The sequence below is a fragment of the Palleronia salina genome, from assembly GCF_900141995.1.
Classification (GTDB): Bacteria; Pseudomonadota; Alphaproteobacteria; order Rhodobacterales; family Rhodobacteraceae; genus Palleronia; species Palleronia salina.
This window is the reverse complement of record NZ_FQZA01000004.1, coordinates 222,658-276,827: the sequence shown is the minus strand read 5'-3', so window position 1 is coordinate 276,827 and position 54,170 is coordinate 222,658. Positions and strand designations below refer to the sequence as shown.

Sequence of the window (54,170 nt, the reverse complement as noted above, 5' to 3'; positions counted from 1 at the left end):
GCGAGATCTGCGACGCGGCCGAGGCGGCCTGGAGGGCGGGCGACGCGCCCCTGAACGCCGTCGAGGGCTTCATCCGGCAGATCATCGGCTGGCGCGAATACATGCGCGGCATCTACTTCCGCGAGGGGCCGGATTACACGTCGCGCAACGAACTGGGCCATGGCCGGTCCCTGCCCGGCTTCTACTGGGGCGACGCCACCAACATGCGCTGCGTGTCGAAGGCCGTGGAGCAGACGCAGGCCGAGGCCTATGCCCACCACATCCAGCGGCTGATGGTGACCGGCAATTTCGCCCTGCTCGCGGGCATCGACCCGCACGAGGTGCACGAGTGGTACCTGAGCGTCTACGCCGACGCCTACGAATGGGTGGAGGCGCCCAACGTCATCGGGATGAGCCAGTTCGCCGATGGCGGTATCGTCGGGTCGAAGCCCTATGTCTCGTCCGGCAATTACATCGCCAAGATGTCGGACTACTGCGACGGGTGCCATTACAACGTGAAGACCAAGCTGGGCGAGGGGGCCTGCCCCTTCAACCTGCTCTACTGGGCCTTCATGGACCGTCACCGCGAGCGGTTCGCGTCGAACCCGCGCATGGCGCAGATGTACGCCACGTGGGACCGGATGAAGCCCGAGCGGCGCGAACAGATCCTGTCCGAGGCCGAGACGTTCCTGAACCGCATGGCGCAGGGCGCGCTGGTCTGACAGGTCGGAGGGGCTCTGCCCCGCCGCTGGCGCGGCCCCCGGAGTATTTCCGGACCAGTGATGGAGGAGGCGCGGCGCTCAGGCGGCCAGCGTCGCGTCCCTGTTGCCCAGGATGTCGGCCGCGATCTCGAAGGATCGAAGCCGGGCGGCGTGATCGTGGATCTGGCCGGTCAGGATCAGTTCGTCCGGGCGGTGTTCGCGGATGAGCGCGTCGAGCTGCCCGGCCACGTCGTCGGGGGCGCCGGTGGCGCTGATGCGCAGGGCCTGGTCCACCGCCCGGCGCGTGGCCGCGCCGATCTCGGCATCGATATCGTCCACGGGGCGCGGCAGCCTGCCGGGCGTGCCCTGCCGCAGCCGGGCGAAGGCCTGCTGCATCGACGTGCGCAGGCGCCGGGCCTCGCCGGCGTCATCGGCGGCGAAGACGTTCACCGCCAGCATGAAGTGGGGCCGGTCGAGCTGCGCTGAGGGGCGGAAGCGCGCGCGGTAGATGTCGCGCGCCTGGTCCAGCGCTTCGGGCGCGAAATGCGAGGCGAAGGCGTAGGGCAGGCCCAGATGCGCCGCCAGTTGCGCGCCGAACAGCGAGGAGCCGAGGATCCAGAGCGGCACGTGGGTGCCCTCGCCCGGGTGGGCGCGGACCGCGGCCCCGGGGTCGGGGTCGGGCTCGCCCAGAAGGCGCTGCAGCTCGACCACGTCGGCGGGGAAGTCGTCGCTGCCCGGGCGCCGCAGCGCGCGCATCACCGCCATGTCGCCGCCGGGCGCGCGCCCGAGGCCGAGGTCGATCCGGCCCGGATGCATGGTGGCGAGCGTGCCGAACTGCTCGGCCACCGTCAGCGGGGCGTGGTTGGGCAGCATGATGCCGCCCGCACCCACGCGGATGGTCGACGTGGCGTCGGCCACGTGCCCGATCAGGACGGCGGTCGCGGCGCTGGCGATGCCGGGCATGTTGTGATGCTCGGCCATCCAGAAGCGGTGATAGCCCCAGGACTCGGCCTTCTGCGCCAGCTCCACGCTGTTGGCGATGGCCGCGGAGGCGGTGCTGCCCTCGGGGACGGGCGACAGGTCGAGAACGGAATACTTCATGACATCGGCTCCTTGGTCACCCTTGCAGGTGGGCACGCGGGGCCGCCCTGAAAAGGGGTCACTCGGCCGCCGCGCCGTCCTCCGAGGCCGGGACGGTCAGGGCGCCGTTCAGCCATTCGCCGCTGGCCTCGTCCCCGCTGGCATAGGTGATCGTGCCCTGGCCCTGCCGCTCGCCGTCCTCGAAGCTGCCGGTATAGACATCGCCGTTGGGGTAGGTCGCCGTGCCTTGCCCGTCGATCCGCCCGGCGACCCAGTCGCCTTCGTAGGTTGCGCCATCGGGATAGGTGATCCTGCCTTCGCCCTCGCGCAGGCCGTCGACGAAGCCGCCCACGTAGACCGTGCCGTCGGGATAGGTGGCGGTGCCCTGGCCCTGCCGCTGGCCGTCGACCCATTGCCCTTCGTAGACATAGCCATCGGGGAAGGTCATCGTGCCCTGCCCGTGGTTGCGGGCATCGCGGAACTCGCCCTCGTAGACCGAGCCGTTCACATAGGTGGCCACGCCTTCACCCTCGATCACGCCGTTCGCCCACTGGCCTTCGTAGGTGTTGCCGTCGGGATAGGTGATCTTGCCGGTGCCGTCGGGCAGGTCGTCGCGGAATTGCCCCTCGTAGACCGCGCCGTCGGGATAGACGACGCTGCCCTGTCCCTCGATCCGGCCGGCGACCCATTCGCCGGTGTAGCTGTAGCCGTCGGGGCGGGTGAAGGTGCCCGTGCCCTCGCGCCGGTCGGCGACGAAATCGCCTTCGTAGGTGTCGCCGTTGGCGTATTCCACGCGGCCCTCGCCCTGGCGCTCGCCGTTCACCAGCTCGCCCGTGTAGACGTCGCCGTTGGGCTGGGTCAGGGTGCCGGTGCCGGTGATCTGGCCTTCCTGCCAGTCGCCCTCGTAGGTCAGGCCCGAGGGCATGGTCAGGCTGCCGGTGCCGTGGCGCTGGTCGGCCTCCATCTGCCCGGCATAGACCGCGCCGTCGGCATAGGTGATGGTGCCATCGCCCGATTTCTCGCCGTCGACCCAGTCGCCCTCGTAGACATAGCCCGAGGGGCTTTCCATGCGGCCGATGCCGTGGTGGCGGGCGTTGCGGAACCCGCCCTCGTAGCGCACGCCGTTGGCGTAGACGGCGACGCCCTGGCCGTTGATGGTGCCGTCCTGCCACTCGCCCTCGTAGGTGCCGCCATCGGCGAAGAAGATCTTGCCCTGTCCCTCGGGCTTGCCGGCGGCGAACTCGCCCTCGTAGACGCTGCCGTTGGGGAAACGCGCGATGCCCTGGCCGCGGATCTCGCCGTCGACCCAGTCGCCGCTGTATTCATAGCCGTTGGGCAGGCGATAGGTCCCCGTGCCGTCCTGGCGGCCGCCCGAGAACGTGCCCTCGTAGACGCCGCCATCCTCGTACTGCTTGGTCATCACCGTGCCGTCGTCGGACTGCGCGAGCGCGGGACCCGCGGCCAGAATCGCGGCAAGGCTGGTCAGGATCAGCGGTCTGGTGGGCATCGACGGTTTCCCCCTTGGTCGCGCGGCGGGCCGGATCGGTCCGCGGCCTGCGCCGGCCGGTCTGCGGGGCGGTTTGCCGCGTCGGCGGCCCAGCCCCTTGGATTTGTGCCGAAACTATCGACAGGCCCTTGCTGCCGCAACGCTTTTCGCCCCCGGGCCGCTTCCCATTCGGCGGCGTTCTGCTAGATGGGCGGTCGGAGGTGACGACCCATGGCCGACAGATTTCGCCTGACGCTGGCGCAGTTGAACCCCACCGTGGGGGATTTGTCGGGCAACGCCGCCCTCGCGCGCGACGTGTGGGAGCAGGGCCGCGCGGCGGGCGCGCAGATGGTCGCGCTGCCCGAGATGTTCATCACCGGCTACCAGGTGCAGGACCTGGTACTGAAGCCCGCTTTCGTGAACCACGCCACGGACCTGATCGAGGCCCTGGCGCGGGACTGCGCCGACGGCCCGGCTTTGGGCATCGGCGGGCCCTACGCTTATGGCGACCGGCTCTACAACGCCTACTGGGTGCTCGAAGGCGGCGCGGTGAAGGCGCGCATCCTCAAGCACAAGCTGCCGAACGAGACGGTATTCGACGAAAAGCGGCTGTACGACGAAGGCCCGATCTCGGGACCTTACACCGTGGGACCGCTGCGGGTGGGCACGCCGATCTGCGAGGACGCGTGGCATCCCGACGTGGCCGAGGCCTTGCAGGAGTCGGGCGCCGAGATCCTGCTGGTCCCCAACGGCTCGCCCTATTACCGCGGCAAGTTCGACCGTCGGGTGGCGCACATGGTGGCGCGCACCGTCGAGACGGGCCTGCCGCTGGTCTACCTGAACATGGTGGGCGCGCAGGACGACCAGACCTTCGACGGCGCCAGCTTCGTGCTGAACCCGCACGGCACGCTCGCCGCGTCGCTGCCCGCCTTCGACGAGGTCATCCATCACCAGGATTTCGAGCGGGGCGAAGACGGCTGGCATGCGGTCGAGGGCCCGCGCGCCGTGCATCCCGATGAATGGGAGCAGGACTACCGCGTCATGGTCACGGCGCTGCGCGACTATTGCCGCAAGACCGGGTTCGGCCAGGTGCTGCTGGGCCTGTCCGGCGGTATCGACAGCGCCGTCGTCGCCGCCATCGCCGTCGATGCGCTGGGTCCCGCGAACGTGCGCTGCGTCATGCTGCCGTCGGAATACACCAGCCAGGCCTCGCTGGACGACGCGACCGAGGTGGCGCGGTTGCTGGGCGTCAAGCTGGACCGGATCGATATCGAGGGACCGCGCGCTGCGGTGACCGAGGCGCTGGCGCATCTGTTCGAGGGGCGCGACCCGGACCTGACCGAGGAGAACATCCAGTCACGCCTGCGGGGTCTGTCGCTCATGGCGCTGTCGAACAAGTTCGGCGAGATGCTTCTGACCACCGGCAACAAGTCAGAGGTCGCGGTGGGATACGCCACGATCTACGGCGACATGTCGGGCGGCTACAACCCGATCAAGGACATGTACAAGACGCGGGTGTTCCAGACCTGCCGCTGGCGCAACGACAACCACCGCGACTGGATGATGGGGCCGAAGGGCACGGTGATCCCGCCGCGGGTGATCGACAAGCCCCCCACGGCCGAGCTGCGCGCCGACCAGAAGGACGAGGATTCGCTCCCGCCCTACGAGGTGCTGGACGACATCCTCGAGCAACTCATCGATTTCGAGGCCAGCGTACCTGAGGTGGTGGGGCGGGGCCACGACCCCGAGATGGTGAAGAAGGTCGAGCACCTGATCTATATCAGCGAATACAAGCGCTTCCAGTCCGCGCCGGGCGCGCGCCTGACGCCGCGGGCCTTCTGGCTGGACCGCCGCTATCCCATCGTGAACCGTTGGCGCGACCCGGGCTGATCCGCCGCGCCCATCGACATCAGGCAAAAGAAAACCGCCCGGCCATCTGGCCGGGCGGTTGCGTTTCAGCGGTCCCGAAGCGTGAGCTGGGCGAGCGTGTTACTCGCGGTTGCCCATTAGGCTCAGCAGGAACATGAACATGTTGATGAAGTCGAGATACAAGTTCAGCGCGCCCATGATGGCGGACTTCTGAAGCCATTCCCGATCCATCGCCTGCGCGTGCTGGATGTAGTCGGTCTTGATCTTCTGCGTGTCATACGCGGTCAGGCCCGCAAAAATCAGCACGCCAAGGATCGAGATCGCGAACATGATCGCGGGCGAGCCCAGGAAGATGTTGACGATCGACGCCACGATCAGGCCGATCACGCCCATGATCAGGAAGCTGCCCCAGCCGGAAATGTCCTTCTTTGTGGTGTAGCCCCAAAGCGACAGGCCCGCGAAGGCCACGGCGGTGACCAAGAAGGTCTGGACGATCGAGAAGCCAGTGAAGACCAGGAAGATCGAGCTGATCGACAGACCCATCAGCGCGGCGAAGGTATAGAAGAACACCTGCGCGCCGGCGGCCGAGATGCGGTTGATCAGCGCGCCGAAGGCGAAGACCATGATGAGAGGTGCGAACATGATCAGCCATTTCAGCGGCGACGCGTAGATCGCGGTGCCGAGCTGCGTCAGCTGACCCTGGTCGTTGACCGCCAGGCCCGAGATGGCCCAGGCGGCGGCGCCGGTGATCACCATGCCCACGGACATGATGCCGTAGACGCTGTTCATGTGGGCGCGAAGTCCCTGATCGATTTCGGCTGACCGAACGCCGGCGCCGGAACGGATCGTCTGCTGTTGAGCCATTTATTGCCTCCAAACGTGAATATCGAGACCGCTCGCGCGGATCGCTGTTGATATATTTGCAGACTATGGCACGTTTTCAAGACAGGGGCATGCGACATTCGGCACGACCCACGACAGCGTTATCACTCCGCCTGCCGTGGGTCGTGACCTGTCAGCCGCGCCAATGGCTCGGCGCATCCCACGAGGGGCGGGACAACTCGTCGGCCACGTCCTGGCGGGTGAGGCCGAGATCGTCGCGCAGGTGCTCGTCGAGCTGCGCGAGGTCGGTGCGCTGCCGCATCAGCGCGGCCCAGGCCACGAGACGCGAGAGTGGGCCGGTCGCCCGGTGGCGGGCTTGATGCGGGGCCCGGTGGCCCAGGCCCGAGGCGAGATGGGAAAGACTGGACATCTGAACTTCCTTTCGTGATGATTTGGGGGATTTCCATCAACGTGCTTGATCATATGGACCCGCACGGCGCATAATGGAAACGAATGATTTTGACGGCCTCCATCAAGGATGATGATATGCCCCGGAACCTGGACCTGACCGCCCTACGCTCTTTCGTGACCGTGGCCGAAGTGGGCGGCGTGACCCGCGCTGCGGGTCACCTGCACCTGACCCAGTCCGCCGTGTCCATGCAGCTGAAAAGGCTGGAAGATTCGCTCGGCCTGTCGCTGATCGACAGGTCCGCGCGCACCGTTACGCTGACGCCCACGGGCGAACAGTTGCTGTCCTACGCAAGGCGCATGCTGACCCTGAATGACGAGGCGATCGCGCGGATGACCGATGACGGGTTCGAGGGCGAAATCGTGCTGGGCGTGCCCCACGACATCCTTTACCCGGCGATCCCCACCTTCCTGGCGGCCTTCGCGCACACCTATCCACGGCTGAAGGTCCGGTTGCTGTCGCTGCCGACCCGGACCCTGAAGGACATGTATGCGCGCGGCGAATGCGACGCGATCCTGACCACCGAGGAGACGACGGGCGAGGGGGGCGAGACGCTGCTGTCGCTGCCGCTGGTCTGGGCGGGCGCCACGGGGGGCACGGCCCATCGCGACCGGCCGCTGAACTTCGCCTTCTGCCGCAACTGCATCTTCAGCCCCTTGGCCCGCGCCGCGCTGGACCGGGCGGGGATCGAGTGGCATTCGGTCGTGGATTCGCCGTCGGACCGCGCGGCCGAAGTCGCCGTCATGGCCGACCTCGCGGTCTACGTGATCCTGGACCAGACCCTGCCGGCGGGCGTGTCCAAGCTGCCCGCCAATGCCGGGCTGCCGGACCTGCCGATGCAGAATATCAACCTCTATCGCTCGAACACGCTGCCCGCCTCGGTATCCGAGGACCTGGCGCGCCTGCTGCGCGACAACTACGCGCGCCTGGGCAACACCGTGCGGCTGGCGGCCGAGTAGATCAGAGGCGGCGGCCCCAGCGCCGGGCGATTTCGGCGATATGCGCGGGCGAGATCTCGCAACATCCGCCGATCAGCGTGGCTCCCATCTCGCGCCACCGGTCGGTGTGGTCGGCATAGGCTTCGGGGCCCAGGTCCTGCCGTGCCTTCAGAAGATCAGTTGTGGCGCCGATCTTGTTGAAATCCTGTGAAATTTCGGTGAATCCGTTGGCGTAGGCCCCGAAGGGCAGCCCCATCTCGCGCAGCACCGCCAGGCCCTGCTCGATCGCCTCGGGGACCGAGCAGTTCAGCACCAGCCGGTCGATGCGATGGGCCCCCAGAAGGGCCCTGATGTCGGCCAGCGGTTCGCCCGAGCGCAGCATCGTGCCATCATCGTCGTCGACGGACAGCGCCAGCCAGATCGGCTTGCCGGTCAGCTCGGCCGCCATGACCGCGCCGCGCGCCTGGTCGACCGAGGACATGGTTTCCAGCAGGTGCAGATCCACGATTTCGGCGTGCTGGCGCACGATCGGGGCATAGATCTCGGCCGCCACGTCCGACGGCGGCGCGTTGCGCGGCTGGTACGAGAACCCGATGGGCCCCAGCGCGCCGGCGACGCGACCGCTGCCCCATGCGTCGCGCGCATTGGCGGCGATGCTGAGGGCCGAGGCTGTCAGCGCGCCCAGCTGATCCTCCATCCCGTGCGCCTCGAGCCGGTCGGGCAGGATCGAATAGGTGTTGGTGGTGGCCACGTCGGCACCCGCGGCGAAGAAATCGTCGTGCACCGCGCGCACCAGCCCGGGGTCGTCCAGCAGCGCCTGCACCGCCCAAAGCGACGTGGCGCGCCCGGCCCGGGCCACCAGTTCCTGGCCCATGCCGCCATCCAGCAAGATCGTATCCATCACTCAATCCATCGTTACGACGACCTTGCCGGTCGACTTGCGGTCCCTGAGCAGGGCGAGCCCCTCGGTGGCACGCTCCAGCGGCAGGTGGTGGCTGATATGGGGCTTGATCCGTCCCTCGCCATACCAGCCCAGCAGGGTTTCCAGCGATCCGGTCAGAAGGTCGGGCCGGAACGCCATGTAGCCGCCCCAATAATATCCCAACACGCTGACATTCTTGACCAAAAGATGGTTGGCCTTGAACTGCGGCACCTCGCCGCTGGCGAACCCGATGACCAGCACGCGCGCCTCGGGGTTCACCGCGCGCATGGCGTCCTGCAGCAGTTGTCCCCCCACCGGGTCGTAGATCACGTCGGCGCCGCCCAGATCCTTCAGCGCGCCGCGCAGGTCGCCCGCGTCGCTGTCGATCAGGTGATGCCCGCCCGCCCGCCGGGCGACCTCCAGCTTGTCGGCCCCGCGCGCGACGGCGACCACCTCGGCCCCCATGAGCCGCCCGAGCTCGACCGCCGTCAGCCCCACGCCGCCCGAGGCACCGAGAACGACCAGCCGTTCGCCCTTTTGCAGCCTCGCGCGATGCTCCAGCGCGAGATGCGACGTGCCGTAAGCCACCATGAAGGCCGCGGCATGGTCGAAGGGCATGGCGTCCGGCAGCCGCTTGGCACGGCCGGCATCGAACACGCCGTATTCGGCGAGGCCCCCGTGACCGGCGAAAACCGCCACGCGGTCCCCGGCCGAGAATGATTCGCAACCGGGCCCCACGGCGTCCACCACGCCCGCGATTTCCATGCCCAGTGTGGCCGGCAGGGGCGGCAGATCCTGGTAGGTTCCGTTGGCGATCAGCAGGTCCGCGAAGTTCAGGCCGCAGGCATGAATTCTCACTCTGATCTGATTTTCGCCCGGGTCCGGACGTGGCACATCAACCACTTTCGGTTGATCGGCATGGTCTGTGATTTGAAGCGCACGCATCGGGCGATCCTTTCCTGTCATGGCGCAACCGCGTATTCAAGTCGCTGATTGATATGGGAAAAATACCCTTTCGGTGTGACCCTGACTATAAAGACAGGTTGTCGGATCGGCTGTTTGTCGCGCATTGCATTCAACCAGAGTGTGAAGGAAGGGTAGACATGAAGCATCCAGTTGACGTGCATGTCGGCAAGCGTGTCCGGCATCGCCGATGGACCTTGGGCATGACGCAGCAGCAGCTGGCCGAGAAGGTCGGTATCAAGTTTCAGCAGATTCAGAAATACGAAACCGGCATGAACCGGGTCAGCGCGTCCCGGCTTTGGGATATCGCCGAGGCGCTGGATGTCTCGGTGGGTTTCTTCTTCGAGGGAATGGAAGAAGAGGCGGCCGATCGCCCCGCCGACCCTACCTCGCCCATGGTCGACCTGCTTTCGGACAAGGAAGCGTTGGAGCTGGTTCGCTCGTACTACGCGATCCCCGAGAACCAGCGCCGCCGCCTGTTCGAACTGGCGCGCGTGCTCAGCGAAGCTGCCTGAAAGCCTACGGCCCGCGCCGAGGACACTGGCGCGCCGGCCGAGGATGGGTCAGAATGACCCACCATGCCATCTCTCTCCCCCGATCTTGTGACAGACTTGCAGGCCGTGGCCCATGCCCTGGCAGATGCCGCGCGCCCCGAGACCCTGCGCCATTTTCGCAGCGCGGGGCTTGGCGCGACCAACAAGGACGCCACCGGGTTCGACCCCGTGACAGAAGGCGACCGCGCTGCCGAGCGTGCCATGCGCGACGTGCTGGCCCGGCTGCGGCCCGATGACGGGATCCTGGGCGAGGAATTCGGCCAGAGCCACGGCACCACCGGGCTGACCTGGGTGCTGGACCCAATCGACGGGACGCGCGCCTACCTGTCGGGAACGCCCAGCTGGGGGGTCCTGGTGGCCGTCTCCGATGCCGATGGTCCGATCCTGGGGCTGATCGACCAGCCGTTCACGGGCGAGCGTTTCCTGGGCGGTCCGGATGGCGCGACGTTGAGCGATCGTTCGGGCGACAGGCCCTTGCGGGCGAGCGGCCGCACTGACCTTTCGGACGCCATCCTGTTCACCACTTTCCCCGAAATCGGCACCGCGTCCGAGCGTTCGGCCTTCGAGCGGGTGCGCGACCGCGTTCGGCTCACGCGCTACGGGCTCGACTGTTACGCCTACGCGCTGCTGGCCATGGGCCAGATCGACTTGGTGATCGAGGCCGGGTTGCAGTCCTACGACATCCAGGGACCGCTGGCCGTGGTGCGCGGGGCAGGGGGCATCGTCACCGACTGGCGCGGCGGCCCGGCCCATGAAGGCGGGCAGGTCATCGCCGCCGCCACGCCGGAACTGCACGCCGCCGCGCTGGAGCTGCTCGGGGACGGCGCGTGAGCCACCACCTGCTGCGCGGCGCCCGGCGGGTCCTGTCCATGGACGACGCCGATACCGAGTGGTCCGACACCGACATCCGCCTGCGGGACGGGGTCATCACCGAGATCGGGCCGGGCCTGGCGCCCGAGGGGGCCGAGATCCACGACCTGTCCGGCTGCCTGGTGACGCCTGGACTCATCAACACGCATCACCACCTTTACCAATCCATGACCCGCGCCGTGCCCGGCGCGCAGGACGCCCCGCTGTTCGGGTGGTTGACGACGCTCTACCCGATCTGGGCGCGGATGGGGCCCGACCACATGCGCGTGGCCGCCATGACGGGGCTGGCCGAGCTGGCGCTCTCGGGCTGCACCATGACCTCGGATCACCAGTACCTGTTTCCGAACGGCGCGCGGCTGGACGACACCATTGACGCCGCCCGCGACGTGGGGCTGCGGTTTCATCCCACGCGCGGCGCCATGTCCATCGGGCGCAGCGCGGGCGGCCTGCCGCCCGACAGCCTGGTCGAGGATCCCGACGCCATCCTGAACGACACGATCCGGGTTATCGACGCGTTCCACGACCCCGCACCGGGCGCGATGCTGCGGATCGGCGTGGCGCCCTGTTCGCCCTTCTCGGTCAGCCGCGACCTGATGCGCGATGCGGCGGACCTGGCCCGCGACAAGGGCGTGCGCCTGCACACCCACCTGGCCGAGAACGACGAGGACGTGCGCTATTCGCTGGACCGCTTCGGCTGCCGCCCCGCCCAATATGCCGAGGATTTGGGCTGGACCGGCCCCGACGTCTGGCACGCCCACTGCGTGAAGCTCGAGCCGCGGGATCTGCCGCTGTTCGCGGCCAGCGGGACGGGGGTGGCGCATTGCCCCTGCTCGAACTGCCGCCTGGGCTCGGGCATCGCGCCGGTGGCGGCGATGCTGGCGGCGGGCGTGCCGGTGGGCCTGGGCGTCGACGGCTCGGCCAGCAACGACAGCGGCAACCTGGTGGCCGAGGCGCGGCAGGCGATGCTGCTGCAACGGGTCGCGCAGGGCGGCGACGCCATGTCGGCCCGCGCGGCCCTTCGGATCGCGACACGCGGCGGCGCAAGGGTCCTGGGGCGCGATGATTGCGGCGCGATCGCGATCGGGATGCGGGCCGATATCGCGGTGTGGGACCTGCGCGGTGCCGCCTCGGCCGGCAGCTGGGACGACGCCGCGCTTTTGCTGGCGGGCCCCAGCCAGGTGCGCCACCTGTTCGTCGAAGGCCGGCAAGTCGTGCGTGACGGCCAGCTGATCACCATCGACCTGCCGCGCGTGCTGGAGGATCAGCGCCGCCTTGCCATCGGGCTGGCCGAAGACGCCTAGCTGCCCGTCACCCGGTCGCCAGCCACCCAGACGCCGGCGACGGCCCGTTCATCGCCCATCATGATCGTGGGGAACAGCGCCTCCCATATATCGTCCGCGCGCTCCGACCGCTGCGCGATGGCGGTGGTCGAGGCCGGGTCCAGCGCCACCAGGTCCGCGACCGACCCCACGGCCAGCGTGCCGATCTCGTCCGCCATCCGCAGCGACCGCGCCGAGCCGGTCGTGGCCAGCCACAGCAGTTGCGCGGGATGCAGCGGCGTGCCGGTCAGCTGCCCGATCTCGTAGGTCGCGGCCATCACCCGCAGCATGGAAAAGGACGACCCCCCGCCGGTATCGGTGGCGAGGCCCACCAACTGTCCCTCGGCCACTCGCGCGCCCATGTCGAACAGGCCCGACCCTATGAAGGTGTTCGAGGTCGGGCAGTGGATCAACGCGCCGCCGACCTCGCGCAGGCGGTCCCGCTCGCGCGCGGTCAGGTGGATGGCGTGCCCGTAGAGCCCGCCCGCGCCAAGCAGGCCGTGGGTTTCGTAGGTGTCCAGGTAATCGCGCGCGTCTGGGAAAAGCTCGGCCACCCAGGCCACCTCGTCCCGCTGCTCGCTCAGGTGGGTCTGCATGGGGCAGTCGGGATGCGCGGCCCAGAGCGCCCCCAGCGCCTCCAGCTGCTCGGGCGTCGAGGTGGGCGAGAATCGCGGCGTGATCGCATAGCGTGCGCGGCCTCGGCCGTGCCACGCCTCCAGCAGGCGCTTGCTGTCGTCATGGGCGGATTGCGCCGTGTCGCGCAGGCCCTCGGGCGCGTTGCGGTCCATGCAGGTCTTGCCCGCGACCATGGCCATGCCCCGCGACGCGGCCGCCGCGAAGACCGCATCGACACTTTCGGGATGGATGGTGCAGAAAGATGCCAGCGTCGTCGTGCCGTTGGCCAGCGCCAGGTCCAGCGTCAGGTCGGCCTGCGCACAGGCATAGGCCGGATCGCCGAATTTCATCTCCTCGGGGAAGGTATAGGTGTTCAGCCAGTCGATCAGCCGCTTGCCCCAGCTGGCGATCATGCCGGTCTGCGGATAGTGCATGTGCGCATCGACGAAGCCCGGCAGGATCACCGCGCGCCCCAGGTCGGTGACGCGCGCCTGCGGGTGCGCCGCGCGCAGGTCCGCCGCGGTGCCCAGCGCCGCGATGCGGCCGTCCTCGATCAGGATTGCACCGTGCACCGTCGCGGCCTCCTCGGGCGGGCCTGTGAACGGGTCGCCCGCGATGTCCAGCACCTGTCCGCAAATCAGCTCTGCCATGCGCGCTCTCCTTTGTTCGTGCCGCCTTCTAACCACATCCGGGCGCCCACTGGCAGGCCCCACGGAATTGACCTAGGTTCCGCGCGACCGATCGACCCACAAGCGCGAGGGAGACCCCATGGCCGAGCCTGACCAGACGCCCGTCCTGCCCGAGCGCGACGACGAGGATGACGCCTACGCCCTGCGCGACGACGTGATCCGCACCATCCGCGACGCGGTCGAGTCCGAGGATCGCGAGGCGCTGGTCGCGGCGCTTGAGCCGCTCCACCCCGCCGACATCGCCGACCTTCTGGAACAGATGGAGCCGGGGCCGCGCCAGCGGCTGATCGCGCTCTACGGGACCGAGTTCGACGGCGAGATCCTGTCGGAACTGGACGAGTCCATCCGCGAGGACGTGATCGCCTCGCTGCCGCCCGAGGTCCTGTCCGAAGCGGTCCGGATGCTTGAATCGGACGACGTGGTCGACCTTCTGGAAGACCTCGAACCCGAGCAGCAGGACGCCATCCTCGAGGCGCTGGACCGGCCCGAACGGGTGGCGGTGCAGCGCGCCCTGAGCTTCCCCGAGGGATCGGCCGGGCGTCTCATGCAGCGCGAGGTCGTGACCGCGCCGCAGCACTGGACGGTGGGCGACGCCATCGACTTCATGCGCGCGCGGCTGGACCTGCCCGAGCAGTTCTACCACATCGTGCTGGTCGATCCGCGTCACCGCCCCGTGGGCCACGTGACCCTGGGCAAGGTGATGTCGTCGGACCGGGTGACGCCGCTGATCGACCTGCAAGAGCCCAGCTTCCGCACCATCCCCGCCGAGCAGGACGAGGAAGACGTCGCCTACGCCTTCAACCAGTACCACCTGATCTCGGCCCCGGTGGTTGACGAGGACGGGCGACTGGTGGGCGTCATCACCATCGACGACGCCATGATCGTGCTGTCCGACGAGAACGAGGAAGACCTTCTGCTTCTGGCCGGCGTGGGCGACGAATCCATCGCCGACCGCACGCTGCAGATCGTGCGGCAGCGGTTCCCGTGGCTGCTGGCCAACCTCGCCACCGCGATCCTGGCCTCGCTGGTCATCGCCCAGTTCGAATCGACGCTGCAGGCCATCGTGGCCTTGGCCGTGCTCATGCCCATCGTGGCGTCCATGGGCGGCAATGCCGGCACCCAGTCGATGACCGTGGCCGTGCGCGCGCTGGCCACGCGCGACCTGACCGGGTCGAACGCCTTTCGCGTCATCCGGCGCGAGGTCGGGGCGGGCCTGCTGAACGGGCTTCTCTTCGCCGTCATCATGGGCGTCATCGGCTGGGTCTGGTTCGGCACGCTGATGCTGGGCGTGGTGCTGGGCCTCGCCATGGTCATCAACCTCGTCGTCGCCGGGCTGGCCGGTGTATTGGTGCCGCTGGTGCTGGAAAAGATCGGCGTGGACCCGGCGCTGGCCTCGGGCACATTCGTCACCACCGTCACGGACGTGGTGGGCTTTTTCGCGTTCCTGGGCCTGGCCGGAATCCTTCTGCTGTGAGCCTGGCCGACACCAAGCAGACGGCGCGTCGTGCCGCGATGGACCGGCGCAAGGCGGCCTTCGCGGCGGCCTCGGGCGACCAGACCGGTCCCCTTCGCACTGTCCTGCGGGCCTATGCCGGGCGCACGCTGTCGGGCTACGCCCCCATCCGGACCGAGATCGACCCGACCCCCGCCATGGCCGCCCACCAGGGCCCCGTGGCGCTGCCGGTGGTCATGGGCGAGGGGCAGCCCCTGCGCTTCCGCGCCTGGCATCCCGGCTGCACGATGGTCACCGGTCCCTTCGGCGCGGCGGTGCCCGCCGATGGAGAGTGGTTGGTGCCCGAGGTCCTGATCGTGCCGCTGCTCGCCTTCGACCGGCAGGGGGGGCGGCTGGGCTACGGCGGCGGGTTCTACGACCGGACGCTGGCGCAGTTGCGCCAAGGCGGCGAAGCCGTCGCCATCGGCTTCGCCTTCGGCGCGCAGGAGGCGGACGACCTGCCGCTCGAGCCCACCGACGCGCCGCTCGACCTGGTCGTGACCGAACGGCGCGTTCTTTACGATTCCCGATAATCAGGGGGCCATCTGGCGCCTCGAAGCGGGCTAGAATATCACTTATCCGACATTCCGTGGTCGCCGTGGGCGTCGCCGCCCATGCTGCCGTGATCCGTGGTTCCGCCCATGCCGGACGGAGTCGACACCTCGAAGGTGACGGGAACCTCGCCGGCCGTCTCGAAGACCAGCGTCACGTCGACCGCGTCCCCGGGGCGGAACGGCGCGTCGAGATCCACGAACATGATGTGCTTGCCGCCGCGCGCCAGGCGCAAGGTCTCGCCCGGGGCGATGGGGAAGCCGTCGGGTCGGGGCTCCATCCGTGCGACGCCATCTGCGTCCTGCAGGCTCTCGTGCAGTTCGACGGTCGCCCCGTCGCGCGCGACAGCGACCAGGCGGTCGGGCGTTTCGCCGGTGTTGGTGATCTCGATGAAGCCGCCCGCGGTGCCTGACATGGGCGAGGCCTGGATGATGAACGGGGTGTCGAAGCTCAGATCCTGGGCCTGCGCCCAAGCGGGCAGGCAAAAAAGCGCGCCGATAAGGGCCGCGCTAGGCATGAATTTGAACATGGGTATGTCGTCCGGCTGGTCAGGAAAAAGGTCACGTGCGGGTCTGCGCCGAACGGTTTGGCGGCGCGCGGACGTGGTGATCTCGCCGCGCCGGCGCCATCACGAACAGGCGCGACGGCACATCCTGCTGCGTCGTGAACCCGACGTTCCGCACACGGATCGGCCCGGCAGGTGGCGCGGGCAGCGCGACGCCGACCAGCGGGCAGTCCGGCTGGGCGCCATCGACCGGCCGCGGCGTGCCGCTGGCGTCGATCCTGACGGTCGTCAGCTTGCCCGCCAGGCACAGCGTGACCGTCTCGGCCCCGAACATCCGCGCGACGCCGCCGCCCGCGAGGGGCAGCGCCAGAAGCAGGGCCAGCAAAAGCGCGGCGAGGGGGCGATCGGGGATCATCCCCCGGCAATACAGTCCCGACCGCACCGCGCCAAGTCGCCCCGCTTTGGCCTTTCGCCGCGGCGCGCGGCGCAGTAAGTCAGTCGCCATGAGACTTCTGTTCCTTGGCGACGTCATGGGCCGCGCGGGCCGCAGTGCCATTTCCGAGCGCCTGCCGCGCCTGCGCAGCGAGTGGCGCGTGGATTTCGCTGTGGTCAACGGCGAGAACGCGACCAACGGCGCGGGGCTCAGCGCGGCGCACGCCCAGCTCATCCTCGACGCCGGGGCCGACGCCATCACGCTGGGCGATCACGCCTTCGACCAGCGCGACATGATGCAGTTCTGCGAGACCGAGCCGCGGATCGTGCGGCCTCTGAACTACTCCAAGGCCGCACCGGGCAAGGGCGCGCGGGTGTTCGAGGCGCCGGGCGGCCACCGGGTTCTGGTGGCGCAGGTGCTGGGCCAGGTCTTCATGAAGCGCCCCTTCGACGACCCGTTCTCGGCGATCGAGCCGGTGCTGAAGAACGCGCGGCTCGGCGGCGCGGTGCAGGCCGCGCTGGTCGACATGCATTGCGAGGCGACGTCCGAGAAGATGGCCATGGGCCATTTCTGCGACGGCCGCGCCAGCCTCGTCGTGGGCACCCACACCCACGTGCCCACCGCCGATGCACAGATCCTGAACCGCGGCACGGCCTACCTGACCGACGCGGGCATGTGCGGCGATTACGATAGCGTCATCGGCATGGAGAAGTCCGAGCCGCTCAACCGTTTCATCACCGGGATGCCCAAGGGCCGGTTCGAGCCCGCCAAGGGCGACGCGACCCTGTCGGGCGTGCTCGTGGAAACCGACGACAAGACCGGCCTCGCCATCCGGGTGGCCATGATCCGCGACGGCGGCCGACTGCAGGCATCGACCCCCTGAACCCTGCGCTCATTGCGCGGTCGGCCGGGCTGGAACGGCCCGCGCGAACGTGCTTCATCTTTCTCGAAATACCTCGGGGGGCGTGGGGGGCTGGCCCCCCATTGCTGCGCGCTCAGCCCGCGTCGCCCAGCCGGATCTGCGCCTTGATCGCCCGGCTGCGGTCGCCCGCGGTCTCGAAGGCCGCGACCGCGTCGTCCAGCGCGAAGCTTTGCGTGATGAAGGGCTCCACGTCGATCAGGCCCTTCTGCATCAGGCTGACGCCGGTGAAGAACTCTTCGTGAAAGCGGAACGAGCCCGCCCAGCGCAGTTCCTTCGCGGTCATGGCCTGGAGCGGCAGCGTCATGTCGCCGCCAAGGCCCAGCTGCACGATGGTCGCGCCGGGGCGCAGCGACGGCACGGCGGCGGACAGGGCCACGGCGACGCCGGAGCATTCGTAAAGCGCATCGAACATCCCCTTCTCGCCGCGGTAGGGCCTGAGCCCGTCGGGGTCGGCCGCCATGTCCAGCGTCACGTCCGCGCCCGCGCGCCGCGCCATGTCCAGCGGGAAGGGCCCGAGGTCCGTGGCGACCACCAGGTCGGCCCCCGCGCGCCGGGCGGCGAGGATCGACAGGATGCCGATGGGCCCGCAGCCCGTCACCAGGACCGACTTACCCAGCAGCGGGCCCAGGCGGTTCGTCGCGTGCAGCGCCACGGCCAGGGGCTCGGCCATGGCGGCGGCGCCGGGGCTCAGCCCGTCGGCGGGTGCGCATTGCGCCGCGAGGGCGACCAGTTGCTGGCGGAAGGCGCCCTGGATGTGGGGGAACGGCATGGCCGAGCCGTAGAACCGCATGTTCAGGCACTGGTTGAACATGGCCTCGTTGCAGAACCGGCAATCGCCGCACGGGCGCGACGGCGACACGGCCACCATCTGCCCCACCGCGAGGCCCGTCACCCCGGGACCCAGCGCGGCGATATGCCCCGACACCTCGTGGCCCAGCACCATGGGTTCGCGCAGGCGCACGTCGCCGAAGCCGCCGTGGTTGAAATAATGCAGGTCCGAGCCGCAGATGCCGCCCACCGCCATGTCGACCAGCACCTCGCCGGGGCCGGGCGCGGGCACCGGCTGATCCTCGATCCTCAGGTCCCGGGCGGCGTGGATGACGATGCTTTTCATGGGAACCTCGGCGCGGGACGGTGGCAATGACTGCCCTTTGGTATACCATTGCGCGGAACCGCCAAAAGAAAAAGCAGACCGCTTGAAGGGAGGGCACGGATGAGCCTGTCACTGTTCGATCTGACGGGGAAACGCGCGCTGATCACCGGGTCGAGCCAGGGGATCGGGCATGCGCTGGCACGGGGGCTGGCCGATGCCGGGGCCGAGATCGTGCTGAACGGGCGCGACACGGCCAAGCTGGACCAGGCGGCCGCCGACCTGCGCGACCGGGGCGCCACCGTCCATACGCTGGCCTTCGACGTGACCGATGCGGGGGCCGTGCGCGCCGCCATCGACGGCTTCGAAGAGGCGACCGGCCCCATCGACATCCTTGTGAACAACGCCGGCGTGCAGCATCGCGCGCCGCTGGAGGATTTCCCGCCAGAGGATTTCGAACGCCTGCTGCGCATCAACGTCACCGGCGTCTTCAACGCGGCGCAGGCCGCCGCGCGGCACATGATCGCACGCGGGCGCGGCAAGATCGTGAACATCGCGTCGGTGCAGACGGCGCTGGCCCGGCCCGGCATCGCGCCCTACACCGCGACCAAGGGGGCGGTCGCGAACCTGACCAAGGGCATGGCCACCGACTGGGCCAAGCACGGGCTGCAATGCAACGCGCTGGCCCCCGGCTATTTCGAGACGCCGTTGAACCAGGCGCTGGTCGACGATCCTGACTTCACCGCCTGGCTGTGCAAGCGCACGCCGGCCGGACGCTGGGGCAAGGTAGAAGAACTGGTGGGCACCTGCATCTTCCTGACCTCCGAGGCGTCCAGCTTCGTCAACGGCACGACCGTCTTCGTCGATGGCGGCATCACGGCCTCGCTGTGACAGAAGAGGCGCCGCGGCTGGTCGTCATGGGCGTGTCGGGCTGCGGCAAAAGCACCATCGGCAGGGCCCTGGCCGAGGCGGAAGGGCTGCGCTTCGTGGACGGCGACAGCCTGCACCCCCAGGCGAATATCGAGAAGATGGCCCGCGGGGCGCCGTTGGAGGACGAGGACCGGCTGCCGTGGCTCGACCTGGTGGGCGACGCCCTGCGGCCCGGCACGGTGATCGCCTGTTCGGCGCTGAAGCGCGCCTATCGCGACCGCATCCGCGAGCGGGCGGGCGGGTCCGTGGTGTTCCTGTTCCTGCACGGGCGGCGTGAAACGCTGATGGCCCGCATGGACGAGCGCGAAGGCCATTTCATGCCCGGCACGCTGCTGGACAGCCAGCTCGCCACGCTCGAGCCGCCATCCGAAGACGAGCCGCACGTCTCGGCCGATATCGACCAGGCCCCGGACGAGATCGTCGCGCGGCTGATCGCGGGGCTGCGCCGGCGGACGTGACGCCGCGCGGGCGTTTGCAGGCACCTTCACGACATCGCGAAACGCCGGGCGGGGGATGTGCCCCCAGGCGCCTTGCCTTCCGCCGGCTTCGCGCCACCTCGTCGCCCAACTGATCGTGCCGGGCCGCTGGTCCTTGCGCGCGACTGTCACGGCGGGACCGCTCGCCAGACCCATTGAAAGGACAAGCGTGATGAAAGACAGCGTCGAGACGCCGGGCACCTGCCCCTTCCGCGGCACCCGTATCGGCGGGGCGCAGGGCAGCAAGCCGACCCTTCAGGATTGGTATCCGGCCCGCCTGCGGACCGAGCTTCTGCACCTGCACTCCGCCGAGGCGAACCCGCAGGATCCCGACTTCAACTATGCCGAGGCCTTCGCCAAGCTGGACCTGGACGCCATCAAGGCCGACATCCGCGCGCTGATGACCGACAGCCAGGACAACTTCTGGCCGGCCGATTACGGCCATTACGGCCCGCAGATGATCCGCATGGCCTGGCACGCCGCGGGCACCTACCGCATCGCCGACGGCCGTGGTGGCGCTGCGACGGCCATGCAGCGTTTCGCGCCCGTCAGCTCTTGGGCCGATAACGGCAACACCGACAAGTCGCGCCGCCTGCTGTGGCCGATCAAGCAGAAATACGGCGCCGCGCTCAGCTGGGCCGACCTGATGATCCTGACGGGCAACGTCGCGTTGGAAAGCATGGGCTTCGAGACCGTGGGCTTCGGCGGCGGACGCGAGGATGCCTGGGTCGCCGACGACGCGACCTACTGGGGTCCCGAGACCGAGATCCAGGGCCGCGACCGCTGGGAAGGTGATCCGTCGGGCGAGCATTACGACCTGGAAAACCCGGTCGGCGCGTCCGAGATGATGCTGATCTACGTGAACCCCGAGGGCCCCGGCGGCAGCGCAGACCCGATGGAGTCCGCGCGCGAGATCCGCGAGACCTTCGCCCGCATGGCCATGAACGACGAGGAAACCGTCGCGCTGATCGCGGGCGGCCACGCCTTCGGTAAATCCCATGGCGGGTCGGACCCCGACGGCGTCGGCCCCGCGCCCGAGGCCGCGCCGATCCACGCGCAAAGCCTTGGCTGGATGAACAGCTCGGGCAAGGGCTTCGCCGAGCACACGATGACCAACGGCATCGAGGGGTCGTGGGTGTCCAACCCCATCAAGTGGGATCACGAATACCTGCACAGCCTGATGAAATACGACTGGGAGCTGATCGTGAACGAAACGACCGGCGCCCAGCAATGGAAGCCGAAGGATCCCGACGCGATCAAGACGCCGGACGCCCACCGCGAGGGGGTCGAGCACCCGCTGATGATGATGACCTCGGACATCGCGCTGAAGCAGGACCCGGCCTATCGCAAGATCGTCGAGAAGTTCATCGACCAGCCCGAGACCTTCGACAAGGCCTTCGCCGAGGCGTGGTACAAGCTGACCCACCGCGACATGGGCCCGATCAACCGTCTGATCGGCAAGGAAGTCCCGTCCGAGCCGCGCATGTTCCAGGATCCGATCCCGGATTGCGATCACCCGGTGATCGACGACGGCGACATCGCGTCGCTGAAGTCGAAGATCCTCGAAACGGGCCTTGGCATCGACGCGCTGGTCGGGGCGGCGTGGGCTTCGGCCTCGACCTTCCGGCACTCCGATAACCGCGGCGGGGCCAATGGCGCGCGCGTGCGGCTGGCACCGCAGAAGGACTGGGAAGTCAACAATCCCGAGAGCCTGTACAAGGTGCTGTCGGCGCTGGAGGGCATCCAGTCCGAGTTCAACGACAGCGCGTCGGGCGGCAAGCGCGTGTCGCTGGCCGACCTGATCGTGCTGGCGGGCTGCGCCGCGGTGGAAAAGGCGGCCAGGGAAGGCGGCATCGACATCGCCGTGCCCTTCACGCCGGGCCGGATGGACGCCAGCGACGAAGAGACAGACGCCGAAAGCTTCGAGTGGCTGCGTCCGGTCGCCGACGGCTTCCGCAACTACCAGCTGAACAAGTTCAGCCGCGTCACGCCCGAGCAGATGCTGCTGGACCGGGCCGAGCTGCTGACGCTCAGCGCGCCCGAGCTGACCGCCCTGGTCGGTGGCCTGCGCGTGTTGGGCGCCAACTGGGACGGTGGCAGCGACGGTGTGCTGACCGACCGGCCCGGCACGCTGAGCAACGACTTCTTCGTCAATCTCACCGATTTCAGCCTCGAGTGGTTGCCGGTGGACGCGGACGAACAGCGCTTCGAGGCCCGCAAACGCGGTGGCGACGCGGCGGTGGTCTGGACCGGCACCCGCGCCGACCTGATCTTCGGCCACAACGCGCAACTGCGCCAGGTGACCGAGTTCTATGCCGGGTCGGACGCGAACGAGAAGTTCGTCCGCGACTTCGTGGCCGCCTGGAACAAGGTCATGATGCTCGACCGGTTCGACGTGAAGCACTGAGCCGACAGCACCGGTTCGACCGACAGGGCCGCCCGGTTTCCGGGCGGCCTTTCTCGTGGAGCGACTATTTTCAACCCGACCAAAACAATCGGGATTGACTTTCCGAGTGAAAGAGTCGGAAATGGGCTGGCAGTCACAAGGGATGCCAGCATGAGACGCGAGATTTTCGCCGAGGCCCAACCGGCGCCCCAGCCCCAGCGCGGCGGCGCGCCCGTGGGCCGCATGCACGAGTTGCCCGAGATGGAACTGGCGGCCATCGTCTTCCTGCGGGCGTGGTGCGGGGACGCGGGCGAACGGCAGATGATCCGCCGCGACCTGCACAGCGTCCTGAACCCGCGCGATGCGCTGCTGGCCGAGCAGCGTTTCGCGACGCTCATGCGCCTGGTGCTGGCGCAGGCCCGCAGCCCGATCATGCACCATCACCTGGATTGCGCCTGCTACGGCGGGCACGAATCGGCCTTCGCGCAGATGATCGCCGCCACCGCCGGCCGCGACCGGGACGAGGCGCTCTTGTTCGCCGCCACGCTGGTCGTGGGACCGGCAGCGCACGAGGCTGTCCTCCAGGCCGAGGACCTGGCGCCGGCCTTCCTGGCGCTGGCCCGCGCCGGGCGGGCCGAGCCGGTGCCGCAGGGCGCGACGCGGCACTGACGCCGCGCCGCCGGGCGTCTTACAGCGCGTTCAGAAGCTGGGTCGTGGGCCAGGCGTCGGCGGGCAAGCCCAGCCGCTGCTGCTCGGCCCGCACGGCCGCGCGCGTGCCGGCGCCGAGGATGCCGTCGATATCGCCCACGTCATGGCCGCGCGCGGCCAGCTTCTGTTGAAGCGACTTCATCTGGGCGTCCGACAGGCCCGGCGCGGGGTTGCCCGCGTCGAATACCGGCGCCCCTTCGAGCCGCGTGGCGAAATAGGCGGCGGTGAGGACGTAGGTGAAGGACTGGTTCCACTCGAAATAGACGTCGAAATTCGGGTAGGCGACGAAGGCCGGCCCCTCGTGCCCCTGCGGCAGCAGCAGCGACGCGGGCAGGTCGGCGTCCCAATCGCCGTCGCGCGGGGCGACGCCAAGCGCCTCCCATTCGGCGGGCGATTTCTTGATCTCGAGCGCCGCCTGCGACCAGTCCATCGACGCGGGCACGTCGACCTCTTCCAGCCACGGCTCGTTCGCGCGCCAGCCCAGCGATTGCAGCATCTTCGCCCCCGACATCAGCGCGTCGCGGGGCGACGTCTTTAGGTCCACGGTGCCATTCCCGTCGGCGTCCACGCCGTTCTCCAGGATGTCCTCGGGCAGCATCTGCACCATCCCGATCTCGCCCGCCCAGGCGCCGGTCGTGGTGTCGGGGTCCAGGCCGCCCTGCGCGAACAGCTCCAGCGCCGCGAAGACCTGCGGGCGGAACAGCTCGGGGCGGCGGCAGTCATGGGCCAGCGTGACCAGCGAGTTGACCGTGTTGAAGTCGCCCTGGAACGCGCCGTAATCGGTCTCGAACGCCCAGAAGGCCAGCAGCACGCCCCGGCTGACCCCGTACTCGGCCTCGATCCGGTCGAAGGTGTCGGCGTATTGGCGGGCGTTGGCCTGTCCGCGGTTGATCCGGTCGGCGCTGATCAGGCGACGGGCGAAATCGGTGAAGGGCAGGGTGAACACGCCCTGCCGCCGGTCGGCCGCCAGCGTTTCCTGGTCCTGCCGCACCCCGTCGAAGAAGGCGCGCGCGGTGGCCGGGTCGGCGCCGCGCGCCACGGCCTCGGACTCCATCCGCTGCTTGAAATCGGCGAAGCTGCCGCCGCACTCCTGCGCGGCGGCCGCGGTGGCGAGGGGGATCAGGGCAAGGGCGGCGAGGGTCTGGCGCATGGGGTCTCCGGTGCGGACATGGTGGCGTTCGGCGCGATCTAGCAGCCCGGCGCGCCGGGCGCAAAAGCTCACCACGCCATCGTGAGCGCGACGAGAGCCGCCAGAAGCGCCCAGGTCCGCCACAGCGCGGTGACGGCGGCCCGGATCTCGGCGGCGCCCGGGTCACGGCGGCCCTCGGGGAACACCCAGGGAAAATCCTGCATCCGCCCGTCATAGGCGCGCGGGCCGCTGAGGCTGACGTCCAGGCACACCGCCATGGCCGCCTCGGGCCAGCCCGCGTTGGGCGAGCGGTGCAGCCCCGCATCGCGAAGGATCACCCGCCAGGCGTCGGCCCGCAGATTCGCCACCGCGATCAGCCCCGCCGTCAGCCGCGCGGGGATCCAGTTCAGCACGTCGTCCAGCCGCGCCGCCGCCCAGCCGAACGCCTCGTGCCGGGGCGTGCGATAGCCCACCATGCTGTCGGCGGTGTTGACGATCTTGTAGATCAGGATGCCCGGCAGCCCGGCCACCGCGAACCAGAAGGCGGGTGCCACGACCCCGTCGCCCAGGTTCTCGGCGGCGGATTCGATGGCAGCGCGGGCGACGGCGGCCCCGTCCATGGCAGCGGTGTCACGACCCACGATCTGCGCCACGGCGTTCCGCCCCTCTGATAGCGAGCGTCCCAGCGCCGAGGCGACCCGGCCCACGTGGTCGGCCAGGCTGCGCTGGGCCAGAAGGACGGCGGCGATCAGCGTGGACCACAGCGCGCCGCCCGGCAGCGCTGCGATGAACAGGCCCAGAAGGCCCGCGCCGATGACCAGCCCTGCCACGCACAGCACACCCATGGCCCGGGCGGGCGGGCGGTTGAACCGCCGGTCGCACCAGCCCACCGCGCGGCCCATCAGGACCGCCGGGTGCGGCGCCCGGTCCCACAGCCAGCGCGGCTCGCCCAGCAGGGCATCCAGCAACAAGGCCGTGAACAGCGTCACGCGGGGCCGTCCGTCAATGCGGCGGCCAGCCGGTCGAACGCGTCCGGATGCGGCAGGCCCAGCCGCAGCCACCGGTCCGAGTAGGGAAAGACCCGCGACAGGATCCGCGCGCGGCCCAGCCGGTCATGCCACGCGGCGGCATCCACATCGTAGAGGCGGAACAGGGTCGTGCCGCCCACCACCTCGGCCCCGACCTGCGCCATCAGGCCGTCCAGCCGCGCCGCGTCCCGGACCAGCCGCGCGCGCGTTCGCCCGGCCCAATCGTGGTCCGATATCGCAATCGCCCCCACCCGCAGCGCCGGCCCCGACACCGCCCAGGGCCCCATCCGGGCGGCCAGCGGTGCCAGCGTATCGGGGTGGCCGATGGCGAAGCCCAGCCGCAGCCCCGCCAGCCCCCAGAACTTGCCGAAACTCTTCAGCACCACCGTGCCCGGCCGGGCGCAGCGCGCCACCTCGGACGCCTCGGGCATCACGTCGCAGAAGCTTTCGTCGATGATCCGCAAGGCCGGGTCGCCCTCGGGCGCGAAGAGGCGGCCGTCGGGATTGTTCGGGTGCACCGTGACGTGGGTGTCCGCCGTCGCGTCGCCGATGGCGATGCCGTGCGCCTGGAAAGCGGCGGCGTGCTCGTTATAGGTCGGCCCGGGGATGTGGACCGACCGGCCGGGCGCCAGAATCGGCAGCGCGGCGATCAGCGCCGAGGCCCCGGGCGCGGGCAGCACCATGGCGCCCTCGGGCACGTTCCAGAAGCGGCGCGCGGCGGCGACCAGGGCGGCCTCGGCCGCACGGTCGGGCAGGGCGGTCCAGTCCGACGCCGCGAAATCGGGAATGGGGTAGGGGACCGGGTTGATGCCGGTGGACAGGTCCAGCCAGTCCGCGCGCGTGCCGCCCCAGCGGGCGATGGCGGCGTCGATCCCGCCGCCGTGGTCGCGCGTCTCAGCCATCGTCGCCGGGCAACGGCGGGTGGCGGGTGACGAAATGCCCCTTAACCCCCTGCGGCCACTGGCGATAGGGCACCTGGCCGCTGGCGCTTTCGGCGTGGAGCCGGGCATAGGCGACGATGGCCTCGGCATCCTCGGCCTCGGGGGCGAAGCGGCCAAGCGTGTAGTTCAGCTTGCCCGCCGCCTGGATCGCCACGTTGCAGCCGTGCGCGCAGCCCATCAGGCACGACACGCGGCGGGTCCGCACCGGGCCGCCGTCGGCCGCGTCCTCGACCAGCCGGGCCAGCGCCGCGCCATGGGTCTCGGTCTCGCGCGCGCCGTCCCAGTCGTCGCGCTTGCAGGTGTCGCAGATGGTGATCCAGGTGGTCATGGGCCGGGGTAAAACCCGATACGGCCGCCCGGGGCAAGGGGCACCGCGCCGCATTCTCCGCGGAACGCCGCGCGGCGCGGCGACGTTGAACCGCGCAGGAGGGACGCACCCATGTCGACCGGAACCAAGGCCCGCCACGAAAAGCACGAGATCGTGGCCCGCGAACGGCCCGAGCTGCTGGTCTTCTGCGGCATCGCGGGGATCGTCGGCAACATGATGCCGCTGGTGGCCATTGCCGCGGGCACCCTGCTGACCCAGCACGATTTGGTCGCCGACACGATCAGCGACCTCGCCAGGGGCGAGCGCAAGTGGATCATGGACGTGGGGTTCTATTTCAACGCGGGCGGCTTGCTGGCGCTGGCCATCGCGGCGGCGCACGCGCATCTGGGCCGCGCGGGATGGACGCTCGGGCTGTTCTGCCTGTCGTTCCTTGCGCTAGTCGAGGTCCTGCTGGGCGTCTGGGACGAGTTCGGCCAGCAGACCCCGGACATGTCGGTGCACACGCAGCTGACCTTTTTCCTCGGACCGCTCTACCTGGCCGGCCCGCTCGCCATGGCCGAGGGCGCGAAAGGCGTGCACCGGGCCTACAAGCCCCTGTTCCTGTCCGCCGCGGCGGTCTGGCTGGTCTTCGCCGTCGCGTTCAAGCTGGCGCCGAACAGCTTCGACGGCCTGCTCGAGAAGATCGCGGTGGCGGGGACGCTTCTGTGGCTGGTGCCGCTGTCGTGGCTGTTCCTGGCCCGCGGGCGCGAGACGCTGCATCGTCTGACCGGCGACTAGGCCTGCCGGGGCTGGACCCGTGTCGCCCGTTGGCCTAAGCCGCCGCGCATGAGCGACAAGCCCCCCAACGCGCCCTGGCGCAACTTCTACGGCCGCCGCAAGGGCCACAACCTGCGCGACAGCCAGGAGGCCTACCTGGCCGAGGACCTGGACAAGCTGTCGCCGGGGCCCGTGGACTGGGACGCGAACCCTGAGCGCACGCCGCTGGACCTTCAGGCGTTGTTCGGCGGCAAGCCCGTCTGGCTCGAGGTCGGTTTCGGCGGGGGCGAGCACCTGGTGCATCAGGCGAGCCGCAACCCTGATGTCGGCATCATCGGGGCCGAGCCCTATATCAACGGCGTCGCCATGCTGCTGGGCAAGATCCGCGCGGCGGGCGTGGGCAACCTGGCGGTCCACCCGGGCGACGTGCGCGACCTGTTCGACGTGCTGCCCGATGGCTGCATCGACCGGGCCTTCCTGCTCTATCCCGATCCGTGGCCCAAGGCGCGACACCACCGCCGCCGTTTCGTCACGCCCGAACACCTGGAGCCGCTGGCCCGTGTCATGGCGCCGGGCGCGATCTTCCGGGTGGCGACCGACATTCCCGACTACGTGCGCCAGACCCACGAGGAAGTGCCGGGCGCGGGGTTCGACCTGCTGGACGAGGGCGGCACGCCCTGGGACGACTGGATCTCGACCCGCTACGAGCAGAAGGCGCTGCGCGAGGGGCGCGTGCCGCACTACCTGACGTTCCGGCGGCAGGGATAGGCGGGGTTTGGCCGAGCGCGAAATGCGGCGCTAGGTGAAAATTCATATCGGTGGCATATTCAACCTATTGATTATGCGATTTTGGACAGACCGATGAAATTTTCTCCCAAGCTCCTGGCCTTCCCGATCTTCCTGTTCCTGGTGATCCCGCTGGCCGCTCTCTTCTGACCTTTCGAGGTCTTGCGCGCCGGGGCGCAGGTTGTAGGGTCGCGCGGATTTTCATGCCGCGCAGGAAAGGCCCTTCATGTCCGCCCACGGTGACCCGATCCCGATGACCGCCCGCGGCGGCCATGCCCTGACCGGCACGGCCGATGTGCCCGGCGACAAGTCCATCTCCCACCGGTCGCTGATCCTCGGCGCCATGGCCGTGGGCGAAACCCGCGTGAGCGGGCTTCTCGAAGGGCAGGACGTGCTGGATACCGGCCGCGCCATGGCCGCGCTGGGCGCCGAGGTGATCCGCCACGGCCCCGGCGACTGGTCGGTGCATGGCGTGGGTGTCGGCGGCTTCGCCGAGCCGGAGCAGGTGATCGACTGCGGCAACTCGGGCACCGGCGTGCGGCTCATCATGGGCGCGGTGGCCACCCATGACATGGCCGTGACCTTCACCGGCGATGCGTCGCTGAATGGGCGACCCATGGGCCGCGTGACCGACCCGCTGTCGCTGTTCGGGGCGCGGGCCGTGGGGCGTGCGGGGGGACGGCTGCCGCTGACCCTCGTGGGTGCGGCCGAGCCGGTGCCGGTCCGCTATGCCACGCCGGTGGCGTCGGCGCAGGTGAAGTCGGCGGTGCTGCTGGCGGGGTTGAACGCGCCGGGCCGGACCGTGGTGGTCGAGCGCGAGGCGACCCGCGACCATTCCGAGCGGATGCTGGCGGGCTTCGGCGCCGAGATCGAGACCACGCGCACCGACGAGGGCTTCGAGATCACGCTGACCGGCCGCCCAGAACTGCGCCCGCAGACGATCGCCGTGCCGCGTGACCCGTCCAGCGCCGCCTTCCCGGTCTGCGCCGCGCTGATCACCGAGGGGTCCGACGTGCTGGTGCCCAATATCGGCCTGAACCCCACGCGGGCGGGCCTGTTCGACACGCTGGTCGAAATGGGCGCCGACCTGGCCTTCGAGAACCGCCGCGAGGAGGGGGGCGAGCCGGTGGCCGACCTGCGCGCCCGGTTCTCGCCCGACATGAAGGGCATCCGCGTCCCGCCGGAACGCGCGGCCTCGATGATCGACGAATATCCCGTCCTGTCGGTGGTGGCCGCCAACGCGACCGGCGTGACCGAGATGCCGGGCGTGGCCGAACTGCGCGTGAAGGAATCGGACCGCATCGATGCCATGGCGCAAGGCCTGCGCGCCAACGGGGTCGAGGTCGAGGACGGGCCGGACTGGTGGCAGGTCACCGGACGCGGCCCGGGGGGCGTTCCCGGCGGCGCGACGGTGGCCGCGCGGCTCGACCATCGCATCGCCATGTCTTTCCTGTGCCTCGGGATGGCGGCGAAAGCGCCGGTGACGGTGGACGACGCCCAGCCCATCGCTACGTCGTTTCCCATCTTCGAGGACCTGATGAAGGCCCTCGGCGCCGAGATCGTAAGGGGGAACGGCTGATGTTCAGCGACGATAGTGACGGCCTTCCGGTCATGGGCGGCTGTCTGTGCAACGAGGTCTCGTTCCGCGTGCGCGGTCCCCTGCGGCCCGTGGTCGCCTGCCACTGCCAGCAATGCCGCCGCATGTCCGGCCATTTCACCGCCGCCACCGCCGCGTCCAAGGACGGCGTCGAGATCGAGGGCGAAGTGCGCTGGTATCAAAGCTCGGAAGGCGCGCGCCGCGGCTTCTGCCCCGAATGCGGCAGCACCCTGTTCTGGGACGGCGGCGGCGACATGCTGTCGATCTTCGCCGGCTCGCTGGACAAGCCCACCGGCCTGACGACGGCGTGGCACATCCACTGCGCCGACAAGGGCGACTATTACGAGATCGGCGACGGGCTGAAGCAGTATCCCGGCGCCGGTGACGGCCCGCCCAAGCCCGAATGAGCCCCGCGGCGGCCCGGCCGTCGCGACCGAATATTTGAAGAAAGGTGAAGCCCGATGCCGTTCACCGTGGCCATCGACGGGCCGGCGGCGGCCGGCAAGGGAACGATCTCGCGCGCCGTGGCCGCGCATTTCGGCTTTCGCCACCTGGATACCGGGTTGCTCTACCGCGCCACCGGGGCGCGGGTGATCGCGGGCGAAGAACCGCTGGCCGCGGCGCAGGCGCTGGTCCCCGAGGACCTGGACCGCCAGGGCCTGCGCACCGCCGCCGTGGCCGACGCGGCCAGCAAGGTCGCGGCCATCCCCGAGGTGCGCGCGGCGCTTCTGGCGTTCCAGCGGCAGTTCGCGCGGCTGGGCGCGGGCGCGGTGCTGGACGGGCGCGACATCGGCACCGTCGTCTGCCCCGAGGCGGAGGTGAAGCTGTTCGTCACCGCCAGCCCCGAGATCCGCGCGCGGCGCCGGTTCGACGAGCTGCGCGCCGATGGCGACGACACCGACTTTGAAACGGTGCTGGCCGATGTGCGCGCCCGCGATGACCGCGACGCGGGCCGGGCCGACGCCCCCATGCGCGCGGCCGAGGACGCAGTGGTCATCGACACCACCGAGCTCGACATCGACGCGGCGGTGGCCCGCGCGGTCGAGGCCGTTTCCGCCCGGCACGGCGCGGTCTAGGGCCGCTGCCGGGGCTTGCGCGACGGAAAGCTTTGGCCTATCAGGCGGGCGTCGAAGGGGCGGGACAGCCCCGGGCGTGAGCAGGGTCGGTCAACGCCGGCCCTTTTTGTCATCCCGGGACCCGTCAGCAAGGCCAACCGAAAGACCGGCGGAGACAACCGCGCGGCCCGTATAGACCGTTGAAAAGGAACTCATAGGCCACATGGCTCAGAACGCATCCATGGAGGAATTCGAAGCCCTCCTGAACGAAAGCTTCGAAATCGACACGCCCGACGAAGGGTCTGTCGTCAAGGGCAAGGTCCTCGCCATCGAGGCGGGCCAGGCCATCATCGATGTCGGCTACAAGATGGAAGGCCGCGTCGATCTGAAAGAATTCGCACAGCCCGGCGAAGCCCCCGAGATCCACGTGGGCGACGAAGTCGAGGTTTACCTGCGCCAGGTCGAGAACGCCCGTGGCGAAGCCGTGATCAGCCACGAGATGGCCCGTCGCGAAGCCGCCTGGGACCGCCTGGAAAAAGCCTATGCCGACGAGAACCGCGTCGAAGGCGCGATCTTCGGCCGCGTCAAGGGCGGCTTCACCGTCGATCTCGGCGGCGCCGTGGCGTTCCTGCCCGGCTCGCAGGTCGACGTGCGCCCCGTGCGTGACGCCGGCCCGCTCATGGGGCTCAAGCAGCCGTTCCAGATCCTCAAGATGGACCGCCGCCGCGGCAACATCGTGGTGTCGCGCCGCGCCATCCTGGAAGAAAGCCGTGCCGAGCAGCGCGCCGAGGTCATCGGCAACCTGGCGGAAGGTCAGGCCGTGGACGGCGTGGTGAAGAACATCACCGAATACGGTGCCTTCGTGGACCTGGGCGGCGTCGACGGCCTGCTGCACGTCACCGACATGGCGTGGCGCCGGGTCAACCACCCGTCCGAGATCGTCACCATCGGCGAGACGATCAAGGTGCAGGTCATCAAGATCAACAAGGAGACCCACCGTATCAGCCTGGGCATGAAGCAGCTGCAGGACGATCCGTGGGATACCGTCGAAGCCAAGTTCCCGCTGGACAGCACCCATACCGGCCGCGTGACCAACATCACCGACTACGGTGCGTTCGTCGAGCTCGAGCCGGGCGTCGAGGGCCTGGTCCACGTGTCGGAAATGTCCTGGACCAAGAAGAACGTGCACCCCGGCAAGATCGTCTCCACCTCGCAGGAAGTGGAAGTCATGGTGCTGGAGATCGACACCCAGAAGCGCCGCGTGAGCCTTGGCCTCAAGCAGACCATGCGCAACCCGTGGGAGGTCTTCGCCGAGACCCACCCCGAGGGCACGCACGTGGAAGGCGACGTCAAGAACATCACCGAGTTCGGCCTCTTCGTGGGTCTGGACGGCGACATCGACGGCATGGTCCACCTCAGCGACATCAGCTGGGACCAGCGCGGCGAGGAAGCCATCCAGAACTACCAGAAGGGCGACACCGTTCAGGCCGTCGTCACCGAGGTGGATGTCGAGAAAGAGCGTATCAGCCTGTCGATCAAGGCGCTGGACGACAGCTTCTCGGGTGCGACCGAGGGCGTGAAGCGCGGCTCGATCATCACCGTGGAGGTGACGGCGATCGAGGATGGCGGGATCGAGGTGGAATACGAGGGCGCCAAATCCTTCATCCGCCGCTCGGACCTGTCGCGCGACCGTTCCGAACAGCGCCCCGAGCGCTTCCAGGTCGGTGACAAGGTCGACGTCCGCGTCACCAATGTCGACCAGAAGACCCGCCGCCTGGGCCTGTCGATCAAGGCGCGCGAGATCGCCGAAGAGAAAGAGGCCGTCGAACAGTATGGCAGCTCGGACTCGGGTGCCTCGCTGGGCGATATCCTTGGTGCCGCGCTGAAGGGCGACGAGTGATCTGAAGAATGGCGCGCGCGGCACCGCCCGCGCGCGACAAGACGGCCCCGCGTCCCACCGGCGCGGGGCCGTTCGCGTTTCACCGCCCCCGAATCGTCGCCCGGGCGGCGGGGCGCCGTTGCTGAGGTCGCGGCACCCGGCGCGGCGCAATATTGAAATCTTTGGAGAATTTCGGGGCCGTCCCGCTGTCGTGGCGCCCGTTCGGGCTAAGATCGCTTTCGTAACGGGAAATTCCGGCTATAGTCGTGGTTCTATCGAGGCGTGACGAACACGCCCACGCAGCGGGGGAGACTGACGATGATTCGATCCGAATTGATTCAGAAGATCGCCGACGAGAACCCGCACCTGACTCAACGCGATGTCGAGCGTATTGTCGGAACCGTCTTCGACCAGATCATCGATGCCCTGGCCCGCGGCGACCGGGTCGAGCTGCGCGGTTTCGGCGCATTCTCGGTCAAGAAGCGCGATGCGCGTATGGGACGGAACCCCCGCACCGGAGAGGCCGTTCAAGTCGAGGCCAAGCACGTTCCGTTCTTCAAGACCGGCAAGCTTCTCCGTGACCGATTGAACGAAGGATAAGACCCCCCATGCGTCTGGTGAAATACATCTTCCTGGCTGTCCTTGCCGTGATCCTCATCATCGTGGCCCTGGCCAATTCCGCACTGGTGACCCTGCGCGTCCTGCCCGAGGCGATGGCCGGGTTCCTGGGCCTGTCGTGGGAAATCACGCTGCCCATGTTCATCGTGATCCTGGGCGCGATCGTCGTCGGCCTCGCGATCGGGTTCTTCTGGGAATACCTGCGCGAGCACAAGCACCGCGCCGCCGCCCGCGAGGCGCGCCGCGAGAAGGACGAACTGCAGCGCGAGAACGAGAACCTGCGCAGCCGCGGCCGCACCACAGGGCGCGGCGGGGACGACGTGCTGGCGCTGCTGGAAGACGGCAGCGTTCCGCGCTAGACGCGCACCCCATGACCGACACGCGTGTGAAGATCTGCGGGCTGACCGAAACCGCCGACGTGGCCGCCGCCCTGCTGGCGGGCGCGTCCTATGTCGGTTTCGTCTTCTTTCCCAAGTCGCCCCGCCACCTGGAACTGGATGCCGCGGCCTTCATGGCCGGCTCGGTGCCCGAGGGCATTACCCGCGTGGCGCTGACCGTGGACGCCGATGACGTCACGCTCGACCGGATCGTGGGCGAGGTGCCGCTGGACATGTTGCAGCTGCACGGATCCGAAACGCCCGAGCGGGTGGCGGCCATCCGCGCGCGCCACGGCCTGCCGGTGATGAAGGCGGTGGGCGTGGCCGATGCCGGTGACCTTCCCGCGCTCGACCGCTACGCCGATGTCGCCAACCAGATCCTCGTCGACGCCAAGCCGCCCAAGGGGGCCGAGCTGCCCGGCGGCAACGGCCTGGCCTTCGACTGGCGGCTGATCGCCGAGCGGGACTGGTCGCAGCCCTGGATGCTGGCGGGCGGCCTGCACGCGGGCAACGTGGCCGAGGCGATCCGGCTGACGGGCGCCACGCAGGTCGACGTGAGCTCGGGCGTGGAGTCGGCGCCGGGGATGAAGGACGGCGAGCGCATGCGCGATTTCGTCGCCGCCGCGCGGGGCGACGTCACCGCCTGATCCACCCAGCGCGGCCATTCCAATCCGCCGCCTTGATCCCCATATGCATTACAGCGACGCAGGGTGCCGTCCGCCTTCCGGTTTCCAAGTTCCCATGTCCAATCGTGCCCTCGCCAGGATCCGCCGCCAGATCGCGGCCATCGAACGGACGGCGCCCCCCGCCGGCCGCGTGATCGCCCCGTTGACCCGCCCGCGCCACCGCTGGCTGCGGGTTCCCGTGGCGCTTCTGCTGATCCTTGGCGGGGTGGCGTCGATCCTGCCGATGCTGGGGCTGTGGATGCTGCCGCTGGGCCTGCTGCTGCTGTCGCTGGACGTGCCCCCGCTGCGCCCGGTGGTGGCGGCCGCGATGGTTTGCGGGCGGCGGCGCCTGCGCCGGCTCGCCGCGCGATTCCGGGCCGCCTGAGACCCCTGCGCCGCTTTACCCTGCCGCGCCCGCTGATATGATCGCGCCTCAATCGAAAGGGTGCGCGATGGCCAACGATCTGTTCAATTCCTTCATGACGGGGCCCGACGAAAAGGGCCGGTTCGGCAAGTTCGGCGGCCGCTTCGTGTCGGAGACGCTGATGCCGCTGATCCTGCAGCTGGAACAGGAATACGAACGCGCCAAGACCGACGACAGCTTCTGGGCCGAGATGCACGATCTTTGGACCCACTATGTCGGCCGCCCCAGCCCGCTGTATTACTGCGAGCGCCTGACCGAGCGTCTGGGCGGCGCCAAGATCTACATGAAGCGCGACGAGCTGAACCACACCGGCGCGCACAAGATCAACAACGTGCTGGGCCAGATCATCCTGGCCCGCCGCATGGGCAAGACCCGCATCATCGCCGAGACCGGCGCGGGCCAGCACGGCGTCGCCACCGCCACCGTCTGCGCCAAGTTCGGTCTGAAATGCGTGGTCTACATGGGCGCCCACGATGTCGAGCGTCAGGCCCCCAACGTGTTCCGGATGAAGCTCCTGGGCGCCGAGGTGATCCCGGTGACCAGCGGTCGTGGCACGCTGAAGGACGCCATGAACGACGCGCTGCGCGACTGGGTGACCAACGTGCGCGACACATTCTACTGCATCGGGACGGTGGCGGGGCCGCACCCCTATCCGGCCATGGTCCGTGATTTCCAGTCGATCATCGGCAAGGAAGCCAAGGAACAGATGCAGGCGGCCGAGGGGCGTCTGCCCGACACGATCATCGCCGCGATCGGTGGCGGCTCGAACGCCATGGGCCTGTTCTACCCCTTCCTTGACGACAAGGAGGTTTCGATCATCGGGGTCGAGGCCGGCGGCAAGGGCGTGAACGAGAAGATGGAGCATTGCGCGTCCCTGACCGGCGGACGGCCGGGCGTGCTGCACGGCAACCGCACATACCTGCTTCAGGATGATGACGGGCAGATCCTGGAAGGGTTCAGCATCTCGGCCGGGCTCGACTATCCCGGCATCGGCCCCGAGCATTCGTGGCTGCACGATATCGGCCGCGCGCAATACGTCGCGATCACCGATGCCGAGGCGCTGGAGGCGTTCCAGCTCTGCTGCGAAGCCGAGGGGATCATCCCCGCGCTCGAGCCCAGCCACGCCTTGGCCCACGTGATGAAGATCGCGCCCGACCTGCCGAAGGATCACATCGTCTGCATGAACATGTGCGGCCGGGGCGACAAGGATATCTTCACCGTCGCCAAGGCGCTGGGCTTCGAGATGAAGGCCCCGGGCTGAGGTCCGCGCCTAACGGGTGAGATACAGCAGGTCGAACTCCGATTCGAGCAGCGGGTAGGGGAACATCAGCCGCGCGGATGTCCCGGATGTCTGCTCGAACACGGCGACCTGCGGGATCGTCTGGTTCGGCTCGACCGCCGTCTGGGTCTCGGGCAGGCCCGCGTAATCGGTGGCGGGCGCTTCGCCGGTGTGGCCCGCGCCCAGGTAGATCAGTCGCCCGTCGATCATGCTGATCGTGCCCACGGTCCGCTGCGATCCTGTCAGTTTCTCGAATCGCCATTCGGTGGGGCCGACCTGCGTGATGCGGCAGCGGAAATCGGTATAGGCCACCAGCCCGGACAGCCCGCCCAGCTTGATCGTGCGGCAGTTCCAGTCGCCGTTCGGGGCGGGGGCCAGCGGGCGGCCCGCCAGCGCGCGGGTCAGCACGTCGATATCGGCCGCGTCGCCTTCGGCCAGCGCCACCAGCAGCGCCCGGCCCGCCGCCTCGTCGAACCGCGCCAGCCGGTCGGCATCGGCCGCCCGGATCTGCGGTGCGGCCCAGGCGGGCGAGGAGGCCAGCAGCGACGCTGCCAGTAGGCTAGCGCGCAGCATGTTCGGTCAGCACTTGCAGCGACACGATATCCAGCGTGCGCACGTGGGTGGCGTTCAGGTGCACCTTCGGGCCGCAATTCTCCTCGACCGCCTGCAGGAAACGGCTGGCACACAGGCACCAGCGGTCGCCGGGCTTCAGGCCGGGAAAGTTGAACTCGGGCCGCGGCGTGCTGAGGTCGTTGCCCAGGTATTTCGAGAAGGCCAGGAATTCGGCCGTCATCACCGCGCAGACGGTGTGGGCGCCTTCATCGGCGGCGCAGGTGTTGCAGTGGCCGTCCCGGAAGAACCCGGTGACGGGGTCGACGGAGCAGGGCGCCAGGTCGGTGCCGAGCACGTTGAGAGATGGGTCTTTTTCCATGTCCACGAAGCTAGGGCCGTCGGCGCGCGGGGTAAAGCGGGCGACGTGCGGCTACTTGAACCGGTCCACCAGTTTCTGCAGGGGCGAGCGGTCGTCGGGCTCGGCCGTCCCGGTCTCCTCTGCCTTCGGCGGGGCAGGGGGCGCGGCCTTGCTGCCCTTGTCCTCGCCCGCGCCGCCGGGCCGCTTGGTGCCCGTGCTGGCGCGCTGCGGGCTCAGCCGTTGCGCCACCGCGTTCAGGAACTTCGGCGTGTCGCCCTCGGCCAGGTGCGCGGCGCCGTCCGACACGCCGCGCAGCATGTCGTCCAGCCACTCGGCGTCCGCCTTGGGAAAATCGCGCAGGACGTAGCCGGGCACCGCGTCCTTGTGGCCCGGATGGCCCACGCCCATGCGCACGCGCTGGTAGTCGGGGCCGATATGGGCGTGCAGCGACCGCAGGCCGTTGTGGCCCGCATGGCCGCCGCCGGTCTTGGCCTTCAGCTTGCCGGGGGCGAGGTCGATCTCGTCGTGGAAGATCACCACGTCCCCCACGTCGATCTTGTGAAAGCGCATGGCCTCGCCCACCGACTGGCCCGAATTGTTCATGTAGGTCGTGGGCTTCAGCAGCAGGACCTTTTCGTGGCCCAGCCGGCCTTCCGAGACGAGGCCCTGGAACTTGGCGCGGAACGGCGTGAAGCCGTGATCCCCGGCGATGCGGTCCACGGCCATGAAGCCGATATTGTGCCGGTTGTTGGCGTATTTGTCGCCCGGATTGCCCAGGCCCACGAACAGTCGCATGGCGCAGCACCCCTGTGTCAGCTCGCGGTCCTTATGCCGCGTGCCGGGCCGATTGGCCAGCCGGGCGGGGCCGCGAACGAAAAACGGGCGCGGCCTTTTGCGCCGCGCCCGTTCTGGTGACTTTCATCGGATCGGACGATCAGCTTTCGTCGTCCTCGGTGCCTTCCTCGCCATCGGGCGGGCCCATCTCGGTGGTGGGCACCTCGTCGGCGGCGACATCCTCGTCCTCGTCATCCTCGGACTGGCTGGCCAGGCCGGAGGGCGGCTGGATGTTGGCGATGACGAAATCGCGGTCGATGGTCGGGCGCGTGCCCTCGGGCAGGTCGACCTGCGAGATGGTCAGCGTATCGCCGATCTCCATCCCCGCGACCGACGCGACGATCTTCTCGGGGATCTCGCCGGCGGTGCAGCGCAGCTCGACTTCCGAGCGGACCATGGTCAGCACGCCGGTCTTCAGGCCGGGGGCCTGATCCTCGTCCACGATTTCCACCGGGATGAAGAGCGACACGCGGCTGGTGCGGCGCAGGCGCATGAAATCCACGTGGGTCGGGAAATCCTTGACGATGTCGCGCTGGACGCCGCGGCAGATGACGCGCACGTCGTCGTGGCCTTCGACCTTCAGGTTGAACAGCGTCGACAGGAAGCGGCCGGCCTTCAGCCGCTTGATCAGCGCGTTGTAGGGGATGTTGATGGGAAGCGGATCGGATCCGCCGCCATAGACGACACCGGGCACGAGGTTTTCGCGCCGGGCCTGACGGGCGGCCCCCTTGCCTGTCCCCGTCCGCTCCATGGCGATGATGTCAGGTGTTTCGCCTGCCATGAGAAGTCTCCTAGAGTTTCAATTCATCGCGCGTCCCGCCGCCTCCAAGGGTGTGCACGCGGGATGCGATGCGGGCGTATAGGGCAGCTTGCCCCGGATGGGAAGGCCCCGTCTGCCCGATCGCGGCGAAAACGGCCCGGCTTGCCTAGGCGGTGCAATCCAGCGGGGCCAGCAGGTCTGCGATCTGGTCGCGCAGCCAGCCATGGGCGGCGCTGGCGGCGAAGCGTCGATGCCAGACCATGACGATCTGCGCCACCGGCACCGGCATCGGCGCGGCATAGACGTCCAGCCCGGCCGCGGGCGCCACGTGCCGGGCCAGCTGCACCGGCAAGAGCGCGATCAGGTCCGAGCCCGCCACCGCGCGGTAGACGCCCGAGAAGACCGGCATGGTCATCACCACTTGCCGTTCGCGTCCCAGCCGGGCCAGCGCCGCATCGCCCATGGCCTGCAGCTTGCCCTCGGGCGAGAACAGCACGTGCCCGAGATCGCAGAACAGGTCGACCGGGATCACGCCGCCCGGCGCGATGCCGGCCCGCGCCAGACGCGGGTGATCGCGCCGGGCCACGACGACGAAGGACGACCGGAAGACCGGGCGGCTTTGCACCCAGTCGGGCAGGTCCGTCGCGGGCAGCAGCGCCATGTCCACGTCATAGCGTTCCAGCGTGTCCACGTAGCTGTCGGGCACGAGGTCGACCAGGTGGACCTTCATGCCCGGCGCCGCGCGGGTCAGCCGGTCGGCCAGCGACGGCATCAGCATCTCGGCGAAGAAGTCGCTGCCCGAGATCTTGAACCGGTCGGTGCTGGTCAGCGGGTCGAACCGGTCGGCGCCGCGCAGCAGGGTCTCGGTCAGGTCCAGGACCTCGCGCAGGGGCGCCTCCAGCGAAAGGGCATAGGCCGTGGGCTCCAGCCCCTGTCCGCGCCGAAAGAACAGCTCGTCCCCCAGCGCCGCGCGCAGCCGCCCGAGCGCGGCCGACACCGCCGGTTGCGACAGGCCCAGCCGTTCCCCGGCGCGGACCGTCGACGTCTCGCGCAACAGCGCGTCCAGCACCCGGAGCAGGTTCAGGTCGAAACTGGATAAATTCGCCAAACGAATACCGATCATAAGAACAATCGATTTTTCGTATCACGGGTCGCGTGATACGCCTAGTCCATCGAAAGCGCTTTCGTTTCCAACACCTTGTAGGGAGGAAACGATGAAGGACCTGACCCTTGGACCCGACGCCGTTGAATGGCTCGGGACCCAGTACTTGCCGATCCTCACCACCGCCGAAACCGATGGCGCCATGTCGATCACCGACAGCGTGTCGCCACCGGCCTCGGGGCCGCCCCGGCACATCCACCACGACGCGGACGAGGCCTTCGTGGTCCTGACCGGCGACGTGGAATTCTGGCTCGAGGGCGAAAGCTTCCTCCGCGGCCCAGGCCAGACGGCCTTCATCCCGCGTGGCAGGGAGCACACCTTCCGGATCGTGGGCGAAAAGCCCTCGCGCCATCTCATCATCCTGACCCCGGGCGGGTTCGAAGGGTTCTTCGCCGACATGGCGCGGGGCGCCTTCCGCATCCCCGAGGACATGGCGCAGATCGAGGAAAGCGCCAAAAGACATCAACTCAGCTTTACCGGCCCGCCGCTCGGCGCCGAGGAGGACGCATCATGAAATCCCTTCCCACCCTGTTTTTCGCCAGTGCCGCGCTCTTCGCCCTGATCGGCATGGTCTGGGGCATCCAGATGGCCGCCAGCCACGACCACACGCTGTCACCGGCCCACGGCCACCTGAACCTGCTGGGCTTCGTCGCCATGGCGGTCTTCGGCACCTACTACGCGCTGACCCCCGCGGCGATGGGGCGGATGGCGACGCTCCACTTCCTGCTGGCGGTCGCCACGGTCGTGTTTCTGGTGCCCGGCATCGCCATCGCCATCCCCGGCGGCAGCCCGGTGCTCAGCCAGATCGGATCGATCCTGGCGCTGGCGACCATGGCGCTATTCGGCCTGATCGTCGTGCGCAACGGCGTGGGGCCGGTGCGGGCCGCCTGAGCGCGCTACCAGATCTGGCGGCGCAGCCAGAGGCAGGCCAGCGGCGGCACCACGATGGTGTCGCCGTCAACGTCCGGCAGCTGGTCGGTCAGCGTATCCTTCGGCCAGGACCCCGGATCCATCCCAAGCGCGTCGCGATGGATGCGCTGCGGCTCTTCCGAGAAGTTGGCGATGACCCAGGTCGTCGCCTCGGTTCCGGGCCTGAGCACGCTGAAGAGACGGTCATGCCCGGTACGCAGCACGCGCGACGGGGTATCGCCGCCCAGCTCGGCGCAGGCGGCGCGCACTTTCAGGATGTGGCGCAACGCGCGGTAGATCCGGCCATGGGGCGCATCGCTGGTCGGCGCGTCGGCTGCCCGGTTCCAGTCCATGGCGGGCCGTTGCATCCAGCGCCCGTCGCCCGCCCGGTCGGGATCCTCGCGCCAGGCGTGGTCGTTCATCAGCCCGATCTCGTCGCCCATGTAGATCAACGGCACGCCGCCGAACCCCGCGATCAGCGCGTGGCCCAGGTTGATGCGCGCCACCGCGTCGTCGATCAGCCGCGGGTCGCCGGACTCCAGCGCCGACTCGAGCCCGGCGAGCGAGGCGAAGCTGCCATTGGTGCGCTTGTCGCCCGTCACCTCGTTCATCTGGAAGTCGGCGCCGCGGGCAAAGCTGCCCTCGAATCGACCGGCGTAGAAATCCGCCAGGAAGCGGCGGTGCCCCGGTCCGGTGACGCCCGCACGCTCGGCGTCGTCCTCGGTGATGGCCCAGCCGATATCGTCGTGGCAGCGGATATAGGTGCCCCATTCGGCATTGGTGAACCGGTCGGGGAAGTGACGCGCCAGCACGTCGGTCATCAGCGACGTCTCGCGGCTGGCCAGCGCCGACCAGAACTGCACCATCAGGCTGTTGTGATAGGCCAGGTTGCAGACCTTGCCCGCGTGCCGACCGGCGCCGAGATAGGGGACCAGCTGGTGCGGCCCGACGATGGCCTCGGCCTTGAAGATCGTGGCGGGCGCGGCCACCGACGCGGCCTGGTTGATGGCCTGCAGGATGTCGTGCACCTCAGGCAGGTTCTGGCAGTCGGTGCCCATCCGTTTCCACATGAAGGCGACCGCGTCCAGGCGCAGCACCTCGGCCCCCGCGTTGGCCAGGTTCAGGATGATGTCCAGGATCGCCAGGAAGACCTCGGGGTTTTCCCAGTTCAGGTCCCACTGGAAGGTGTTGAAGGTCGTCCAGACCCATTTCCCCATCGTCTCGTCGAAGGTGAAATTGCCGGGCGCCTGGTTGGGAAAGACCTCCTGCAGGGTCCGCTCGAACTCCAGCGGCTCGGCCGGGTCGTCGTAGAGGCGATAGAACTTCTGGTAGAACGGATCGCCCGCGCGGGCCCTGTCGGCCCAGGCGTGTTCCTTGGCGGTGTGGTTCAGGACCATGTCGATGCACGGGCTGATCCCGGCCGCGCGCATCTTCTGCGTCACGCGCCTGAAATCGGCCATGCTGCCCAGCCGCGGGTCGATCCGGGTGTAATCCATCACCGCGTAGCCGCCGTCGCTGTCGCCGGGGCGCGGCATGAGACAGGGCATGAAATGGGCGTAGGTGATGCCCAGGTCGCGCAGGTACGGGATCTTGCGCCCGACGCCCTTCATGTCGCCGGCGAAGCGGTCCACGTAGAAGACGTAGGCCGCCATGTCGCTGCTCTGGAACCAGTTCGGGTCCAGGTCACGCTTCAGGTCCAGCAGGCGCAGGTCGGCGGGGCGGGCGGCCCAGCGTTTGGCCAGGACCTCGCGCAGCCGCGCCATCAGCTGGTCGATGGGCATCGCGCGACCGTAAAGCCGGTTCAGCGGCGTGCGGATCTCGCGCTCGGCCCGTTGCCAGCGCATGTCGAACAACGCGTCGTCGGTGACGCTGGCCTTGACCGTGGGGATCCTGGCCTTCGTGTGCTTGGCCGTGCCCGCGGGCGTCGCCCGCGACTTGAACTTCGGCATGGTCACCCCTCCCGGGCGGGATCGGCTCAGATGTTGCGGCGGTAGCGGTTGAACTCGTCATCCAGCAGCAGGATGTCGCGGCCCACCTCGGTCAGCTTGCGATGCCCGCAAAGCGCCATGGTGGTGTCGAGCTCCTTGTGGATGACGTTCAGCGCGTCGGTGACGCCCTGCTTGCCCTTCGCCCCGAGGCCGTAGATGAACGCGCGCCCGATATAGGTCCCGTCGGCACCCAGGGCCATCGCCTTCAGCACGTCCTGTCCCGACCGGATGCCGCTGTCCATGTGGATCTCGGTCTGGCCGCCCACGGCGTCCACGATCTCGGGCAGGACGCGGATCGCGCTCAGCGCGCCGTCCAGCTGCCGCCCGCCGTGGTTGCTGACGATGATGGCATCGGCGCCCACGTCCAGCGCGGCGCGCGCATCGTCCGCGTCGAGAATCCCCTTCAGGATCAGCTTGCCGCCCCACATGTCGCGGATCTTCTTGACCTTTTCCCAGTCCAGGCGCGGGTCGAACTGTTCGGCCGTCCAGGACGACAGGGATGACATGTCGCCGACGCCCTTGGCGTGGCCCACGATGTTGCCGAAGCTGCGCCGCTGGGTCTTCAGCATGTCCATGCCCCAGCCCCACTTGGTGCTGAGGTTCAGCATGTTCTTCAGCGTGGGCTTGGGCGGGGCCGACAGGCCGTTCTTGATGTCCTTGTGGCGCTGCCCGAGGATCTGCAGATCCAGCGTCAGCACCATGGCGCTGCACCCGGCCTCGGTCGCGCGGCGGATGACGTTCTCGAGGAACTCCTCGTCGCGCATCACGTAAAGCTGGAACCAGAACGGCTTCTTGGTGTGCTTTGCCACGTCCTCGATCGAGCAGATCGACATGGTCGACAGGGTGAAGGGCACGCCGAACTCCTCGGCGGCCTGGGCGGCCAGGATCTCGCCATCGGCGTGCTGCATCCCGGTCATGCCGACGGGGGCCAGGCCCACGGGCATGGTCACGTCCTCGCCGATCATCTTGGTCGCGGTCGAACGGTCGTCCATGTCCACGGCCACGCGCTGGCGCAGGCGGATCTTGTCGAAATCGGTGGTGTTCTCGCGGAAGGTCTGCTCGGTCCACGACCCGCTTTCGCAGTAATCGTAGAACATCTTCGGCACGCGCCTTTTGTAGATGCGCTTGAGGTCTTCGATCTCGGTAATCGGTGTGGCCATGCGTGCCTCCTTCTTCGCACGAACTCCTACCGTCCCTCTCGTCGCGGAGCAATCTGCTACGACCGATTCATCTTGACTTGGTTCGATATGAAACAATAATGATTTCATATCGAACTAAAATGAGTCGCCCGAAGGAGACACGAGATGACCCTGACCAGACGCAAGATGATCGCCCTCGTGGGCGGCGGTGCAATCACGGCTGTGGCCGGTGGGGCCGGGGCCTTCGCCGTCACGCGCCGCCCCGACCGGGCGCTGGCGCCCTGGGACGCGGCCGGCACACCCACCGACCCGCGCGCCCGCGCCCTCAGCTTCGCGCTGCTGGCGCCGAACCCGCATAACCGGCAGCCGTGGCTGGCCCGGCTCGACGGCGACGATACCGTGACGCTGTGGCGCGACCCGGCGCGTGACCTGCCGGTGACGGATCCGTTCGGGCGGCAGCTGACCATCGGCATGGGCTGCTTCATCGAGCTGATGGAGATGGCGGCGGCCGAGGACGGCTTCGCGGTCGAGACGACGCTGTTCCCCGAGGGCGCAGCCGCGGGCGGACCGGTGGCGCGCAGCCGCTTCTTGCCCGGCGCGGGTGCACCTGATCCGCTGTTCGCCCATGTCATGGACCGCCGCAGCCACAAGATCGGCTTCGACGCGCGCCCGGTGCCGGGCCGCTACGCCCGCGATTTCGCGCCCTTCGCCGACGTGGTGCTGCCCGGCCCCCGGGCCGAGGCGCTGCGCCGCATCGCCATCGACGCCTGGCACCGCGAGGCCGCGACCGACGACGCCTGGCAGGAAAGCGTCGACCTGCTGCGGATCGGCAAGGCGCAGATCAACGCGAACCCCGACGGAATCGATCTGGGCGGCCCGATGATGGACAGCCTGCACGCCCTGGGCCTGCTCACCCGCGAAGGGGCAGGGGACCGCAACGACCCGAACGTGCGCGCGGCCATCGACGAGACGACGCAGGCCATCGCCGGCGCGCCGGCCTTCGTGGTGATGACGACCAAAGCCAACACGCGGCGGGACCAGATCGAAACCGGCCGTCGCTGGATGCGGCTGAACCTGGCCACCACCGGCGCCGGTCTGGGGCTGCGGCCGGTCAGCCAGGCCCTGCAGGAATATCCCGAGATGGCCGAGATCCACGCCGACATCCACGCCCGCGAGGCGCCGGGCGGCGGAACGGTTCAAATGCTGGGGCTGCTGGGCTACGGTCCGTTGACCCCGCGCACCCCGCGCTGGCCGCTCGAGGCGAAACTGATTGTCTGAAGACCCCTTCGCGACCTGGTTCACGCTGTTCAACGAAATCGGCATCGTGAACCAGCTCAGCTCGGCCTTGCTCGAAGCACAGTTGCCCAAGGGCATGCTGCGCTCGCATTTCTCGGTGCTGAACCACCTGATCCGGGTGTCGGACGGGCGCACGCCGCTGGAACTGTCGCGGGCCTTCCAGGTGCCCAAGGCGTCGATGACCCACACGCTCGCCGGTCTGGAGAAGGCGGGGCTCGTCGCGCTGCGGCCCCATCCGAAGGACGGGCGGTCCAAGCAGGTCTGGCTGACCGAGGCGGGGCGCTCGTTCCGGAACGGCGCGGTGGCCGCGCTCGAGGCCGATATCGAGGGGCTGGCGGCCGAGATCCCGACCGACGAGGTCGCCGCCGCGCTGCCGTTCCTGAAGCGCCTGCGCCAGGTCATGGATTCGGCCCGCGACGGCTGATGTCCCGCTGACTGGCGAAGCCCTCACGCCAATCCCTGCCGAATTTCCTTCGCGATACCCCGCTCTCCGTGCGACACTGAGCGCGGGAGGGGCCATGGACGAGACCGGGGCCGCACAGAAGCCGCTCGATGCGGCCGAGATCGGCGCCGTAGCGCATCTCTATCGTGGCGAGGTCTATCGCTCGACCATCTGGCGCACGCGGCTCGACACCACGACGAACTGGGCGGTGGTGACGCTGGGGATCGCGCTGTCGATCTCCTTCGCCGCGCCGCAGGCCTCGCCCCTGCCGCTGATCCTCGTGGGCGTGCTGATCTTCTTCTTCCTGTGGCTCGAGGCGCGGCGCTATCGCTATTTCAACGTCTGGCGCGCGCGCTGTCGCTGGATCGAAACGCATTTCTACGCGCCGATGCTGCACGACGGCGACCACCACATGGATCACGGTTGGCAGCAGACGCTGGCGCAGGACTACATGCATCCACGCTACCACGTGTCGCTCTGGGTGGCGCTGGGCCGGCGCATCCGGCGCAATTATTTCTGGATCCTGCTGATCCAGAGCGCGGCCTATGTGGGCAAGCTGGTGGTGCATCCCGAGCCGATGACGGATGCCGCCCAGATCGTCGAGCGGGCGGCGATCGGGCCGCTGCCGGGGCAGGCCGTGCTGGCGATGGGCGTCGCCTATTGCCTGCTGTGGGGCTGTGCGGCCCTTGTCAGCCTGCTCACCGACCGGGCCCGCGTCCGCGTGCGCGGCACCCGCAGCGGCATGGGGTAGGCCAGCGCGCTAGTGCAGCTTCAGCGCCGGGCGGACCACCTGGTTGACCTTCGACACGACGATCTGCGCCGTGCCGCGGAACCAGCCGTGCACGTTCAGGATATGCATCCGGTAAAGCGACATGTAGGCGGCGCGGGCGATGCGCCCCTCGATCGCCATCTTGCCGCCCACGAGGTTGCCCATCAGGCTGCCGATGGTGGCGAAGCGCGACAGCGACACCAGCGATCCGCGGTCGTTGTAGACGAAATCCTTCAGGCTCTGGCCGCGCTGGGCGCGTTCGAGGTTGTCGTAGACGCAATCGGCCATCTGCTGGGCGCTTTGCGCGCGCGGTGGGATCGGCCGCGCGTCGCCGGGCAGGTGGCAAAAGGCGCAGTCGCCGATGGCGAAGATGCGGTCGTCCACGGTGGTCTGCAGCGTGGGTTTCACGACGATCTGGTCCAGCTTGTTGAGTTCCAGGTCGCTCATCCCCTTCACCGCCTCGTCGCCGCGCACGCCGGCGGCCCACAGGATCATCTTGGCGTCCAGCGGCGCGTCAGCGCCCTTGATATGCACGCGGCCCGGCTCGATCCGGCTGACCATGGCCTCGGTGCGCACGTCGACCCCCAGCGATGTCAGCTCGGACCGCACGTTGTCCGAGATCTTCTCGTCCAGCGCGGGCAGCAGGCGCGGCCCGGCCTCGAGAAGCGTCAGTTCGATCGCGCTGTCGTCGAAGACCTCCAGCCCGTAGCTGCGCAGCGCCTTGGCCGAGTTAACCAGTTCGGCCGACAGCTCGACCCCCGTGGCGCCACCGCCAACGATGCAGATCGGCAGCTTCGCCGTCTCGCCCCGCGCGCGGGCCTGGTTCACGCGCAGGCACGCGTTCAGAAGGACCTGCCGGAACCGGTCGGCCTGCTTGCGATCCTCGAGGAACATGGCGTTCTCGCGCACGCCCTCGATCCCGAAATCGTTGCTGACCCCGCCCATGGCCAGGACGAGGTAGTCATAGCGGATCTCGTGGCGGTCGATGATGACGCTGCCCTCCTCGTCCAGAAGCGGCGCGGTGGTGACCATCCGCTTCTCGCGGTCGATCCGTTCCAGGCCCGCGTTGAAGAAGCGGTAGCCCCAGCGCGCCGCGTGGCCGCCATAGCCCACCTCGTCGAGATTCGGGTCGAGCGACCCCGCCGCGACCTCGTGCAGGAGCGGCTTCCAGACATGGGTGCGGTTGCGGTCGATCAGGATGATGTCGTGCCGGTCGCGCCCGTAGCGCTTGCCGAGCTTGCGCACGAGGCCCAGCCCCGCCGCGCCGCCGCCCACCACGACGATCTGTGTCTTGCGTTCGGACATGCCGCCCCCCGCCTGCCGTTGGAGTTGTCCCCTACAGACCTAGCCGATGGCGCGGGTAATCCAAATGCCGCGTCGCTCTCGCCCGTCGTCGGCCCGTGCCGGGCCTTCTGCGGTTGGGCGTGGCCGCGCGTGCCGCGCGGCGGGGGTATTCGAGGACCGGTGATGCGAAAGGGGGGAGGGACCCGGGTGACCGGAGCTTGCCACAAAAGGGTGCACCGGCGGCAGGCCGCGTGCCATGAGTATTTTTCGGACCAGTGATGGGGCGCACGCGCCTTTCGTGCGGGGCTTAGGCGCGGTGGGCGCCGCCGGCGAGGCCCGACACGAATTCGAGCACTTCCTCCACCGGGCGGCCCTTCGCCAGCTCGCCCACGATGGCCGAGCCCACCACGCAGCCATCGGCCACCGACGCGATTTCGGCGGCGGCGTCGGGCGTGCGGATACCGAATCCAACGATGACGGGCAGGTCGGTCCTGGCCTTGATGCGCGCGACCTCGGGGCCGACCTCGGTCGACTGGGCCGCGGCCGCGCCGGTGATCCCGGTGATCGAGACATAGTAGACGAAACCGCTGGTGTTCTGCAGCACCTTGGGCAGTCGTGCGTCGTCGGTGGTGGGCGTGGCGAGGCGGATGAAGTCGATGCCCTTGGCCAGTGCCGGCAGGCAGAGCTCGTCGTCCTCCTCGGGCGGAAGGTCCACCACGATCAGCCCGTCGATCCCGGCGGCCTTTGCATCGTCCAGGAACCGCTCGACCCCGTGGGAATAGATCGGGTTGTAGTAGCCCATGACCACGATGGGCGTGGTGTCGTCGTCCTGGCGAAAGGCGCGCACCATCTCGAGCAGCCGGTTGAGCGTCATCCCGCCTTCCAGCGCCCGCTGCCCGGCCAGCTGGATCGTCTCGCCGTCGGCCATGGGGTCGGTGAAGGGCAGGCCCAGTTCGATGATGTCGACGCCGGCGCCGGGCAGGCCGCGCATGACCTTCAGCGAGGTCTCCACGTCCGGATCGCCGCCCATGATGTAGCTGACGAAGGCCTTGCGGTTTTCCGTGCGCAACCTGGCGAAACACTCTGCGATGCGGCCCATGTCATCCCCTTTTCCGATCCGCCCCTGCATATCCGCGCGGCGCGCCGTTGTTCAATGGCGGATGCGACCCTATTTAACGCTCATGAACTACGTGCTTGCCCTTTTCCTCCCGCCGCTGTCGATCCTGCTTCTGGGCCGGGTCTTCACGGCCATCATCACCTTCCTGATCTGGGTGCCGGCCATCCTGATCTCGGGCGGTCTGACCCACCCGATGTTCATCCTCCTGGCCTGGATTCTGATCTACCAGTCCCACGCCGACCGCCGCGACCGCGCCTGACCTTGCACGCCTGCGCCGCGCGCCCTAGATGGGGCGCGGTTTCAGCCAAGCGAAGGGATGCGTCATGGGCTTCAAGATGGGGATCGTCGGTCTGCCAAACGTGGGCAAATCGACCCTTTTCAACGCGCTGACCAAGACCGCAGCGGCGCAGGCGGCGAACTTTCCGTTCTGCACCATCGAGCCCAACGTGGGCGAGGTCGCCGTTCCCGACACGCGGCTCGACACTCTGGCGGACATCGCCAAGTCCAAGCAGATCATCCCGGCGCGCATGACCTTCGTGGATATCGCGGGGTTGGTGAAGGGCGCCAGCCGGGGCGAGGGGCTGGGCAACCAGTTCCTGGCCAATATCCGCGAATGTGACGCCATCGCCCACGTGCTGCGCTGCTTCGAGGATGACGACGTGACCCACGTGGATGGCCGCGTGGACCCGGTCGCCGATGCCGACACGATCGAGACCGAGCTGATGCTCGCCGATCTGGAATCGGTGGAGAAGCGCATCGCGGGCTTGTCGCGCAAGGTGCGCGGCGGCGACAAGGAGGCCGTGCAGCAGGAACGCCTGCTGAAGCAGGCCCGGGCCGCGTTGGAGGATGGCCGCCCGGCCCGCACCGTCGAGGTGGCCGAGGACGACGCCAAGGCGTGGCGCATGCTGCAACTGCTGACCGCCAAGCCGATCCTGTTCGTCTGCAACGTGTCCGAGGCCGAGGCCGCCACCGGCAACGCCCATTCCGACGCTGTGGCCGACATGGCGGCGAAGCAGGGCGCGGGCACCGTGGTGATCTCGGCCCAGATCGAGGAAGAGATCGCCCAGCTTGACGCCGACGAGGCCCGCGAATTCCTGGAAGAACTGGGGCTCGAGCAGGCCGGGCTCGACCGGTTGATCCAGGCGGGCTACCAGCTTCTGGGGCTTCAGACCTATTTCACCGTCGGTCCCAAGGAAGCCCGCGCCTGGACCATCCCCAACGGCACCACGGCCCCCAAGGCCGCCGGCGTCATCCACGGCGATTTCGAGCGCGGCTTCATCCGGGCCGAGACGACGGCCTACGACGATTACGTGTCGCTGGGCGGCGAGGCGGGCGCGAAGGACGCCGGCAAGATGCGGGTGGAGGGAAAAAGCTACGTCGTCAAGGATGGCGACGTGATGCACTTCCTGTTCAACGCCTAGGCGATATTTAACAAGACCTGCAGCGCCCAGAAGTAGGCCCACACGAATCCCGCGAATGCCGGAAAAACGACCAATACCGCCAGAAGCAGGCTTCGGTATCGCGCCATGATGACCGAGTCCACGACACGCTGCGCCTCTTTCCGGAACTGATAGTTCGTCACCATTTCGGGTGACGCGCCCTGCAGCATGTCTACCAGTTCGGCCCGTGCGCGGCTGCGGTGACCCCAGATCGCTTGCAGGCCCAAGACCAGGTGCAACATCGTCGGTATTAGGGTCGTGACCGCCATCAGCACGACGGGGAGCGCAAGTTCCATGTCCCCTTGCTCAAGGGCATCGCGAATGCTGCGCCAATCGAAATCGAACAACTGGGGGAACATCATGTGCGCGGCTTCGATAATCCCGGCAAGAAGGACCAGCAGGATCGTCAGGCAGGCCACGGCAGCGAAGAGGTCCGCGACCAGATGGCCCAAAACGCGGCGCAGTGAAACATGTTTCTGATCAAGCTTTCGCAGCAAGAATCGTGTTGCACCAACCGACAGAAAATCTGCAAGGGCGTTGCCGACCGGAAGAAGTGCATATAGCAAGAGGACGCCGGTAAAAATCTGTGTTTTCCCTTCTGCAAAGGCAAAGGCAAAGGCAAAGGCAAAGGCAATGGCACCGGCGCCGGCAACGATAACGGCAAAGGCATTGGCACCGGCAAGTGTGCCTGCAATGGCAACGGCAAAGGCGAAGGCGCTGGCACCGGCAAATGCCACGGCACCGGCACCGGCAAAGGCGACGACATTGGCAGCGGCGGGGACAATGGCAACGACGATTAACTCGACTACCCAACGCCCCGCCTTCGCTAGGAAGCCGGGGCGTGTGGTGAGCCTGCCAATCAGCAGATCATAGCGATCAACGAAAAATTTCGTGATGTTAGGGCCTCGCCGGATAATTGTCGCGGCGCTTCCAAGGCCGATGGCAAACATTGCCAACTGGCCCCCGCGTTGCCCGATTCCCCGCCAGTCCGTACCGGGCGTGTCCAAGAACAGCGGCAGCCCGGCGGGGGCATGCGTGTTGAACGCCACCCAGGCGATGGCCACGGACAGGAAGGCATAGATCATCGCCAATGTGAGGCACACACCATAGGTTCGAATGCCGATTGCGCGATCGCCGTAAAGATATTCTGCCACTGAAAGCGTGTACTCCAGCGCATGCCGATAGCTGTCGCCTCGGGGCTGTCTGTAGTCGTGGATCAGATCCTCCCATATCGTGGGGTCGCGCACATTTTCCAGCAATCGCTGCTCCTCACGCTCTTGCCGCGCCCAGATCCGGGGCAAGACAACGGCGCCAATCGCGATGGTCAGGCCCAGCAACCCAATTAGTCCCGCGTTGTTGTTCAAAATTTCGAGGAAGCCACCCATGAGGCGGACTATTGCCGGGTCGGCCCTGGCTCGCGCCTGGCAAGGGATTTGTTCAACGCTTGACAATATCCGTCTGTATATACATCTTCTGGTATATACAGATGAGGTATCACCCATGTTTGAGACCAAGATCCGCAAGGTCGGCAATTCCTGCGTCCTGACGCTCTCGAAAGAGGCGCTGGCGGTGCTGGACGCGGCCGAGGGCGATACCGTCTACCTCGTGCGCACCGATGACGGGTCGCTGGCCTTGCGGCGGCACGAGGACGACTTCGCCGACGCCATGGACGCGCTCGAGGTCGGCGCGCGTCGCTATGACAAGGCGATGGACGCGCTGGCATGACCGATGCGCCCCGGTGGGTGCCGTTCACAGCAATTAAGGCCATTCACGACCGCATGATCTCGCGCCACGGCGGCACGCCGGGGATGCGGGACGAGGCATTGCTGGAAATGGCGTGCGGGCGGCCGCTGAACCTGCAAGCCTATGGCGATCCTGATCTCTTCGCGCTGGCCGCGGCCTACGCTTTCGGGATCGCCAAGGCGCACGCCTTCATCGACGGCAACAAGCGCACCGCGTTCCAGACCGCCTTCGTGTTCCTTTACATGAACGGTCAGGATCTGGACGTGCCCAATGCCGAGGTCGTCACCATGATGGAAGACCTCGCGCAATCGCGGGTGCCCGAGGCCGAGTTCGCGGCCTGGCTGCGGGCGGGGGCTGCGGCGCGGTAACGCATGTTCGCCTCTTGTTCGCGTCACGGCGTGAACGTAGTGTGAACGCATGGCCAAGCTGGATCTTCAACAGAAGCTCGCGATTCTCTCGGACGCGGCGAAATACGACGCCTCCTGCGCATCTTCGGGCACGTCCAAGCGGCAGTCGCGCGACGGCTCGGGGCTGGGCTCGACCGAGGGCAGCGGCATCTGCCACGCCTACGCGCCGGACGGGCGCTGCATCAGCCTGCTGAAGATCCTGATGACGAATTTCTGCATCTACGACTGCGCCTATTGCGTGAACCGGGTGAGCAGCAATGTCACCCGCGCGCGCTTCTCGCCCGAGGAGGTGATCCAGCTCACCCTGGAATTCTACCGCCGCAACTATATCGAGGGGCTGTTTCTCTCCTCCGGGATCATCAAGTCGCCGGACGACACCATGGCCGACATGGTGCGCATCGCGCGCGAGCTGCGGCAGGTCCACAATTTTCGCGGCTACATCCATCTCAAGACCATTCCCGACGCGGCCCCCCACCTGATCGAGGAGGCCGGGCGCCACGCCGATCGCCTGTCGATCAATGTCGAGCTGCCCACCGACGCATCGGTGAAGTCCTACGCGCCCGAGAAGGACCCGGGCACCATCCGCAAGGCCATGGCCGACGTACGGCTGACGAAGGAGGCGTCGAAGGACCGGTCCCACACCGGCAAACGCCCGCCGCGCTTCGCGCCCGCCGGCCAGTCGACCCAGATGATCGTGGGCGCCGACGGGGCGAACGACGCGACGATCCTGGGGCAGTCCACGCGGCTCTACTCCAGCTACAAGCTCAAGCGCGTCTATTACTCGGCCTTCTCGCCCATCCCCGACAGCTCGGCCAAGCTGCCGCTGATCCGCCCGCCGCTGGAGCGTGAGCATCGGCTCTACCAGGCCGACTGGCTGCTGCGCTTCTACGGTTTCGGGCTGGACGAGATCACGGGCGCGACCGAAGGCGGCAATCTCGACCTCCAGATCGACCCGAAGCTCGCCTGGGCCTTGCAGAACCGTCACCACTTCCCGCTCGACGTGAACGCGGCCCCGCGCGAGATGCTTCTGCGCGTGCCGGGGTTCGGCGTGAAGACGGTGAACCGCATCCTGACGACCCGCCGGCACCGAACCTTGCGCTACGAGGACCTGACGCGGATGGGGGCGAGCCTGAAGAAAGCGCGCGCCTTCATCACCGCCGCCGGATGGACGCCGGGCGCGCTGACCGACAGCGTCGACCTGCGCGCGCGGTTCGCGCCGCCACCCGAGCAGTTGAGCCTGTTCTGATGCCCACCGTCGTGGTGCCCGAGATCGGCACGGCGGCCGCGTGGCGCGACGCGGCGCGCGGGCTGCTGGGGGCCGGGGTGCCGCCGGCCGACGTGCTGTGGCAGTTCGGGGCCGGCGACGCGGATCTGTTCGCAGACGCGCCCGCCACGCCACCCGCGCCGGGGCAGGTGAGCGTGCCGAAAAGCTTCGTGTCGCTGGCCGAGAACCTCTGCTGGCATTCCGACCCGCAGCGGTTCGCGCGCCTTTACGCCTTCCTGTGGCGGCTGAAGGATCGCCCGTCGCTGATGACCGATCGGGGCGATGCGGACCTGGCGAAGTTGCGCGTCATGGAAAAGGCCGTCAGCCGCGACAAGCACAAGATGAAGGCCTTCCTGCGCTTCCGCGAGGTGCCGAAGCTGGGCGACCGCCGCCGCTTCGCCGCGTGGTTCGAGCCCACCCACCACATTGCCGAGCCCATGGCGGGCTTCTTCGCGCGCCGCTTCGGCGACATGGACTGGCTGATCGTCACCCCCCACCGCTCGGTCGCGTTCACCGATGGCCGGATCGCGTTGCTGCCGGGCGGGGCCAAGCCGGACCTGCCCGACGACGCTCATGAAGCGCTTTGGACCACCTATTTCCGCAGTATCTTCAATCCCGCACGCCTGAAGGTGCAGGCGATGCAGTCGGAGATGCCCAAGAAATACTGGAAGAACCTGCCCGAGGCCGCCGCCATCCCCGAGATGATCGCGGGCGCCGAGGCGCGGGCGCGCCAGATGCAGGCCGCCGCGCCCAGCCTGCCGCCGCTGCGGGCCGCGCGCATCTCTGAGCGGTTGTCGGGGCAGGACACGCCACCGCCCGCGGGCGACCTCGATGCACTTCACCGGCAGGCCGCCGCCTGCACGCGCTGCCCGCTGCACCGGGACGCCACGCAGGTGGTGATGGGCGAGGGGCCGCGCGACGCGCCGCTGATGATCGTCGGCGAACAACCCGGCGATCACGAAGACCTGGCGGGGCGCCCCTTCGTCGGCCCGGCGGGCCAGCTGTTCGACCGGGTGGCGGCCGATGTCGGGCTGGACCGCGATCGCGCCTTCGTCACCAATGCCGTGAAGCATTT

At 68.4% G+C, this 54,170-nt stretch carries 59 protein-coding genes (2 of these 59 only partly in view); 35 read left to right on the top strand and 24 right to left on the bottom strand.

What is annotated here, in order from left to right:
* Window positions 1-701: the end of a cryptochrome/photolyase family protein gene (locus tag BUB76_RS08580; protein ID WP_073128344.1), read on the top strand. Its footprint begins 829 nt before the window's first position; only the last 701 of its 1,530 coding nucleotides appear in the window; its start codon lies off the left edge, out of view; its stop codon occupies window positions 699-701.
* A 78-nt stretch (window positions 702-779) separates the two neighbouring features.
* On the opposite strand, the gene BUB76_RS08575 is transcribed toward BUB76_RS08580, so the two are convergent.
* Entirely contained in the window at window positions 780-1,781 is a 1,002-nt protein-coding gene (locus BUB76_RS08575; RefSeq protein ID WP_073128343.1) for an LLM class flavin-dependent oxidoreductase, read from the bottom strand.
* A 58-nt stretch (window positions 1,782-1,839) separates the two neighbouring features.
* Window positions 1,840-3,267, bottom strand: a complete 1,428-nt coding sequence (locus BUB76_RS08570) for an MORN repeat-containing protein (protein WP_073128342.1) — start codon at window positions 3,265-3,267, stop codon at window positions 1,840-1,842.
* 210 nt (window positions 3,268-3,477) lie between these two features.
* Here BUB76_RS08570 and BUB76_RS08565 point away from each other — a divergent pair, with 210 nt between their 5' ends.
* Entirely contained in the window at window positions 3,478-5,136 is a 1,659-nt protein-coding gene (locus BUB76_RS08565) for an NAD+ synthase (protein ID WP_073128341.1), read from the top strand.
* A gap of 99 nt (window positions 5,137-5,235) precedes the next feature.
* Here BUB76_RS08565 and BUB76_RS08560 read toward each other — a convergent pair whose 3' ends face one another.
* Both BUB76_RS08560 and BUB76_RS08555 read right to left on the bottom strand, forming a co-directional pair.
* Window positions 5,236-5,979 (bottom strand): Bax inhibitor-1/YccA family protein, encoded by a 744-nt coding sequence (locus BUB76_RS08560; RefSeq protein ID WP_073128340.1) that lies wholly within the window; start codon window positions 5,977-5,979, stop codon window positions 5,236-5,238.
* A gap of 151 nt (window positions 5,980-6,130) precedes the next feature.
* Window positions 6,131-6,367 (bottom strand): DUF1127 domain-containing protein, encoded by a 237-nt coding sequence (locus BUB76_RS08555; protein ID WP_084140596.1) that lies wholly within the window; start codon window positions 6,365-6,367, stop codon window positions 6,131-6,133.
* Between the two features lie 116 nt (window positions 6,368-6,483).
* On the opposite strand from BUB76_RS08555, the gene BUB76_RS08550 reads away from it, so the two are divergent.
* Window positions 6,484-7,365, top strand: a complete 882-nt coding sequence (locus BUB76_RS08550; RefSeq protein ID WP_073128382.1) for a LysR family transcriptional regulator — start codon at window positions 6,484-6,486, stop codon at window positions 7,363-7,365.
* Window position 7,366: 1 nt separating this feature from the next.
* Here the strand turns inward: BUB76_RS08550 and BUB76_RS08545 are convergent, their stop codons facing one another.
* Window positions 7,367-8,245 (bottom strand): homocysteine S-methyltransferase family protein, encoded by an 879-nt coding sequence (locus tag BUB76_RS08545; RefSeq protein WP_073128339.1) that lies wholly within the window; start codon window positions 8,243-8,245, stop codon window positions 7,367-7,369.
* A 3-nt stretch (window positions 8,246-8,248) separates the two neighbouring features.
* Window positions 8,249-9,211 (bottom strand): NADPH:quinone oxidoreductase family protein, encoded by a 963-nt coding sequence (locus BUB76_RS08540; protein ID WP_073128338.1) that lies wholly within the window; start codon window positions 9,209-9,211, stop codon window positions 8,249-8,251.
* Between the two features lie 158 nt (window positions 9,212-9,369).
* On the opposite strand from BUB76_RS08540, the gene BUB76_RS08535 reads away from it, so the two are divergent.
* The 3 genes from BUB76_RS08535 (at window position 9,370) to BUB76_RS08525 (ending at window position 11,954) form a co-directional block, all read left to right on the top strand.
* Window positions 9,370-9,744, top strand: coding sequence for a helix-turn-helix domain-containing protein (locus BUB76_RS08535; RefSeq protein WP_073128337.1), 375 nt, complete (start codon window positions 9,370-9,372; stop codon window positions 9,742-9,744).
* 63 nt (window positions 9,745-9,807) lie between these two features.
* On the top strand, window positions 9,808-10,614 hold the full coding sequence (gene hisN, locus BUB76_RS08530; RefSeq protein WP_073128336.1) for a histidinol-phosphatase: 807 nt from the start codon (window positions 9,808-9,810) through the stop codon (window positions 10,612-10,614).
* Window positions 10,611-11,954 (top strand): 8-oxoguanine deaminase, encoded by a 1,344-nt coding sequence (locus BUB76_RS08525; RefSeq protein WP_073128335.1) that lies wholly within the window; start codon window positions 10,611-10,613, stop codon window positions 11,952-11,954. The genes hisN and BUB76_RS08525 overlap by 4 nt, the downstream gene beginning before the upstream one ends.
* Here BUB76_RS08525 and guaD read toward each other — a convergent pair.
* Window positions 11,951-13,237, bottom strand: a complete 1,287-nt coding sequence (gene guaD, locus BUB76_RS08520; RefSeq protein ID WP_073128334.1) for a guanine deaminase — start codon at window positions 13,235-13,237, stop codon at window positions 11,951-11,953. The genes BUB76_RS08525 and guaD overlap by 4 nt on opposite strands.
* Window positions 13,238-13,355: 118 nt before the next feature.
* Here guaD and mgtE point away from each other — a divergent pair, with 118 nt between their 5' ends.
* Window positions 13,356-14,750, top strand: a complete 1,395-nt coding sequence (mgtE, locus tag BUB76_RS08515; protein WP_073128333.1) for a magnesium transporter — start codon at window positions 13,356-13,358, stop codon at window positions 14,748-14,750.
* The gene (locus tag BUB76_RS08510; protein WP_073128332.1) at window positions 14,747-15,301 is read left to right on the top strand and encodes a 5-formyltetrahydrofolate cyclo-ligase; all 555 of its coding nucleotides are present in this window, start codon (window positions 14,747-14,749) and stop codon (window positions 15,299-15,301) included. Before mgtE ends, BUB76_RS08510 begins: the two co-directional genes overlap by 4 nt.
* 38 nt (window positions 15,302-15,339) lie before the next feature.
* On the opposite strand, the gene BUB76_RS08505 is transcribed toward BUB76_RS08510, so the two are convergent.
* Together BUB76_RS08505 and BUB76_RS08500 are read right to left on the bottom strand one after the other, a co-directional pair.
* The gene (locus tag BUB76_RS08505; protein ID WP_175550286.1) at window positions 15,340-15,837 is read right to left on the bottom strand and encodes a copper chaperone PCu(A)C; all 498 of its coding nucleotides are present in this window, start codon (window positions 15,835-15,837) and stop codon (window positions 15,340-15,342) included.
* Window positions 15,838-15,880: 43 nt separating this feature from the next.
* On the bottom strand, window positions 15,881-16,240 hold the full coding sequence (locus BUB76_RS08500; protein ID WP_073128330.1) for a hypothetical protein: 360 nt from the start codon (window positions 16,238-16,240) through the stop codon (window positions 15,881-15,883).
* Window positions 16,241-16,328: 88 nt separating this feature from the next.
* Between BUB76_RS08500 and BUB76_RS08495 the strand changes: the two genes are divergently transcribed.
* Complete coding sequence (locus BUB76_RS08495) at window positions 16,329-17,141, top strand: TIGR00282 family metallophosphoesterase (protein ID WP_073128329.1); 813 nt, start codon at window positions 16,329-16,331, stop codon at window positions 17,139-17,141.
* Window positions 17,142-17,253: 112 nt separating this feature from the next.
* Here the strand turns inward: BUB76_RS08495 and BUB76_RS08490 are convergent, their stop codons facing one another.
* Window positions 17,254-18,294 carry an L-idonate 5-dehydrogenase gene (locus BUB76_RS08490; protein ID WP_073128328.1) on the bottom strand — a complete coding sequence of 347 codons (1,041 nt, stop codon included), beginning with the start codon at window positions 18,292-18,294 and terminating at the stop codon, window positions 17,254-17,256.
* 99 nt (window positions 18,295-18,393) lie between these two features.
* On the opposite strand from BUB76_RS08490, the gene BUB76_RS08485 reads away from it, so the two are divergent.
* From BUB76_RS08485 to BUB76_RS08470, 4 genes are all read left to right on the top strand, one after another.
* The gene (locus tag BUB76_RS08485; RefSeq protein WP_073128327.1) at window positions 18,394-19,161 is read left to right on the top strand and encodes an SDR family oxidoreductase; all 768 of its coding nucleotides are present in this window, start codon (window positions 18,394-18,396) and stop codon (window positions 19,159-19,161) included.
* Window positions 19,158-19,658, top strand: a complete 501-nt coding sequence (locus BUB76_RS08480) for a gluconokinase (RefSeq protein ID WP_236737887.1) — start codon at window positions 19,158-19,160, stop codon at window positions 19,656-19,658. Before BUB76_RS08485 ends, BUB76_RS08480 begins: the two co-directional genes overlap by 4 nt.
* 190 nt (window positions 19,659-19,848) lie before the next feature.
* Entirely contained in the window at window positions 19,849-22,083 is a 2,235-nt protein-coding gene (gene katG / locus BUB76_RS08475; protein WP_073128325.1) for a catalase/peroxidase HPI, read from the top strand.
* Window positions 22,084-22,233: 150 nt separating this feature from the next.
* Window positions 22,234-22,731, top strand: coding sequence for a hypothetical protein (locus BUB76_RS08470; protein ID WP_073128324.1), 498 nt, complete (start codon window positions 22,234-22,236; stop codon window positions 22,729-22,731).
* A 19-nt stretch (window positions 22,732-22,750) separates the two neighbouring features.
* On the opposite strand, the gene BUB76_RS08465 is transcribed toward BUB76_RS08470, so the two are convergent.
* The 4 genes from BUB76_RS08465 to BUB76_RS08450 form a co-directional block, all read right to left on the bottom strand.
* Window positions 22,751-23,920 carry a lytic murein transglycosylase gene (locus BUB76_RS08465; RefSeq protein ID WP_073128323.1) on the bottom strand — a complete coding sequence of 390 codons (1,170 nt, stop codon included), beginning with the start codon at window positions 23,918-23,920 and terminating at the stop codon, window positions 22,751-22,753.
* 68 nt (window positions 23,921-23,988) lie between these two features.
* Window positions 23,989-24,888, bottom strand: coding sequence for an adenosylcobinamide-phosphate synthase CbiB (gene cbiB, locus BUB76_RS08460; protein WP_073128322.1), 900 nt, complete (start codon window positions 24,886-24,888; stop codon window positions 23,989-23,991).
* Window positions 24,885-25,829, bottom strand: a complete 945-nt coding sequence (locus tag BUB76_RS08455) for a threonine-phosphate decarboxylase (RefSeq protein WP_084140595.1) — start codon at window positions 25,827-25,829, stop codon at window positions 24,885-24,887. Before BUB76_RS08455 ends, cbiB begins: the two co-directional genes overlap by 4 nt.
* Window positions 25,822-26,196, bottom strand: coding sequence for a DUF1636 family protein (locus BUB76_RS08450; protein WP_073128381.1), 375 nt, complete (start codon window positions 26,194-26,196; stop codon window positions 25,822-25,824). The genes BUB76_RS08455 and BUB76_RS08450 overlap by 8 nt, the downstream gene beginning before the upstream one ends.
* 111 nt (window positions 26,197-26,307) lie before the next feature.
* Here BUB76_RS08450 and BUB76_RS08445 point away from each other — a divergent pair, with 111 nt between their 5' ends.
* The 11 genes from BUB76_RS08445 (at window position 26,308) to trpB (ending at window position 35,614) form a co-directional block, all read left to right on the top strand.
* Complete coding sequence (locus tag BUB76_RS08445; protein ID WP_073128321.1) at window positions 26,308-26,973, top strand: DUF998 domain-containing protein; 666 nt, start codon at window positions 26,308-26,310, stop codon at window positions 26,971-26,973.
* Window positions 26,974-27,021: 48 nt separating this feature from the next.
* Complete coding sequence (trmB, locus tag BUB76_RS08440) at window positions 27,022-27,720, top strand: tRNA (guanine(46)-N(7))-methyltransferase TrmB (RefSeq protein ID WP_073128320.1); 699 nt, start codon at window positions 27,022-27,024, stop codon at window positions 27,718-27,720.
* A gap of 244 nt (window positions 27,721-27,964) precedes the next feature.
* Window positions 27,965-29,317: a 3-phosphoshikimate 1-carboxyvinyltransferase gene (gene aroA / locus BUB76_RS08435; RefSeq protein WP_073128319.1), complete on the top strand. Its 1,353-nt coding sequence runs from the start codon at window positions 27,965-27,967 to the stop codon at window positions 29,315-29,317.
* Entirely contained in the window at window positions 29,317-29,742 is a 426-nt protein-coding gene (locus tag BUB76_RS08430) for a GFA family protein (RefSeq protein WP_236737886.1), read from the top strand. The genes aroA and BUB76_RS08430 overlap by 1 nt, the downstream gene beginning before the upstream one ends.
* Before the next feature lie 54 nt (window positions 29,743-29,796).
* Window positions 29,797-30,411: a (d)CMP kinase gene (locus tag BUB76_RS08425; protein ID WP_073128318.1), complete on the top strand. Its 615-nt coding sequence runs from the start codon at window positions 29,797-29,799 to the stop codon at window positions 30,409-30,411.
* 202 nt (window positions 30,412-30,613) lie between these two features.
* Window positions 30,614-32,290 (top strand): 30S ribosomal protein S1, encoded by a 1,677-nt coding sequence (gene rpsA / locus BUB76_RS08420; protein WP_073128317.1) that lies wholly within the window; start codon window positions 30,614-30,616, stop codon window positions 32,288-32,290.
* Window positions 32,291-32,587: 297 nt separating this feature from the next.
* A complete protein-coding gene (ihfB, locus tag BUB76_RS08415) occupies window positions 32,588-32,869 on the top strand; it encodes an integration host factor subunit beta (RefSeq protein ID WP_073128316.1) in 282 nt (93 codons plus the stop codon).
* Between the two features lie 8 nt (window positions 32,870-32,877).
* Complete coding sequence (locus BUB76_RS08410) at window positions 32,878-33,246, top strand: lipopolysaccharide assembly protein LapA domain-containing protein (protein WP_073128315.1); 369 nt, start codon at window positions 32,878-32,880, stop codon at window positions 33,244-33,246.
* Window positions 33,247-33,257: 11 nt separating this feature from the next.
* Window positions 33,258-33,911 (top strand): phosphoribosylanthranilate isomerase, encoded by a 654-nt coding sequence (locus BUB76_RS08405; RefSeq protein ID WP_073128314.1) that lies wholly within the window; start codon window positions 33,258-33,260, stop codon window positions 33,909-33,911.
* Between the two features lie 94 nt (window positions 33,912-34,005).
* Entirely contained in the window at window positions 34,006-34,314 is a 309-nt protein-coding gene (locus BUB76_RS08400) for a hypothetical protein (RefSeq protein ID WP_073128313.1), read from the top strand.
* 67 nt (window positions 34,315-34,381) lie between these two features.
* Window positions 34,382-35,614, top strand: coding sequence for a tryptophan synthase subunit beta (gene trpB, locus BUB76_RS08395; RefSeq protein WP_073128312.1), 1,233 nt, complete (start codon window positions 34,382-34,384; stop codon window positions 35,612-35,614).
* 9 nt (window positions 35,615-35,623) lie between these two features.
* Here trpB and BUB76_RS08390 read toward each other — a convergent pair whose 3' ends face one another.
* The 5 genes from BUB76_RS08390 to BUB76_RS08370 all read right to left on the bottom strand — a co-directional run bounded on the left by BUB76_RS08390 (window position 35,624) and on the right by BUB76_RS08370 (window position 39,244).
* Window positions 35,624-36,205: a DUF4893 domain-containing protein gene (locus tag BUB76_RS08390; protein WP_073128311.1), complete on the bottom strand. Its 582-nt coding sequence runs from the start codon at window positions 36,203-36,205 to the stop codon at window positions 35,624-35,626.
* A complete protein-coding gene (locus BUB76_RS08385; protein ID WP_073128310.1) occupies window positions 36,192-36,563 on the bottom strand; it encodes a DUF2237 family protein in 372 nt (123 codons plus the stop codon). Before BUB76_RS08385 ends, BUB76_RS08390 begins: the two co-directional genes overlap by 14 nt.
* A 51-nt stretch (window positions 36,564-36,614) precedes the next feature.
* Window positions 36,615-37,337, bottom strand: coding sequence for an aminoacyl-tRNA hydrolase (pth, locus tag BUB76_RS08380; RefSeq protein ID WP_073128309.1), 723 nt, complete (start codon window positions 37,335-37,337; stop codon window positions 36,615-36,617).
* A 139-nt stretch (window positions 37,338-37,476) separates the two neighbouring features.
* Window positions 37,477-38,157: a 50S ribosomal protein L25/general stress protein Ctc gene (locus tag BUB76_RS08375; protein ID WP_073128308.1), complete on the bottom strand. Its 681-nt coding sequence runs from the start codon at window positions 38,155-38,157 to the stop codon at window positions 37,477-37,479.
* A gap of 145 nt (window positions 38,158-38,302) precedes the next feature.
* Window positions 38,303-39,244, bottom strand: a complete 942-nt coding sequence (locus BUB76_RS08370) for a LysR family transcriptional regulator (RefSeq protein WP_236737885.1) — start codon at window positions 39,242-39,244, stop codon at window positions 38,303-38,305.
* A 106-nt stretch (window positions 39,245-39,350) separates the two neighbouring features.
* On the opposite strand from BUB76_RS08370, the gene BUB76_RS08365 reads away from it, so the two are divergent.
* Both BUB76_RS08365 and BUB76_RS08360 read left to right on the top strand, forming a co-directional pair.
* On the top strand, window positions 39,351-39,812 hold the full coding sequence (locus BUB76_RS08365) for a cupin domain-containing protein (protein ID WP_073128306.1): 462 nt from the start codon (window positions 39,351-39,353) through the stop codon (window positions 39,810-39,812).
* Window positions 39,809-40,189 (top strand): hypothetical protein, encoded by a 381-nt coding sequence (locus BUB76_RS08360; protein ID WP_073128305.1) that lies wholly within the window; start codon window positions 39,809-39,811, stop codon window positions 40,187-40,189. Before BUB76_RS08365 ends, BUB76_RS08360 begins: the two co-directional genes overlap by 4 nt.
* Before the next feature lie 5 nt (window positions 40,190-40,194).
* Here BUB76_RS08360 and BUB76_RS08355 read toward each other — a convergent pair whose 3' ends face one another.
* Complete coding sequence (locus BUB76_RS08355; protein WP_236737884.1) at window positions 40,195-42,156, bottom strand: alpha-amylase family protein; 1,962 nt, start codon at window positions 42,154-42,156, stop codon at window positions 40,195-40,197.
* A 26-nt stretch (window positions 42,157-42,182) separates the two neighbouring features.
* A complete protein-coding gene (locus tag BUB76_RS08350; protein WP_073128304.1) occupies window positions 42,183-43,355 on the bottom strand; it encodes an alpha-hydroxy acid oxidase in 1,173 nt (390 codons plus the stop codon).
* A 144-nt stretch (window positions 43,356-43,499) separates the two neighbouring features.
* Here BUB76_RS08350 and BUB76_RS08345 point away from each other — a divergent pair, with 144 nt between their 5' ends.
* The 3 genes from BUB76_RS08345 to BUB76_RS08335 all read left to right on the top strand — a co-directional run bounded on the left by BUB76_RS08345 (window position 43,500) and on the right by BUB76_RS08335 (window position 45,823).
* Entirely contained in the window at window positions 43,500-44,612 is a 1,113-nt protein-coding gene (locus BUB76_RS08345) for an Acg family FMN-binding oxidoreductase (RefSeq protein WP_175550285.1), read from the top strand.
* Entirely contained in the window at window positions 44,605-45,054 is a 450-nt protein-coding gene (locus BUB76_RS08340) for a MarR family winged helix-turn-helix transcriptional regulator (protein ID WP_073128303.1), read from the top strand. The genes BUB76_RS08345 and BUB76_RS08340 overlap by 8 nt, the downstream gene beginning before the upstream one ends.
* Window positions 45,055-45,148: 94 nt before the next feature.
* Window positions 45,149-45,823 (top strand): DUF2270 domain-containing protein, encoded by a 675-nt coding sequence (locus BUB76_RS08335; RefSeq protein WP_073128302.1) that lies wholly within the window; start codon window positions 45,149-45,151, stop codon window positions 45,821-45,823.
* A 9-nt stretch (window positions 45,824-45,832) separates the two neighbouring features.
* Here BUB76_RS08335 and BUB76_RS08330 read toward each other — a convergent pair whose 3' ends face one another.
* Window positions 45,833-47,146 carry an NAD(P)/FAD-dependent oxidoreductase gene (locus BUB76_RS08330; protein ID WP_073128301.1) on the bottom strand — a complete coding sequence of 438 codons (1,314 nt, stop codon included), beginning with the start codon at window positions 47,144-47,146 and terminating at the stop codon, window positions 45,833-45,835.
* Window positions 47,147-47,432: 286 nt separating this feature from the next.
* Window positions 47,433-48,224: a tryptophan synthase subunit alpha gene (gene trpA / locus BUB76_RS08325; protein ID WP_073128300.1), complete on the bottom strand. Its 792-nt coding sequence runs from the start codon at window positions 48,222-48,224 to the stop codon at window positions 47,433-47,435.
* A gap of 82 nt (window positions 48,225-48,306) precedes the next feature.
* On the opposite strand from trpA, the gene BUB76_RS08320 reads away from it, so the two are divergent.
* Together BUB76_RS08320 and ychF are read left to right on the top strand one after the other, a co-directional pair.
* Entirely contained in the window at window positions 48,307-48,501 is a 195-nt protein-coding gene (locus tag BUB76_RS08320; protein ID WP_073128299.1) for a hypothetical protein, read from the top strand.
* Window positions 48,502-48,565: 64 nt separating this feature from the next.
* Complete coding sequence (ychF, locus tag BUB76_RS08315; RefSeq protein WP_073128298.1) at window positions 48,566-49,663, top strand: redox-regulated ATPase YchF; 1,098 nt, start codon at window positions 48,566-48,568, stop codon at window positions 49,661-49,663.
* Here ychF and BUB76_RS08310 read toward each other — a convergent pair.
* A complete protein-coding gene (locus tag BUB76_RS08310) occupies window positions 49,660-51,066 on the bottom strand; it encodes a hypothetical protein (protein ID WP_073128297.1) in 1,407 nt (468 codons plus the stop codon). The two genes, ychF and BUB76_RS08310, sit on opposite strands and share 4 nt — an antisense overlap.
* A gap of 115 nt (window positions 51,067-51,181) precedes the next feature.
* On the opposite strand from BUB76_RS08310, the gene BUB76_RS08305 reads away from it, so the two are divergent.
* The 4 genes in view from BUB76_RS08305 to BUB76_RS08290 are tightly spaced (at most 49 nt apart) and all read left to right on the top strand, a layout consistent with a single transcriptional unit that may run on beyond the window.
* Complete coding sequence (locus BUB76_RS08305) at window positions 51,182-51,406, top strand: AbrB/MazE/SpoVT family DNA-binding domain-containing protein (protein ID WP_073128296.1); 225 nt, start codon at window positions 51,182-51,184, stop codon at window positions 51,404-51,406.
* Entirely contained in the window at window positions 51,403-51,792 is a 390-nt protein-coding gene (locus BUB76_RS08300) for a type II toxin-antitoxin system death-on-curing family toxin (RefSeq protein WP_073128295.1), read from the top strand. The genes BUB76_RS08305 and BUB76_RS08300 overlap by 4 nt, the downstream gene beginning before the upstream one ends.
* 49 nt (window positions 51,793-51,841) lie before the next feature.
* On the top strand, window positions 51,842-53,077 hold the full coding sequence (locus BUB76_RS08295) for a putative DNA modification/repair radical SAM protein (RefSeq protein ID WP_073128294.1): 1,236 nt from the start codon (window positions 51,842-51,844) through the stop codon (window positions 53,075-53,077).
* Window positions 53,077-54,170 carry the 5' portion of a UdgX family uracil-DNA binding protein gene (locus BUB76_RS08290; protein WP_073128293.1) on the top strand. The gene runs 340 nt beyond the window's last position, so 1,094 of the gene's 1,434 nt are visible here — the first part of the coding sequence; it begins with the start codon at window positions 53,077-53,079; its stop codon lies off the right edge, out of view. The genes BUB76_RS08295 and BUB76_RS08290 overlap by 1 nt, the downstream gene beginning before the upstream one ends.

Bases quoted from the DNA above. Each gene is read 5' to 3' on its own strand.
- BUB76_RS08575 (WP_073128343.1), bottom strand. From the start codon at position 1,781: ATGAAGTATTCCGTTCTCGACCTGTCGCCCGTCCCCGAGGGCAGCACC.
- BUB76_RS08570 (WP_073128342.1), bottom strand. From the start codon at position 3,267: ATGCCCACCAGACCGCTGATCCTGACCAGCCTTGCCGCGATTCTGGCC.
- BUB76_RS08565 (WP_073128341.1), top strand. From the start codon at position 3,478: ATGGCCGACAGATTTCGCCTGACGCTGGCGCAGTTGAACCCCACCGTG.
- BUB76_RS08560 (WP_073128340.1), bottom strand. From the start codon at position 5,979: ATGGCTCAACAGCAGACGATCCGTTCCGGCGCCGGCGTTCGGTCAGCC.
- BUB76_RS08555 (WP_084140596.1), bottom strand. From the start codon at position 6,367: ATGTCCAGTCTTTCCCATCTCGCCTCGGGCCTGGGCCACCGGGCCCCG.
- BUB76_RS08550 (WP_073128382.1), top strand. From the start codon at position 6,484: ATGCCCCGGAACCTGGACCTGACCGCCCTACGCTCTTTCGTGACCGTG.
- BUB76_RS08545 (WP_073128339.1), bottom strand. From the start codon at position 8,245: ATGGATACGATCTTGCTGGATGGCGGCATGGGCCAGGAACTGGTGGCC.
- BUB76_RS08540 (WP_073128338.1), bottom strand. From the start codon at position 9,211: ATGCGTGCGCTTCAAATCACAGACCATGCCGATCAACCGAAAGTGGTT.
- BUB76_RS08535 (WP_073128337.1), top strand. From the start codon at position 9,370: ATGAAGCATCCAGTTGACGTGCATGTCGGCAAGCGTGTCCGGCATCGC.
- hisN (WP_073128336.1), top strand. From the start codon at position 9,808: ATGCCATCTCTCTCCCCCGATCTTGTGACAGACTTGCAGGCCGTGGCC.
- guaD (WP_073128334.1), bottom strand. From the start codon at position 13,237: ATGGCAGAGCTGATTTGCGGACAGGTGCTGGACATCGCGGGCGACCCG.
- mgtE (WP_073128333.1), top strand. From the start codon at position 13,356: ATGGCCGAGCCTGACCAGACGCCCGTCCTGCCCGAGCGCGACGACGAG.
- BUB76_RS08505 (WP_175550286.1), bottom strand. From the start codon at position 15,837: ATGCCTAGCGCGGCCCTTATCGGCGCGCTTTTTTGCCTGCCCGCTTGG.
- BUB76_RS08500 (WP_073128330.1), bottom strand. From the start codon at position 16,240: ATGATCCCCGATCGCCCCCTCGCCGCGCTTTTGCTGGCCCTGCTTCTG.
- BUB76_RS08495 (WP_073128329.1), top strand. From the start codon at position 16,329: ATGAGACTTCTGTTCCTTGGCGACGTCATGGGCCGCGCGGGCCGCAGT.
- BUB76_RS08490 (WP_073128328.1), bottom strand. From the start codon at position 18,294: ATGAAAAGCATCGTCATCCACGCCGCCCGGGACCTGAGGATCGAGGAT.
- BUB76_RS08485 (WP_073128327.1), top strand. From the start codon at position 18,394: ATGAGCCTGTCACTGTTCGATCTGACGGGGAAACGCGCGCTGATCACC.
- katG (WP_073128325.1), top strand. From the start codon at position 19,849: ATGAAAGACAGCGTCGAGACGCCGGGCACCTGCCCCTTCCGCGGCACC.
- BUB76_RS08470 (WP_073128324.1), top strand. From the start codon at position 22,234: ATGAGACGCGAGATTTTCGCCGAGGCCCAACCGGCGCCCCAGCCCCAG.
- BUB76_RS08465 (WP_073128323.1), bottom strand. From the start codon at position 23,920: ATGCGCCAGACCCTCGCCGCCCTTGCCCTGATCCCCCTCGCCACCGCG.
- BUB76_RS08455 (WP_084140595.1), bottom strand. From the start codon at position 25,829: ATGGCTGAGACGCGCGACCACGGCGGCGGGATCGACGCCGCCATCGCC.
- BUB76_RS08450 (WP_073128381.1), bottom strand. From the start codon at position 26,196: ATGACCACCTGGATCACCATCTGCGACACCTGCAAGCGCGACGACTGG.
- BUB76_RS08445 (WP_073128321.1), top strand. From the start codon at position 26,308: ATGTCGACCGGAACCAAGGCCCGCCACGAAAAGCACGAGATCGTGGCC.
- trmB (WP_073128320.1), top strand. From the start codon at position 27,022: ATGAGCGACAAGCCCCCCAACGCGCCCTGGCGCAACTTCTACGGCCGC.
- aroA (WP_073128319.1), top strand. From the start codon at position 27,965: ATGTCCGCCCACGGTGACCCGATCCCGATGACCGCCCGCGGCGGCCAT.
- BUB76_RS08430 (WP_236737886.1), top strand. From the start codon at position 29,317: ATGTTCAGCGACGATAGTGACGGCCTTCCGGTCATGGGCGGCTGTCTG.
- BUB76_RS08425 (WP_073128318.1), top strand. From the start codon at position 29,797: ATGCCGTTCACCGTGGCCATCGACGGGCCGGCGGCGGCCGGCAAGGGA.
- rpsA (WP_073128317.1), top strand. From the start codon at position 30,614: ATGGCTCAGAACGCATCCATGGAGGAATTCGAAGCCCTCCTGAACGAA.
- ihfB (WP_073128316.1), top strand. From the start codon at position 32,588: ATGATTCGATCCGAATTGATTCAGAAGATCGCCGACGAGAACCCGCAC.
- BUB76_RS08410 (WP_073128315.1), top strand. From the start codon at position 32,878: ATGCGTCTGGTGAAATACATCTTCCTGGCTGTCCTTGCCGTGATCCTC.
- BUB76_RS08405 (WP_073128314.1), top strand. From the start codon at position 33,258: ATGACCGACACGCGTGTGAAGATCTGCGGGCTGACCGAAACCGCCGAC.
- BUB76_RS08400 (WP_073128313.1), top strand. From the start codon at position 34,006: ATGTCCAATCGTGCCCTCGCCAGGATCCGCCGCCAGATCGCGGCCATC.
- trpB (WP_073128312.1), top strand. From the start codon at position 34,382: ATGGCCAACGATCTGTTCAATTCCTTCATGACGGGGCCCGACGAAAAG.
- BUB76_RS08390 (WP_073128311.1), bottom strand. From the start codon at position 36,205: ATGCTGCGCGCTAGCCTACTGGCAGCGTCGCTGCTGGCCTCCTCGCCC.
- BUB76_RS08385 (WP_073128310.1), bottom strand. From the start codon at position 36,563: ATGGAAAAAGACCCATCTCTCAACGTGCTCGGCACCGACCTGGCGCCC.
- pth (WP_073128309.1), bottom strand. From the start codon at position 37,337: ATGCGACTGTTCGTGGGCCTGGGCAATCCGGGCGACAAATACGCCAAC.
- BUB76_RS08375 (WP_073128308.1), bottom strand. From the start codon at position 38,157: ATGGCAGGCGAAACACCTGACATCATCGCCATGGAGCGGACGGGGACA.
- BUB76_RS08365 (WP_073128306.1), top strand. From the start codon at position 39,351: ATGAAGGACCTGACCCTTGGACCCGACGCCGTTGAATGGCTCGGGACC.
- BUB76_RS08360 (WP_073128305.1), top strand. From the start codon at position 39,809: ATGAAATCCCTTCCCACCCTGTTTTTCGCCAGTGCCGCGCTCTTCGCC.
- BUB76_RS08355 (WP_236737884.1), bottom strand. From the start codon at position 42,156: ATGCCGAAGTTCAAGTCGCGGGCGACGCCCGCGGGCACGGCCAAGCAC.
- BUB76_RS08350 (WP_073128304.1), bottom strand. From the start codon at position 43,355: ATGGCCACACCGATTACCGAGATCGAAGACCTCAAGCGCATCTACAAA.
- BUB76_RS08345 (WP_175550285.1), top strand. From the start codon at position 43,500: ATGACCCTGACCAGACGCAAGATGATCGCCCTCGTGGGCGGCGGTGCA.
- BUB76_RS08335 (WP_073128302.1), top strand. From the start codon at position 45,149: ATGGACGAGACCGGGGCCGCACAGAAGCCGCTCGATGCGGCCGAGATC.
- BUB76_RS08330 (WP_073128301.1), bottom strand. From the start codon at position 47,146: ATGTCCGAACGCAAGACACAGATCGTCGTGGTGGGCGGCGGCGCGGCG.
- trpA (WP_073128300.1), bottom strand. From the start codon at position 48,224: ATGGGCCGCATCGCAGAGTGTTTCGCCAGGTTGCGCACGGAAAACCGC.
- BUB76_RS08320 (WP_073128299.1), top strand. From the start codon at position 48,307: ATGAACTACGTGCTTGCCCTTTTCCTCCCGCCGCTGTCGATCCTGCTT.
- ychF (WP_073128298.1), top strand. From the start codon at position 48,566: ATGGGCTTCAAGATGGGGATCGTCGGTCTGCCAAACGTGGGCAAATCG.
- BUB76_RS08310 (WP_073128297.1), bottom strand. From the start codon at position 51,066: ATGGGTGGCTTCCTCGAAATTTTGAACAACAACGCGGGACTAATTGGG.
- BUB76_RS08305 (WP_073128296.1), top strand. From the start codon at position 51,182: ATGTTTGAGACCAAGATCCGCAAGGTCGGCAATTCCTGCGTCCTGACG.
- BUB76_RS08300 (WP_073128295.1), top strand. From the start codon at position 51,403: ATGACCGATGCGCCCCGGTGGGTGCCGTTCACAGCAATTAAGGCCATT.
- BUB76_RS08295 (WP_073128294.1), top strand. From the start codon at position 51,842: ATGGCCAAGCTGGATCTTCAACAGAAGCTCGCGATTCTCTCGGACGCG.